Below are 47,234 nucleotides of genomic sequence, written 5' to 3'. Positions count from 1 at the left end.
CTTATGCCTCACTTATTTATGACTCATCGTTTCCCACTGTTAACCGTGAAGAACCAAAATAGGCTTCGAAGTTATCGGTCAAACTTGGGTCGTAGGTTCGACCGACGTCGCAGGATGCGACCGAGGGACACGACGGCCCGAGCCCCATCCTACCCTTACTAAGCTCTCTCTTTCGGAAACCACGGCACAAATGCAGAGGTCTTCGCTTGATACTGCCGATATGCATCCCCGCGCTTTTTTAAAGCCTGAGCTTCAGATGGAGGAATTCCCGTTACCCTAGTAAGAACCAATAAAATAGTTAAAGGGGCATAGATTGTGTAAAATGCCCCGGCGGTTCCTAATGCTGTCACAAAAAATCCCCACCATACCAAACTCTCGAAGAAATAGTTTGGATGACGAGAGTATTTCCACAACCCGACATCACACACCTTTGAATAGTTTTCTGGTTTCGCTTTGAACTTTTGGGCTTGAGTATCGGAAATGCTTTCACCTAACAAAGACAGCAGACTCAGCGAAAGACCGATTCCTTCAATTAGCGAGAGACTGTCCTTCGTGTTTCGCATAGGCTCTAAAAACACAAGACTCAAAAGAACAACACTGAGGCCCTGATACTGAAAGAAAAGAAAAAAACGCCACACCACCTGTGACCCATATTCATCGCGCAAAGCCTTATAGCGCGAATCCTCCGCAGGATGGTGAGAATAAATGCGACGACTCAGGAAATAGGAAAGACGAAGACTCCAAAGCATCACGACTGACAAAACTAAAGCTTTTCGAACCCACCATCCCGGACTCGTGAAAAAGTAAAAGCAACTGACCAATGAAAATGATAACGACCAGAGGCTATCAATGACGCTATAGTTGTTCCATCGTCGCCCCAAAAGCCAGGTGCCTGTCATCAACAACACCATCATTAAAAGAGCACCCAATATCTGCATCCAAAAATTTTCCATAACCCTACCCTAGCGTGACCCACCTGGTGCCATTTCAACTCGCTTTACTTTTGCAGGAGGTAGTGACCGACATTAATACGCTCTGCTCGAAACGCCCCTTCGCAATAACTTAAATACAAATTCCAAAGGCGCATAAATTTATCATCAAACCCCATCTCGCGAACCTCACCTTCGACCGCTTGAAAATTCCCTTTCCACTTCTGCAATGTATCTGCGTAGGAGACTCCAAACTCAAATGGCTTTTCTGATTTAAGCCCTAACTTGGTCGCGTAATCGGCGAAAACCTTGGGTGCCAGTAACATTCCTCCTGGAAATACATAGCGCTGAATGAAATCCGCATTACGTCGATAATGATCAAAATATTGATCTTGAATCGTGATTGATTGGATTAAGGCAGACCCCTTGTCTTTTAAGGAGTCACTTACTTTTCCAAAAAAATCTGGCCAATACTTTTCCCCCACGGCTTCGACCATCTCAATGGACACGATCTTGTCATAACGGCCCTCTATTTCGCGATAGTCTAGCTGTCGCAAATCCACGTAGTCCCCAAAGCCGGATCTTGCGATAAGTTCACGATTGTATTGCGCCTGTGAAGGAGAATTCATCACAGCGGCAACTCGACACCCGGTCCGCTGAACAGCCCGAGAGAAAAAGCCACCCCAGCCACAGCCAATTTCAAGAATGTGATCTTCCGGGCGAATATCCAGGGCGTCGATAATTCGATCGTACTTTTTCATTTGCGCTTCATGAAGATCTTCCTCTTTATGAACAAAAATTCCTGACGAATACGTCATACTCGGATCAAGCCAAAGTCCGTAAAAGCTGTTCCCTAGGTCATAGTGGGCCATAATATTCTTTTTTGCCCCCTGCTTGGTGTTCGGATTCATCAGGTGTCGAAGTCTCGCAAGTAACGTCCCATACCAGGTTCCGTGGAGCAGGCGATTGACCGCGTCCTCATTGGAGCACGCCCACTGAACAAGGGCTGAAATGTCATCCACCACAAGGTCTCCCCGGATAACAGCTTCGGCCAATCCAAGATCCCCCTTGGTAACCAGTTCATCAAAGACTTTCCAATCAAGGACTTGAATTGAAATCAAGGGCCCACCCGTTCCAAACGAATCAACAGACCCATCAGGAAATGTTACCCGCAAGGTTGCACCTTTAGAGTTCTCTAAAAGTTTAATCAAAAGTTTTGTCTTCAATGTCATCTTGGTCATGTGATCTCCTTGTGTGGCGGTTCCGGCTTTTTATAAAAACTCACTCGTTTCATCCAAAGCCTCAGAGCCTGCCAATGTATTCGAATCACCACAAGCGGCGTCATCCAGCCATACTTCAACAATATTTTCCATAGGGATTCACTCTTGAAATCCGAAACATGCCCCTCGATCCAAGAAGAAAACCGCAACTGCTCGTTGTCATCGTAGTAAAAAATATCCACTCGTGACTGATCGTCTTCAAATTGAAAACGGAACTTATAAAAGCCATCGACTGGAAAGAAAGGACTCACATGAAATACTTTATCTGAACGGTAAAATTGCGACGCCTTTATTCCTTCCGAAGGTCGAATCCAGTAGAAGTGACGCTCACCAAAAGTGTTATTCACTTCGCACAAAACAGCCTCAAGATTTCCTTGGCGACGGCAAAACCAGAAGCTCACAGGGTTAAAAACATACCCAAACATTCGAGGAAGAGTCTGCAACACAATCTCATCAGCATCGTACTGACACTCTTCTTTTAGAAATTTGATGCTGGAGCCCCTCAAAGAGCCTCTTTGACCTCGCAAGTAGTCCTGAGAATTTAACGACAAAAGACCCGCCGTTTTTTTTCTAAGAATTTGTAAATACTCATCTTCAGAACGAAGAGAAAAAAGAAGCGCAAATATTGGATAACGGAAGCTATGACGAACCTGATGAGCCCGGCTATGGAAAACATGCCCTTTCAAAATGTGCAGCGAATTCACGAGACCTCCCAGGGAGGCTTAATTCCCAGGAGCTCACCGACTCGGACGGCACTCAGCAGCCCATCCTCATGGAAACCATAACGAGTCCAAGCGCCGGCAAAATACACCCCACCCTGTCCTTGGATTAATGGCAAAGACTTCTGCGCCTCAATCGCCTCGCGATCAAATTGAGGGTGATCATAGCTAAACTCTCTTAGGACTCGCTGAACAGGAGAACGCGGATTGAGCGTCACAAAGAAGTCTTGCTTCGCCCCCAGAGGTTGAAGCTTGTTAATAAAATATGTCAAAGAAACGTTCTCGTGATTCTGGCTATCAGAAGATCCCAAAACATTCCACGACGACCAGCACTTTCTTCTTGTCGGCATAAACGAAGAGTCCGTATGCAGGTAAGTCTTATTTGCACTAGTACTGATCGAGCCTAATACACGACGTTCGAGGTCCGTGGCATTTCCCAGCATACGAAGCGTAATTGGCGCGTGAGTTGCAAAGACAACTCGATCAAATTCCAAACACTCGCCATTTGTGCGTACCAAAACCTTGTCCTGGCGTCTTTCCACATTTTGAACAGGTGCATTTAAATGCACAAAAGGAATACGTGCTGCCACCTTCTTTACATATTCAATAGAGCCGCCCTTCACTGTTCTCCAGATAGGGCGATTGCTTATCTGTAAAAGACGATGATTAATAAAAAAAGTTAAAAAGGTTTCAGCAGGAAACTCTTCCATACCTCTTTCTGGAGTTGACCAAATGGCAGCGCCGATCGGCAAAAGATAGTCACGTTTAAACTCTTCACTATAGGATCGACTCTGCACGAGTTGTCTCAAACTCCACCCATGCTTTTGCGCAAGCTCTTTATTCTGTTCGGCCTCACGGTTAAAACGTGTAATATCGTACAGCATCCTTAGAAAGGCTGGACGAACAATATTGGATCTTTGAGCAAAAACAGTATCCAGATTCGTACCTGCCCACTCCAAGTCCTTATAGGGAGCCTTGATCGCCAAAGACATATCCGACGCCACCGTCTCGATATGAAGTTCTTTAAAAAAACTTTTTAAATGAGGATATGTAAGTTCATTGTAAACCAGAAACCCCGTATCAACGGGAACCCCCGAGGAACCGTCGCTCACATCTACAGTATGTGCGTGCCCCCCAAGACGACCTTCTGACTCAAAAAGATGAACCTCATCTTGCTGACTCAAAATCCATGCTGCCCCTAAACCACTAATCCCGGCACCGATGACTGCTGTCTTCATTTGACACCTCGCTTACCATATGTCTTACTTCTTCATAATTGTATAGATTTTTCTATACATTTTAAAGAGGCCGTGACTAAAATAAGACCATGGCTAAAAGTGAATCATTTTCAATTCGACAGATTATCGAACTCACAGGCATTTCCGAATTTACCTTGCGCGGCTGGGAAACACGCTATAAGGCATTCAAACCCAAACGGACCTCCACAGGGCGACGAATCTACTCCCTTCAAGATCTTCAGAAAGCTCGTCTTCTGCAGGCCCTCTTAGACAAGGGCTACAAGATCGGAAATATTGCCAAGCTGAATCTCGCGGACCTAGAGAAGATTCTTCCTCAACAAGAGGTTTTAAGCTCTATGCCGACGCCGCCGAACAAACATCTAAAGTATATTTCCGAGATCATGGATCTTGCCCACCTTTTTAAGTGGGATGAGATATCTGAACAGCTCCAGAAAAAACGCCGCAATACAAAATCTGAAAGCCTGATTGCCGATATTCTCACACCCCTGGCTGGTCAAATGGGCCAACTTGTGGCGGAAGGACAACTCTCTGTGGGGCAAGAGCACATCCTCTCAGCACTCATCAAAGAACAACTCGTTCTTGCTCGAGGCGAAAGCAGAACATCCAACTCAAAATCTCGCCTTGTCATGACAACTCCCGAGGGTGACCTCCATGACATGGGGATTTCATTTGCCGCAAGCCTCAGCAAACTTGAGGGCCTCAAAACCTTGTTCCTTGGGCCAAGCACACCAAAAAAAGATCTCTGCGAAACCTGCATTCGCTACAATGCAAGCCACTTACTCATCTCAAACACGATTTCAGAAAAAGAAGGCGCGAAAGAAAGTCTTTTTAGCTACATCAACTTCCTGGATCGAAACTTGCCAACCCATATCGTCTTTCTTCTGGCTGGACGAAACTCGATGCAAATAGATTTAAACCTCAAGCGCGAAATAAATACCTTTAGCACGATCGAGGAGTTTCACACCTATCTAAAAGATCTCCCCTAGGCCCCTCCTCTGCCTCTTGGCGGTGTCTCATTGAGGGGCCGTAAATATCTCACAGTCTAATACTGGCCATATATAAGGTCGTCGGTTTTAAACCCACGCTGCTTAAGTCTATCGACAATCTGAGCCAAGACTTGTGGATCCATCGGAGCCTGACGGGACAAAATGAACAAAGATTTTTTCTCGGGCCCGCTAACAACAGACCATTGATAGTCAGGGTCAAGATCCACGATCCAGTAGTCACCGCGCGCAAAAAAGTTGAAACGCACCTTCAGCTTTGTTGGAACTTCTGGGTTCACAACCTTTGCCTCACCGTCGATGTCACTGATAGAGCCATCCTCCTTGTAGCAAGTATTTTTAACCGAAACAGAAAGAGGACTTAATACAGCGTATTCAGCCGTTGAACGAACACAACCTCGTTGGAAGAAGTTGGGAGCATGAGCAATATCGTACCAGTACCCAGCATATCGATTTAAATCCACAGACGAAACAACCTCAGGATCAGACAAATCCGCAGCTTGCACCCAGCTGAAATTAAGAAGATTTAGCAATACGAATATCGAGGCTACTTTTTTCATAAAAGATTTCCTTTCTTTATCTCACGAAAGCGGGTTTGACCTCCTTTTCGTGGAGCTCAATGTCTTGTATAGAATATTCTATACATTTTCAAGACAAAAACCAAGCCCCTCGTTTTATTACATACTCTAGGCATAGGCTGAAATCGAAAGAATCTCATCTCCCCACGCTCCCGAGGGCCATCTCGGGTGATTTCAGGCACTTACACTAGACACTTACTTTCTCAACATTGAACAGAAGAAGCGACACGAATTGCTAGACGCCAATAACGACTTAGAAAATCAATTCAACTTGCGTCAAACCTCGCCACTTAACACAATGTATAGAGAATAATTAGCGATATCAGGTATTTACAGATGGCCTCCCAACAATAATCCCCTCTTCCACTCCCCCCTCGTAATTTCTTTTCAAAAAAACTAACTCCAGTGATACACATATCTACCAGAGGACTCGATGAACCAAGAACGCGCACTGAAAAAAGAAATATTACGAATGGTGGCAGGATTTCGCCGCTTTCGAGAACGTTTTTTCACTGAGGAAACCTCCGTCTACGAACGACTTGCCAGCAGCGGCCAAAGACCCAAAACCTTGATGATCGCCTGCAGTGACTCCCGCGTCGATCCGGCAATTTTATTTTCTTCTTCTCCTGGTGATATTTTCGTTGTTCGCAATGTGGCCAACTTAGTGCCCCCCTTTGAGTCCTCAATCGGCTTTCACGGGGTGAGTGCGGCTATCGAGTTTGCTGTCGTGAACTTGGCCGTAGAAAATATCGTTGTTCTTGGACACCGCCAATGTGGAGGCATTCGTTCGCTCTTTCAACCTGAGAACCTGAAAAAAGGCGGCTTCGTCGCTCAATGGATGACCATTGCAGAAGAAGCCAAAGGAAAAGTGCTAATTAAAAATCCTCATGGCGACGTTGAAACTCTTTGCCGAGACTGTGAAAAGGAATCCATAGTGACTTCCTTGGACAACTTACGAACTTTCCATTTCATCGATGAAGCTATCAAAAGTCGAGGTCTTCAACTCTTTGGAGTTTACTTCGATTTGGAAAGCGGTCAACTGTGGCATTATGATGATGTCATTGGATCTTTTGAAGAACTCACCTTATCTTAGAAAACGAAACTTCTGCTTTTCTAAACGAGGGACTGCTCATGAGACGCCTTGCTGCTGTGCTTTTGTTCTTTCTGACAACAAACAATGCTCTGGCGGAGACTCCTGTCAAAGAACTTCAAAAGACGGCAAAAGCACTCTTTGGGATTATACCTGCAAAAGAAAAACTGCCTGACAAAACGACCTTGGAACAAATTGAATTGGGACGAAAGCTCTTTTTTGACTATCGCCTCTCCAAAGATGGCACGACCGCTTGCGTGCGCTGCCATCAGCCGCAATTTTACAGCACGGATCGCCTGCCTCAATCAATGGGATTTAACAACAACAAAGGGGCTCGCAATGCCCAGTCTATATTAAATCTGAAGTACCAAACCATTGTCCATTGGCGCTTCGACCGCGCAAGCTTGGAGGAACAAGCTCTCAAGGCCTTCACAACTCCCCTCAGCTTAGGAAACTCAAGCGTTGAAGAAAGCCTGATGCGCCTCAAGGCCGCTGGATACACGCCACTTTTTGCGCGCGCATTCCCCAAATCCTCCACGCCCCTCAGTCTTGAAAATGCCGCCGCAGCACTTGGACAATATCAACGTTCCCTGACTACACGAGCCCCCTTGGATCGATTTCTTGAAGGAGACAACAAAGCTATTTCCTTAGAGGCCCAGAAGGGTTTACGCACTTTTATCGAGATCGGTTGTGTTTCTTGCCACAATGGCCCCGCCCTGGGCGGTCGAAGTCTGCAAAAGTTTGGAGTGTTTCAAAGCTATTGGAATTTAACTCAAGCACCAAATCCTGATAAAGGTCGATTCGATGTCACTCAAAAGGAAGAAGATCTCTATGTGTTCAAGGTCCCTTCTTTGCGAAATATTTCCGAAACGGCTCCGTACTTTCATGATGCTTCCACGAGTGATTTAAAAATGGCCATCCGCTGGATGGGAAAATTACAACTCAATAAAGATCTTAGCGACGAGCAAGTACAATTGATTAAAGCATTTTTAGAAAGTCTTAAAGGAGAACTCCCTCAAAGATATCGGGAAGCTCCAGAGTTAACCTCCGAAGCTCACGCGGGGCTCACAATTTAAACAGAAAAAATCAACAAGCATCAATTTGCTGCATTCCCAAGAACTTCTGACCTTGCTATATCCGCTCATCACCAAAAACATGGAGTCTACAATGGGAAAAATGATGAGTGCATTTTTGATGTTATTGTCTTTGAATGTGTCTGCACAAACGTTGAAGTCATATTCGGGCCAGACCCTTCACGGGCAAGAACAAATCAATGAACAACCGACTGGAAATATCTGCTATGTCGTGGTTCGACAAGTGACTTCGTCCGAGACAAAAGGACATCACTGCTTCGACATTGAGGCTCAATTTGCCTTTAACAATGAGCAAGTCAGTAAAGACCCAGTGTCTCTCATGTCTCGCGTCACCAACTACCATCGCTCTGAATATCCTGCAGTAAAAAGTTGCGCTGCGGATCTTGATGGCAAAACATCGGGGCAAGAGATCTACGGACTCAACACCGATATCCTTTACACGCCCTTCTTTGCGGCAACTCAGAAAGTCGGAGGCACTCAGTATGATTACTTCCTCACTATTGATCCAGAGACTAAAATGCCTTCGCGCGCACGCGTTCACGTCTTGAAATGGTTCTCTGAAAGAGACTATGACTGTGTGAATTTGAAAAATCTAAACTAATCTTTCAACCCTCATTCCCTGGAAACTTCGGCTTCCTTTCGTTTGGGAGTGAGGGTTCTCTTTAAAAACTTCGACAGCAACAAGATTTGAGTCGCACATATATTCGTGCCTCAGCTATTCCCACCAGCAGACTTTCACATAACCAGAGCCGCCGGCACCAGCTGAAGGATTAAAACCACTTCCAGTGCTATATGCGCCACCGCCGCCGCCGCCCCCAGTATTCGCCTTCCCATTAATGGCGGAGCTATTCCCTCCCGCATTGGCGCCACGACCACCACCAGCAACTCCCTTACCCACAGCGGTATTGTTGTAGGAGCTTCCACCGCCGCCGCCGCCTCCATATCCATCTATACCAGCACCTCCATTGCCAGAGGCCATTCCTCCGGGGGAACCTAATATAGCGGAAGACCCACCGGAACCACCATCTACGCCGGTTGGACCAAGCCCTTCACAACGAACTCCATTCATTCCACTGCACCCAAGCAAAGATCCGTGACCACCGCTTCCGCCACCACCGCCACAGAAAGTATAATTGCTCCCGTTCCAAGCCCCAGCACCGCCGCCCGTCGCGGTGCTCGTATCAAGACTAAAACCCTGATGAGAACCAACCCCGAAGCCACCACCTAAAGCCGTAACAGAACCGAAACTACTCAAACCTCCATCGCCACCGTTGGTGCCGTAGTTGCTTCCGTCTTTTCCTCCGGCTACCCCACCTGCTCCGATGGTAACGGAGATATTGCCTGCAACTGTGAGCTCGCCTTTTTTAACGGCGCCACCACCACCACCACCACCACACGCATAGCTAGAACCACTTGGCCCAGCACCACCACCACCGCCGCCCCCACCAACGACAAGGTAGTCCACTGTTTCAACACCGCTAGGACGGGTCCACGTGGTTGCTCCAATCGCAGTGAACTCTTGGCACTTCTTCTTTTTTCCTTGAAATTGAGAAAGGTTGCTAGCATGTGAAACAGCAACAAAAGAAAAGGTCAGTATAAAAAATAGTTTTTTCAGCTGCATTACTTAATTCTCCATCCATTGGCGGCATTGTAGTAGATCAACGTAAAAGATGCGTTGTTACTTGAAACTGTCATATCCTCGACAAGTCCCATGATCTTGAGTGAATTCCGCCCCACCGTCAGATTGTTCGTAGCAAAGTTACTGGCCGCATCAACAAACGCAATTTCGTCTCCAAGACTGGGCGAGACTGGAAGCGTGATCGTAATCGCCCCTGAGGACGTATCTACTAAATACTTTCCTCCAGCCACAGCTGTGATATTCGAAGTCACTGCTGACCAACTTCCTCCTGTGGCCGCTGTGGTTTGAACGGTTCCATCCGGAAATTTAATTCCATCAACGCCAGCTGTCCCGCCAATATGAAGTCTCGCTGTCGGATTGGTGTTCCCGATACCAACATTGCCGTTCAATATTGTGTATCCAGTGCCGCTTGGATCGAGAGTGATATTTTGATTCGTTCCCCCCGCGGCAAGGGTCAATGCTCCTGTTCCTGTGATGGATCCAGTCGTGGTGCCCGTACCGCCACTAGCAACAGGTACCGTGCCTAATGAAATATTTCCGGCAACCACAGAAAGCGGCGAACTTGTTCCTAACGTTGTATAGGCTCCCGCCGCTGTTCTTTGCACAATGCCTGTCGACACCATTCCCGTCACAAGGCCAGACAGCTCAGAGCTTCCGGCCTGTTTTCCATTAAAAGTCGACCAATCTGAAGATTTTAGATAGCCATTCGCCACTGAAGTCGCCACTGGAATATCAATCGTTGTCACACTGGTGCCCGATACGGTGATTGGATTTCCCGCTGTCAACGCCGCACTCACACTTGTGACGGCTCCCGAGCTTGAAAGTGTTGAGCAGATCCAGCCAGTTCCCGTTGAATATTTTAAAATCTCGCCGTTACCACAGGCCACATTATTGGGCTTGTAATCAAAATACTTCGCTGCCGCATTGACGATACTGTCGATTGCCATCGTGATGTTGGTCAGCGCACTTCCGTCCACGGCAGGCAACTTCCCAGATCCATCCAACTGCACAATTTTATTAGCTGTCGTACCTACATCTACGGCAATCGTACCATTGCTATTGATCGTTCCCCCCGTGAGCCCTGTTCCCGCTGTGATTCCCGTGACAGTTCCACTTCCAGCAACAGTTCCCCAAGTTCCATCTCCTTTAAGAACCTTCGTCGCATCAACGGGACTCGGTAAACTCAATGTAGAAATTGTGCCAAGTCCTAGATTGGTTCTTGCCGCACTGGCATTGGATCCTCCCGTGCCACCATTAGCCACAGCAACAGTCCCAGTCACATTACTTGCGGTTGTTGCCGTCGCGGCATTACCAGTGATATTGATCCCTGCGCTAGTTCCACTTGTGTTGAAGTTATTCAAGAGAGAATCCAGCTTAGTGAATCTATTAAAGACACTTTCAACATTCGACTGAGTCAAATTTTGACTGTTATTGATATTCACGAAATCAGTATCCAACTTGCCATTCACTGTTTCTGAGTTCGTCGCAAATGGTACGGATCTGAGATTGAATTCAGCAACGATAGGATCCGCCCCTATCGTCGTCGAAATACGGAGCTTTCTAGCATGGTTCGAAGTCGGCGTGTAACTTGTTAGCGTTCCATTCACTGAACCATCTGTATTAATACAGATCAGACCCGTGATCGCCGTCGGAGTATTGTCAAAAACTTTGAGAATACTCAAGCCCTGATCCGCACCGCCAACTGTTCCTTTCGTGATAATCACGTTCAGATAGCCGTTGACGATATCGATATTGGTAAAACTTTCCTCACGAAGAATGCAACCATTCGGAGCAAGGATCTTCGCATTGATGGTAAGACCTGTAGCATTGACAGCAATACCTGTCGGACTCTTGATAAAAGCTTGAAAAGAAATCCCCTTACCCGCCTGTGCAAAAACCTGAGACGTCAGAAGCAGGAGGTACACCAAAGTGCCCTTAACCATCATTTTCCACGGCATGTTGCTTATTTTCATAAATATCTTATCGGATCGATAAGATATAGAAACAGGTGGACACCGCAGACATGCGATGTTCAAACTTCTGATTTTGATTATTTTTTTGTTATTGAACCCGGGTGGTTACCGAGGATTTTCTCGATTCTCTCGAGTCGAGCTTTTACATCAGCATTTTCTTGTTTGAGTTTGGCATTTTCGACTTCAAACTGGGCCGCCTTGGCCTTCAATGTCGCAATGTCTCGATTGTGCTGTTTGGAAGCCTCTATTAAGACGGCAGTCAGTTTCGGGTAGTCAACCGTCTTAATTCCATCCCGCCCGGTCTTTACAAGTTCCGGTAACACAGCTTCCACCTCTTGAGCGATCACACCCACTTGACGCGAATGATCTTCGCCCGTCCTCCAGTGATAGTAATAACCACTGAGTTTGTCGACCATGGCACAGGCATTCGGAATTCTTTCGATGTCGCGTTTTAAACGAATATCTGAGAATGTATTCCAGGCGTTGGCAATGGCCACAGAACCATCGCCGCTGGAACCGACTTGCAATCTCTGGGTCGGGTTGGTTGTTCCAATCCCAACATAGTTGTTAATAAAGTTCTCAGTAATAAGCTGATTATTTTGTCCCGTCACAGTGCCCGCGACCAGAGATGTCGAAACATCTCCAGCTCCATATCCTTGAAAGTAAATTTCCAAATTTGGAATTGGATTTGTGTTGGAAATTGAAAGTGCGTACGGCCACGAGCCCTCAAAGGCGATGCTTGGATTTATAAAGTATCCACAGTTACCACCACCTATTTGTCGATTTCTAATGATCAAAGAGTTTCCCCAACTTTGATTGTAAGCTCCAGACTGAACAGTCCACTCTTCAAAATAAGTTGCCCCACAAGCCGCCGTCGATTTAAAAGCAAGCTTAAAGGTTGAATTTCCTGAAGATAAAAAACTCGAAGCGATCTGCAATTTTTTGGTCGTATCCCAAGTTCCGCTGAACAGTCTTTTCGTAGAAAAGCCACCCGCGCTGAACGAGCCCGTTGCAAGATCCAGAGTGGTTGATGGGGTTGTTGTCCCAATACCGACGTTGCCCGATGGATCAATTCGCATGCGTTCATATCCATTTGAAGCCGTTCCGATAGGCGACGTATTAAAAGTCATGTATGAACCATTGCCTGCGCCGGTCCAGTTTTCTGCGGCCATCATTGCGATATAAGCTCCATTTAGAAAACCGGCGGCGCCAGCAAAATTGCTGGAACTGGAATTGTAACCTCTTCCAGTGAGGTAACTCAAGACATCGTTAGTGCCTACGGCCAAAGGAGCTTCAGGAGTTCCTCTGGAGGATCTTCCCACAAAGTTAGGTGATGGCGCTCCAGAGCTAGAGCCTGAATAGCTATCAAGATAAACTTGTTGCTCGCCCCCCGCACCCTGCTTTTGCAAATGAAGCACAGTCAATGGCGACGTTGTTCCAATCCCGACGTTGCCGGAGCCTGTCCCATCAGCAAGAAAAGTCATGACCTCTGTTTCAGAAAAACCATTGCCTTTTGAGGTAATGGCTCCACGATAATTCCCAGAACCATCAGACTTTAATTTAAGGCCAATTAAACTTGCGTTCATTGCTCTTCCAACAGTTATTCCATCATCAGTATTAGGAGCATTTGCGACTTGTACATTAAGCTTTGTTAAAGGGCCAGTTGTCCCTATACCGACGTTCCCACCCGCGCTCGCCAGAAGCACATGGCCCTTCGTTGCATTCGAAGTTCCATCGATTTTAACATTACCACTCGCCGCCGATGAACCGTAAATTTGCGGAGTCGTCAGTGACGAACCCGCCGTCATTGCAGTTGTTGCATTGATGGAAGCTCCCGAAAAGATATCTCCAGACAAGCCCATACCACCTGTCACCACGACGGCACCGCTCGAGGTTCCCGTCGAGGCAGCGCCAGAGTTCACAAGCACCGCCCCCGACAAAGTCGCTGGGGCTAAGGTGATATCTCCCGACGCGTTCGTGAGCGATGAAACTCCTGAGAACGCGCCACTACCTGTGGCTGTTGATGCGATAGTTCGTCGCGTGGCTGTTTCATCCGTATAATAAAGTGATGTCCCATCATACTCAATAGCACCAGCTTCAGGGGTCATGAGGTTTATTCCAGCAGTCAACTTCAAGGGTGCGGTTCCCGCCATCGAAGTTCCAGATCTCAAGTGAAGAGCTGCCGACGGATTCGTCAATCCCATTCCCAAGTTGCCGGCAAAGTAATTGTTGGAGCTGTCAGCTTGATAAATTCCAAAGTTGTTACTGCTGGCGACGCCATTAACAGACTTGGTCAAATAAAGACCATAAGCCGATGTCATGGTTGCACTGGCACCATTGGTAATATTGGAGTAAAGGCCATAGGCAGTTCCCACAGTCCCTGTGGAGAGATTACCCACGTTTCCATAGATACCATAGGCCGCTGTGACTGTTCCCGTTGAATTCAAAACCGAGTTGAGCGCCCCGTAGGCGTTCGTAATAGACCCGGTGGAAGAGTTCAATGCGGAGCTCTGAGATCCGTAAACAGTGCTCATCGTCACCGCAGACAGATTGGAAGCGGTTGATGTACTCCCAGTGATAGCTCCGGGCGTGCCCGTGCCACTATAATTAGCTAAAAACTGACCACCAGTGGCGTTGCCTGCATTTCCAGATCCCGCATTATTAACTTGAGCACGAATTCCTATTTTCTGAGCATAGTTTACGGTTTGAGATGACGGTACAAAGTTGTCGACCTGAAATGCCGTATCCACAGATGTGCTATTAGCTGAAGCTCCCGCTTGCGCAAAGATACTCATTGTTGAATGTTGCCCGGAAGCCGTATTCGTATAAAGATCGTTAATTTGAACTTGACGAGGAACATAAGCTGTCGAGTAATCCGATGTCGCCTGAATCGAGTTCCCAACACTCAGTGCCTGAACAGGTGACGACGTCCTAATGCCGATATTGCCATTTAAAATTGTCGAACCTGTTCCGCTCGGAGTCAGAGTCACATTTTGATTCGTCCCGCCGGCGGCGAACGTCAACGCCCCTGTTCCAGAAATCGAACCATCTGTTGAACCCGTACCACCAGTGCCCACAGGTACTGTTCCCAAAGTGATATCACCGGCGACCACAGAAAGTGGAGAACTTGTTCCAAGAGTTGTATAAGTTCCGGCGGCAGTTCTCTGCACGATACCTGTTGATACCATTCCCGTTACAAGACCAGACAATTCAGTGCTTCCAGCTTGTTTGCTGTTGAACGTTGCCCAATCCGCCGACTTCAAATATCCATTTGCACTCGACGTCGCTGCCGAAATATCAATCGTCGGAGCCGACGCCGTTCCGCCAACACTGAGAGGGTTTCCAGCCGTACCGGCCGCTGTCACACTGCTCACTCCACTCGAAGCTCCCGTAGCCCATCCTAGTGTTGCCACATTTCCTGAAATAGAATTAATTTGCAAAACTTGATTGGCAGACCCAACACTCGCTGGCCATTTGATAGTGTAAGAGGTTCCACCCGTGGGATAATTTTGAGTCAGATAATTTGCTGAGCCATCGTATACCTTAAGATTTGTAAAAGCACCGGCCCCCGCATTCACGTTCGTTGCATTTACATTGTTTACTGCCGTAATGTCCTGAGAGGACATATTTAAAGCCCCCGTAATCGTACCACCAGAAAGCGGAAGCTTCGTCGTATCTGTAGCGGAAATCGCGGTCCAAGCTCCATCATCCCTCAAGAACTTTGAGCCGTCCGGAGTTCCTGACGTGCTCATCGTCGCTAAAGGTCCAAGCCCACTCACATCAGAATTTGTAAGAGTCACAGCGCCGGTTTTACCGGCTACGCTGCTCACTCCGCCAGTGATCGTTCCCCATGTGCCATCGCCTTTAAGAACTTTTGTCGCATCCAAAGGAGTTGGAAGATCAAGAGCGGCCACTGTTCCGATACCCAAAGCCGTCTTTGCTCCAGCCAAGGTCGTTGCTCCCGTACCCCCGTTAGCGATAGCAACCGTCCCAGTGACGTTAGCGGCATTTCCCGTGACGTTGATTCCCGCCGCAGTTCCCCCGGCATTAAAGCTGTTTAAGATGGCATCCAGCTTTGTAAAACGATTGAAGATACTTTCCACATTCGCTTGGGATAATTTCTGGCTATTGTTAATATTCACGAAGTCCGTATCAACTTTTCCATTCACGGTTTCCGCATTGCTTGCAAAGGGCACCGATCTTAAATTGAAGTCTGCGATAATCGTATCACTCCCCAAAAGGGTCGAAATGCGAAGCTTTCGAATATCAGACGAAGACGGTGTATAGCTGGTAACAGCACCGTTCACAGAGCCATCAGCATTAACACAAGTCAGACCCGTGATAACTAAAGGAGTATTATCAAAAATCTTTTGAACACTGAAGCCTCGATCCGCTCCTCCCACTGTTCCCTTTGTGACAATGATGTTCATATAGCCATTAACAACATCAACATTTGAAAAATTCTCTTCACGCAAAATGCAGCCATTGGGAGCCAGCACCTTTGCATTCACAGTCAGACCTGTGGCATTGACGGTGGTTCCATTGGGACTTTTAATGAACGTCTGAAATGAAATACCTTTATTCACCGCCCATGACGGTGACGTCAACAATAGAAGAGCCATCTTAATAAGGACCAAGAATATCTTATTCGGCATCATAGAAAACACCTTGAATTTCATAGTGATTATCCAGCACCTGATTTTCAGATATCTCGCCGATCGCCCCACTGATCTGATAGTGATTGGAGGTCGTGACTGTTTCACCATTAATGAAATCGGGTTGAGTCCGTCGCTCCACAGATTCAACTTGAGGCAAAGACGAACTTAAAATCTGCGCATCCATCGAACAACCGCTGATGGCCACGACAAGAGCCGACGAAATCAGTCCGCCCAGCAAGATCTTCGACTTTAAATTCCACAACATCCCCGACAATTTCATAAACAACCTATCGGGATATCAAAAAAACATAACAGATGGACACCGTGGACATGTTATTTAAAGATTCACATATGGACCGATATTAATGAGTTTGAATTTCTCAGGATGAGATCTTAATGAAAGAACCGGACTATTGTCGTTCCCATTGTCGATAGCCCCCCAGATAATTCACGACCTTTTGATATCCCAGCGATCTCATGGCATAGGCGACAGCTCCGCTTCGGACCCCGCGCTCACTGATAACAAATACGATCGAGTTCTTATGAACTCCCAGTTCCGCTAAACGAGTATTTACCGAAGCCGACGGCAAACCGCGATCATCAAAAAACTCACTCCAGGACAGATGCAGAAGAGGCGCCTTGACTGCCTTCTCCATTTTTAAATTGTATCCTTCAAATTCGTTTTGCGACCTAACGTCTAAGACAAGCACCTTGTGCTGCAGTTCGGGAAATTTCATACCGAAAAAAGATTTTGGCGGCGGATACAAGGCGCCCAAGGGCACTCCCCCCAAGGCCCGACTGCGCGCTTTGCTCGTCCATCCTCTTTGTGGCAATGTTTGAGTTACGTAGGCTCTAAAATCAACAGCCTCAATGAATAGATTCGGATCAGCCTCCGGATGTCCTGCGGGCTTTCTGACGGCAGATGGTATGGCACTAAATCCACTATTTAAATAGAATTCCGAGGACAACGTATAAACGTTCTGCATTCCAAAGATATCGAAGATCCACGCGATATAGCCATCTTCTCCCGCTCCCTGCTTGCCGCGCCCTACGACAAGAATAGTTTTCTCAGAACTCACGTCCAACTTTTCCGCCAGCTTCGCCATGGCCAAAGGGCTTATTCCTAAAAAATCGTCCCATCGCATCGCTGCAGCACCCGGCAAAAGCGGTCTTTGAGACTCTTCCGCAGATCGCACGTCAAACACCATCGTGGATTCTTGGCGTAAGTTTTGGATATTGAGCGGAGCCAGAGGAACGTCATGATAAACTGGAGTCTTTTGCTGACATCCCAGAACTAAAAAGATCAACACATGCAGAAGAGACCGTCTGCTCAATCTCATAAACACCTCACTCAAGATGCAATCATTCCCCAGTGAGGTGTTCAATCAAACATCATTCCATCTGTTAACCGGCATGTCCCATAATCAGATGGGACAATTCCAGTACAGACTCATCAAGATGTTTCGCCTGTTGAGTCATCTCTTCGGAAGAGGCGGCCACCTCTTCTGAGGCCGAAGCATTTTGTTGCACCGACGTATCCAACTCGTTCATGGCCTTGGAAATCTGGGAGATACCATCGGCCTGTTCTTTACTTGCAGCGGCGATTTCTTCTGTCAAACTTGTCATCTTTCTAATTGAAAGAAGGATCTTCTGCAGATGTTCACCACTTTCTTTCGCGGCCTTTTCGCCATCACCAATTTTATCCACGCTCATTCGGATGAGATCCGAGATATCTTTCGCCGCTACCGCACTTCGTTGCGAAAGGCTGCGGACAGCTTCCGCGACCACAGCGAATCCTCTTCCGTGCTCGCCAGCTCTGGCCGCTTCAACCGAAGCATTCAAGGCCAAAAGATTTGTCTGAAAAGCGATATCATCAATCACCGAAATGATCTCTTCGATTTTTTTCGAACTCGCGGAGATCTCGTACATAACTTCAATCATATGTCTGATCTCTTTTTCTCCATGCTCCCCTGATTTCAGACTGTCCTTGGAGAGGCTTGATGCCGTAGAGGCGCTTTCCGCATTGTTTTTCACCATACTGGAAAGCTCTTCAACGGAGGCCACAGTTTCTTCCAAAGAACTGGCTGCCTGCACGGCGCCGGAAGAAACCTGATGACTGGCCGCCGCCAACTGCTGACTGACTGTCAGGACTTGCTCCTCTGTCTGCTCAATGCCCTGTAAAACTCGGGTCAACGACAAGGCCAACGCCTGCCCCATCCAAATACCGATCAAAATAATTCCTAGAATTCCAGTCAAACTTAGAGCAATTACGATGCGTTCTCCTAAATTGGCCACACTTTCAGCCTCTTTCACTTCTTCGGCCATGTGTGCCTCGATGATGTCACTAGAGTCCATTGCCGCTTGAATCATGGTCTGCACATGAGGAACCAAAATCTCCAGCATTATCTTTCGCGCTTTCAAGTTCCCGTCTTCACTATTGGATTCCAACAGCGCCAAGGTTTCATTCAGTGGCTTTTCAAGAGTCTCGAGTTCTTTTTTTACTATCGGGAATTTTTCCTTCATATCGTCGCTCAGATACTTTGCCTCAAAATCTGCGGAGAGCTTATTTAGAACCGCAAATCGCTTTCGTACGTCCTCAATCTTTTCTTTGCGAATTGTCGTATTGTCCGTTGAGGCCTCCGCCGTCCAAAGAAATCTCATCATGGCATTTCCATGAACTCGGATATTCATGATGATCTGGTTTTTGGGAAACAACTCTTGGGCCATGCTTTGGCTATTCGCAAACTGTGATCGCAAAGCCCAGATCGCCGTCAGACTCAGAAGAACAAAGAGAGTGCTGGGAATTAGAATCAGAACCAAAAGTTTAAATCGAACACCCCGCAACCACACACGTACAGCTTCCATATATACCTCACAATGACATTACTGATTTGTCATCCGGATCGGAGGATATATGGTCGCCCATGAGCTGTAAGATGTGAATTTGAGGAGTATTTAAACAAAATACACCGCCAGAGTGGAGGTGCTGCAGGGGGGACTAGAAGGACATTAGATTACCTTGTAGGGATGTATAGACTGTCCACCCATTTTTCTTTTGACGAATTCCTTGGGTCCAGTCTCCGGCAGAAGAGCTCACTTTCCAGCTTCCACCGTGGACACTCGGAACTTCTCGGATTGCAATTGCCCCTGCGGAAGTACCACGAAGGGCCGGTGAATCTGACGTTGGTCCCTCATGTCCCTTCGGGTCTTGAGGACCATTGACAGTCAACCCCTCCCGTGAGGCGAGAATATTCGCATCAAGCGAACATCCAGCTAAAAAAAGAATCAGAGAAGCTTTAAAAAGAAAATCCACCATTGTGAACATATCGGAACAGACCGCTCTGGACCTAATATACATTCACATTTTGAATCACGTGTCCCTCGTGTCTAATTCTGAGGGGACTTGAATAATACTTTTCCTGTAATCTGACGAATATCGATCATCCCAAATTTAGACGAATCGAGCGTGCCGCTAATGTTATCCCCCATCACGAGATAGGTGTCTTTGGGAAGAGTTGGATAGGATTTCGCATACAGCTCGAGCATTTTTGAATCCAAAGCGTAGGCCTGCCCCTGACTGTTCTTCAAAATCTTTTTGTTAATATAGATATTCCGATTGCGATATTCAAAGAAGTCACCAGGTCCGCCCACGACCTTTTTGACGATCTCATTTCTATCATCTGTAATCTTTATGATTACAATATCTCCGACCACAGGCTGATGGCACTTGTAGTAATCAAGACTCACCCGAATCTCTTGCGCCGACTTCAACAAAGGACTCATCGAGTCCCCGCGAACAGTGAAGGACTTCACTTGCAAGCCACAACTTGCGGCAAAGAGATATGTAAGAAATAGGTTCATCTTTCTACCTTGAATACTCGAAGTACGAGGCTTTAAATCCATAAGCCCCAGGAGTCAAAACTGTCTTATAGACAATCTTCATATAATTGCCGAAGACGTAGCGACTGGTCTCATTGTATCGAACCCCCGGAATTTGGGAAGTGGAAACTACCATGGTCCCCGTTTTGTCATATATCTCGACGGTACAATAACGGCACGAGTCCTCGATCTGATCAAAAATGATTCGCATCGCTTTAGCATCTACAGGACCGTAAACTTCAAAGGCCTTCTCATAGGCAAAAGGAACGGGGTGAAGCGTTTCGATCACCTCCGGCAGACTTTGGCGCACCCAATTCGTCGGCTCTGGCGGTGCCGTCCGATAAATCCCACGCAATGAATTGTAGGCATTGAGTCTGCCCTGAGTTTTCACTTTCGTTGCCAAGCTTGGCACATAATCTCGTCCCCTTAAAATCGCTTCTTTGATCTGCGTGGCCTGCCAAGTTGGATTCTCAGCTTTCAACAAGGCAGCCACCCCAGAGACCATCGGCGCTGCCATAGAGGTTCCATCCTGTACTTTATAGTCATTTCCCAACAATGCACTCAAGATCGCACTTCCCGGAGCCGCAATGTCGGCAAAGGTCGCACTATAATTCGAGAAACCAGAGATAACATCATGAGAGTCCGTCGAAGCGACTGTTATCTGATGAGAAAGGGCGTAATTGGCAGGGTACGCAGGTGTCGTATCCAAACTCAAACCGTCATTCCCCGCTGAGCTTACAAACAGAATTCCACTGGACTGCAGCTCGTTGATGGCATCTCGCAAAACAGTGTACTCACCAGGCTCAATCACGCCTTTGGTTGAATATGCAAAAGAAGCATTAATAATATGCGCTCCATTGGCCTGAGCATATCTCAACGCTTGAACAATATGCTCTTCGTAAGCTCCGCCTGTCGCTCCAAAAACCTTCAGTGGCATAAGAGAGACTTGCCAGTTGATTCCAGCGATTCCTCGTCCATCATTACCGACAGCGCCAATGATTCCAGCCACATGAGAGCCATGACTTCTCTCATCCTGCACATTACCGTCATTATTCAAGAAATTCCAACCGTAGATATCGTCATTATATCCATTACCATCATTATCAACACCGTCCACGGATTCCCGAGAATTGCGCCACACATTGCCGGTGAGATCAGGGTTGCCCAGATCCATTCCCGAATCAATGATAGCCACCACTACATTTTTAGATCCCGTTTGAATCTTCCAGGCCCGAGCAATGTCGATATCTGCCCCCAGCTTTCCGCCGACTCCCATATTTCTCAGTGCCCACTGTTGAGAAAACAAGGGATCTGTTGCCAACGCCTCAGAAGTACAACAGTTCTTTCCACTCGCCTGCGTTAGCTGATACTGTTTGTTCAATCCGGCACTCAAAACATCTTTTCTTGCACGCAATTCTTTCAATAACGCCTTCGCCTCATGCTCATTGGCGATGGTTAACTTCACATAGCGCCCGTCCTTGGGAACAAATTGCCTTACCGCTTGCAACTGAAGTTGACTGACCGCCAAGGAAGACGCAAAACCATTTAACTTCTTACTGCGAACCAAAGAGGCTGCGGTTCCTGCCTGCTTAAACTTAACTAGAATTTCCGTCGAAGCAAGGGCCCCGCCAGAGATCAAAAACGTACCACAAACCAGCACACACAATTTCTTCATCGTTATTACCTCACGTAATACATCTCAGTGCCGGCGAATAAAATATCCTGCTGATTGACCAGACGATATCCGACATAAATATAAAAATGCCCCTGCATATCCGCGATAACATCAGAGGGGGGCTTTTCAAATAAAACCGCTTCTTCTCTGCTTACCAATTTTTTCCGCCCGATGGGTTTAAGACTTTCTGCATGCCCGTCCCATATCTCCCACCCGTCACCTACGCGCATAAAGCTCGTCGCCCCCTGCAGAACGACGACGATGAAAACATCTGCCTCACGTCCGACATCAGAAGCCTGGGGCTCGATAGCGCCACTAATAAGCAAATGATCCGAAGACGATACTCTTCCAATTTGGTCGTAGCACTGCCCTCCATTACCGGAAACTCCCAGAAAAAACTTTGTTTGGGTCGGCGTCGTTGAGCTGGGGCTTACATTGGGTAACGTCGCCAAGGACGCCCATCGGTTTCCCGATGGTTCTCGACGAGACACTTCCTCTTTTTTACAAAAAGGATTTTGAAGGAACCCCAACGAAGACAATTTTTTTAAATGATCTTCGTGACTTTTGGAAGGAGATGTCTGACAGCCAAGAATGACAAACAAAAACAAAAGTGAAATTTTATTCATATTCCCATGGTGAATGAAGTTTTCACTTAGTCATAGGCGTGTTGAAGTACAGAGTGTAATTATCGCCAATGTCCTTGATGTCCATGGCACCAAGGTCTGCGACTGTGGCCCTTTTTCATCCTACTTCACACAGGCTAAGCGGTAAGGATCATTACACGTACCCATCCCGATCTGACCACTTGTGGAATAGATCGTCCCTCGATTGGTACTGGCTGTATTCGTCCAAGAGTAGCAACTGGAGCCGCTCCATGAGCCTCCGTTATTATGCTCTGAACCGTCTTTTCCCACGTAGGTAACTCCGCCGCTTACAAAGGTCGACGCGATAGCATCGCGGACCCACACCGTATAAGTAGCCGGATAAGCTGCACCGATCTGTTGTATTTCTTCCCAACTCGCCCAGTGGCTGCCGGAGTAAGCGGCATTACAAAGAGCATGTCCGCCTGTGGCAACCCCCGCGGCACCAATTAAGTTTCCATTGTACGCCGATGAGGTGAAACCCATAAAGGTGATCCCGCCACTTGAGGCTGCATCAACATAAGCCTTCGTCGCCGCATCTGAAGACGCCGTGGGTGTCGCGACGTTGGCAATTCTTTTACTTGAAACGCTGACAACACCCGTGCCCTGCGGAACCAAAGTCACATTGGTGTTTGCTCCCCCCGCAGATATTGTGAGAGCTCCAGAGTTTGACACATTCCCCACAACATCAGCCGTGATTGTTCCCGCACTGAAGTTCCCACTCACATCACGTTTTACTACCGTGCTTGCCGTGTTACTGCTTGTCGCATCTGAAATCTCAGCACTGGTCACAGCGGCACAGCCAAAACCATTGGCGCCAGTCCACTTCAAGACATGGCCCACGGTGCTGCAGTAGAAATCCTTGATTGTTGTACCTGTGACCGAGTCCGTCGCTAGCATCCGATTCGTACCTGCAGATCCAGGAGTGGCCACAACTTTCGACAAGGCACTCACAGCACCATCAGCAATCGTGGTCGTCACACTTCCAGAGCTAAACCCCGAAGAGGTGATATCACCGGTCAACGTTGTAATGTAGCTACCACTTCCACCACTGGGCCCAGAAAAATTAATGCTCCGAACCTCGGTTCCTGTGTAGTACTTCACCTCATTGGTGCTCGAGTTGTACCAGATTTGCCCCGCCTGGAAAGTTGCGGAGCCTTCTTGCGCCGTTGTATACGCCCCCAAACCAATGGGGTTTTGAGAAACACTGGTTCCATTTAAAAAATCCACCAGCTTTTGGAATGAGGAGATCGACAGATTTCGCGAGGTCGACACATTGGCGGCCGTCGCCCCATCCACAGTGAGCACATCTGTGGAAACAGTATTTCCAATCTTGGCGGCAGCTCCGGCGAACTGTGAATTGTACGATTCCAAAGAGTAAGGAACGGATTTCACTTTTTGAGATCCCAGATCAACCGTTTCCCCCGCCACTGTGAAACTGACACTCAAAAGACGATCATCACTGGCACCCGTGGTATATCCACAAGAAGGAAAATTGATTCCCGACATAAAGGCCTGACTAAAAGAGGCACTTCCACCATCAAGTCGCGTTCCCTCACCAATGTTCAAGGAAAAAAAGCCATCACCAACAGCGGTCGTATGAGCTTCTTCGTAAACCAGGCAAGATCCATCCGGGCTCTTAATTTTGATATTAAAAATCACGGACGCGTCTGAAAGCGCTTGCCCATCAGGCTTCACAATCCGCCCCTGATAAATAAAATTATGGCGATTATTTAGAGCATAAATATTCGTAGAAAATAAAAAGCAAAGAAATAGAATTATCTTAGACTTCACCTTGAGCTCCAAAGTTGCGGACTTCCAAAAAACGAACCTGTTAACTTTTCGGAATAACTTGGAGATATCTATAACAAGTGGAACATCCTTTCGGCATGTCCATCGTGTCCACGATCTATTCGTAGAGTTTTAAAATAAGACAAAACAAGCGGCCTTCTATATTTGAGAAGGCCGCAGGCAATTATTTACGACACTCGAACTCGTAAAGAGGAGCAAAGGTTACGGAGCCTCCTGCTGGAGCCAGGCCCAAAACTGTAACAAACTGAATATCGTTAAGTCCGTGAATTCTTGATACCTCAAGAGCCATCAGATCCTCAGTCATATAGGTTTCAGTTTCACCGTAGTTAAAGATTTGCTCTGTGCTTGCGCCCCCCTGCAAAGCTTTGACCTTTTTAAACTGACCTTTTCCATTTACGATCAAGGCCACCTTTTTTACAACTCCGCTATTAGAGACTTGAAGGGTCAACTTCACGTCTTTTTCAGCAGAAGTACAGCGAACCAATTGATCGTTGGCTGCAAACACAGCCGATGATAAAAAAGTCACAAATAGAACAAGTGACATTTTTGCACTTTTAAACATTTTATTCTCCATTGTTTATAGTTTCTGATTTTATTGGGACCTCATACAAGACAAAACCAAAGGCTCACTCGATCCACTGTACAAAGACTCCATTTTAAGGTTTGAGCTTTGCGCATCGAAAACAAAGGTTGTTTCATTGCGCCCCTCACGGGACTTCATCACTAACGCCTTCAACGAAGAGTCGTGATTTTTCTGGATTTCAACAGAGTCGAGCGAAACAATGTCCGTCTCCATTCCCTGCACAGATCTGGTCAGCAAAACCACTGGAGACGAAGCTCCGAAGGTAGCTCCGAGCCGAATCGTAAGAGATTCCAGATCGAGTTCCTCGTGAGCCTGACGACTTTGCTCCGTAGCCCTACAAACAACTGAAATGTTTGGAGTGTTTGTTCCGGCGACAGCAAAAGAAGCCAAAAGATTCATCAAGGCAAAGATAGACACTTTCAAAGATTTAGACATAGAAATCTCCTTTTTTCCTTTGCTTGAATGCATTTGCGATGCCACCAGAACGGTGCTGTATATGACACGACCACTCAAGATCTTCTAGTTCCAGGAGGCCTATTTGCTAAATTTATATGAATGTCGCCGACGTCCACCCATGAATGGGGGACCGAGTTCGGCCATGGACATAACAGGCACGATAACCTTTAGATATAAATCAAATCCGTGACTTTCGTTCTCTTCTTCTTTTGTCGAGTGTTTGAGATCTTCTCGTCGTCCCCTCCAGGATGCGACGTCTTATGCTCAGTTCTTTCTCCCTCTTCCTTGGGAAAAGGGCTGACTCTTGAAGAATCATCTTTATCCTCTTCATTGCCCTTCTGAATAAGCTGCAACGTCATCAAAAACCTCCTGTTATTGATGTCCAACAGACATATTCTCAATAACAAGGGAGGCCTCGGGTAGACGCTCAGGCCCTTATACTGTTTAATTTAGAAATTTTGACACAGTTTAGAGGGGGCAGAACTGAAAGCTGCTCATTCCCCAACGTTTTAAGGCCATCACCAGAGTCTTCGCATCGGGATTTCGGCTCTGTTCTAGCTCTTTGCCCGCACACGCCAAGTTTAAATTCGCCCGATGAATATTGGGATCCACATTTTCTAATAATTCCAAACCTAAAAAGAGCAGATCTCGACTCCACTCCCCCGCAGGCAGTGTCACCAGCTTCTTAGAGAGAGTTGCAAAGGGCTTGGTGGCATTTTTGATGTCCATACTGAAGGGGCCACGAACATAATCGAACGCGATCTTCGCCCCCTTTTGACTTTGAATTGCGTATGTTTCAACCAGCTTCGAAATGCTCATAACTTGAAAGGCGTTAATATCCTTCTGCAGTTCAATAGAATAAACAAATCCATCATCAATGAGACCCAGCACCGGAAGAAGCTCATGCAAAACCAGGAGTTCATACTTCGCATACTCTTTAACTGAGTACTGCCACAATGATCTGGAAATAACAATTTGGGGAGGATTCATTTTGGGGAAGTTGATTGCGGTATATTCCTTCCCCTCATAGAACACCTGCTCTTCAACTGTCACCACGACCTCGCGTAGCTTCTGAGAATAAACTGCCTTAAAGCCCTCCATCGGGAAAACGGAATCCGGCGTATTTTGAATCTTCGCACCTAGAGCTTGCGCAATATCAAAAAATTCAGCGATGCGAGGGTCCCCACAATGAGTCTCCTGCCCTTCGTTGATTGGACTAGCGTGTGCGCCGACGGGACCGAGAAGAGGCAGAAGAAACCCCATGAGAGTCAGCGATTTCTTGATCAATCTTCGTAAGTGGATAAAGAGAGATGGTGATGTTGTAAACGCTATCATGATGCTCCAAATCTTTCTGAGAAAGGCCATTAATCTTTCTCCGGAACTTGGCTATTTCCGACTTTATCTTCTCTAGGTTTTTATGGTTCACTGAAAAAGTCAATGTGGATTGATTTCGGTAGTTGATATCTACCTGATAAAAGCTCTCCCCCGCCTTCTTTAGAAACTGCGTCTGCAGGGTTTTCAACGCTTCGGTGGTGTACTGGGGGTCATTCACGATCGTTGAGTTCTGCCTTTTCGCCAGCCGCAAAGAGCCTTTACGGGTTTCAATAAAACCCATCCTGACAAGACGATTCAAAGCCTCTTCCGCCTGAACAACTTCAATTCCCAATCGTTCAGCGATCCACGCGGGAGAAGCCTTAAAGCTCTTGAGGTTAAAAAGCTCCAGTATCGCGACATGATACCAGGCTGAGATAAATCTAAAATGATCCAGATTAAAGGGGACGAACTCATCATATCTTGCCCTTTTTTCTTTCTTCTCGATCTCGCGTTCATCCCTCATACTTTTTATATAAGAACGAACCTCCAGCGCCGAAAGCCCAATCGCCGGAGCCATTCGAGCGATCATCTTTGATGTGACTCGATGATTTGAACGAAGAATCTTTGAAAGCAAACTGGGCTCAACTTTGAGGTCACGAGCAAAGGCGCGCAAAGAGTATCTTTGGTTGCGCGCCTGCTTCTCGGCAAAGGAAGCCTTCAAGACATTGACAATTTCCAGAGAGGTCTTGTTCATCCTCTATAGGATGCAGTAACGACTCCTCTAATTACAAGAGAGTTCGTTAATCTGCCTCGTGTCATAGCTTCTACTTTAAAGTAAGATTAAAGGCGTTCTCTTTGGCGGGACCAGAAAAGGCCTGCAATGTCAGGGCACCACCAGAATATCCATAGTGGTAAGAGCCCTCCATCGTTTTGCATGAATTTTGCTCGGCCCAAGCCACTTGAATGGAGCCGTTAAACTCATTTCCACCAATCTGTACCAGCGCCGAACACACTAGGTTTCCATTATCATAAAAAAGAACTTTACCGCCAGCATTGCCGGTCACAAATTCAATGGTCTGAGTCTCATTCCCCATAACCTTCCACTTTTTATTAAACATCTGAGCAATCTGCTCGCGCGTGCTCACTAAATAGAACGATGTCGAATCAGAATTCGTAGAATCATCCCCCAAGGCCAAATGAGACCCGGAAAGACTGAACTTAAGGGCGACATTCATTGACGCGCACTCGGCATCATCAAACTGCGATCCGTCCGACATCACCTTTTGTCCGCCAGCAAAGGTGATCGTTCCTCCGGCCTGGGCAAAACCACCTGAAAAAGCATAGCTATAGTCGACCCGAGTATTATGAACGCAAAGCTTATTGCTGTTCAGAATATAGATGTACACCTTCCCACTCGATTTATCCGCACCCTCGTTCAATAGACTCAAATTCAAAACATAACCGCTCCATTTGCCTGAATTCGATGACCAGGAACGATTCATGGTACTAAACACTTGATTGGAAATGCTTTGTCCATTGTTAACTTCATTCGTTCCCGAAGGAGTCGCCGCAACTTGGGCCGTTGTGCCAGATGAAGAGGAGTTTGAAACATTCGATCCCGTTGTCGTGGTGCTGCCGCTTGAAGTCGTGCTGCCACCTGAAGTGGTACTTCCACCGGACCCACCCCAAAAACCAGCCCCACTTCCCGAAGCACTACCACCTCTGGGTGTCGTAGAGTTGAGGTCGGAGGCTGCCGAGCTCACATCTCCAGTGTCGAAGCCACTCTTTGCACAGTTTTGAAAAGTCACGATCAACAAAATACCTGCAGCGATAAAAGAAAGATTTTTCTTATTGAGCTTATTCATCATTCCCCCCGGAGATGTTCTCATCTAAGATGATATTTCATATTTATCGGCATCTAAATTTATTTTATTACTCTGACACTATTTGAGACTCGCCCTTGACGGCGAGCAAAAGAGATCAACAGGTCCACCATGTCCCCTCCTTTGAAGAAGAACACCTCAGAACCTGTAGTTGAATATTATCTTCCCACTAAAATGAAATACACTCTACAAGATCATCGAACTCGGTCCCTGACTCAAGCTGCGCTATCTTTTTTATGATCTGCAACTGGCGTTCTTGCTTGTACTTCACGAATGTTTCCTCTGCAGAACTTTCGAAAGACTTTCTAAAAGGGATGAGCCCATTGGATGCCTTCGACAACAAAAGATAATCCAGCTTCACCATTGCATTCACCAAAGACAGTCTTCGACTTAAGCGCAGTCTCTTAATTGTATTCAGTCGAGCCGCCTCAAAGTTTTTCGTTTTTAAATGCCAAATAAACTCAACTCGAAGATTGCGATAATCTTCATGGTTGGCCTGAACGTACTTTTCAATTTTCTTGGCTTCATGGAAATACTTCTTCGAATCTTCAAAGTCCTTTTCTAAAAAGCTGGCCATTGCCGCCTGATGAAGACCGCTGATTTGCCCTCTCAAATATCCCTTTTTCTCAGCAATTCTGACAGCACGAAGAGAGTGTTTTAAAGCGTTCTCATAAGACCTCATGCTCAGATAGATCGAAGAAAGCTGCATGTAGCGATTTACCTGGCTGATGTAATTAACATTTTGCCCATGATATTCCAAAACAATGGATTTCTTTACGTAGCTTTTCGCTTCAGAATAGCGATTCATACTAAACAGAATTTGCCCCGTCTTATAGAAAATTTCAGGGTATCGCTCGGTGAAGTCATGTGTCTTTGCAATCGACTCAGCTTCTGAATTGAATTTCAAAGCTGTTTCAAATTGGCCAGATAGATTGTAGGCGACAGACATCCAACTCAAGCAAGTCACCAACCCTTGATAATCTTCGGTCACCTTGCAGATTTTAATTGCTTCCTTTAAGTAGATCACTCCCGCTCGAATCTGCCAGAGAGACAAGGAGAGCGTTCCAAGCTGAATAAGAACCTCGGATTGTTGAGAAGAGGGAAGTGAATGCAAAGGAAACGAGCGAAGAATTCTTAAATAGGGTCCAAGATTGTCTGTGATGTAGAAGGCGGTGAAAAACTCTTCGTTTAAGGCTTCATCAACAGCCTTGTTTCGGCAGGACCGACTAATAACGGACTCTTCTTTGACTAGATTTCCTTTTTCCACGGATAAAACTGTGGAAAGCTTATCCATGGTCTCGACACGGACTCGGGTGATTTGTCCATTAACCCAGCGTTGAATTGTTTTTTTTGAAATAGACATCAGTTGCGCAAGTTGAGCGTGAGACATCTCCTTGCCACCAATAACTTCCTTCAGCTTCCCTGCATCGATATGTACAAAATGTTGAGTCATATAAAAAGGGTATCCTTGTCCAACTCAGTTCGAAAACGTCCCAAAAAAACAAACCCGAAAATAATTCGCATGTCCTCAATGTCTACGGCGTTGGTCCTAATAAAATCCGTACCTTAGGTAAGTATCTTTCAACTCAAATCCCATGGTTCTTTTAAACTCATACTCCATATCCTCCCGGGGTTTAAGATGACAGTAAACATCCCGCTGACCAATTTTTTTATGCGCTGGAAGTGCCAAAGTACCCTCCGGAACAGAGACCACGATAAGCTCAAACAACTTACCGCTGGCCTGCGACTTCAGATAGAACTGCGCCCATCTCATTTTTGAGAACAACTTCCCTGAAAAGAGGCTGTCCGAGACAAATGCTCGAGACAATCCAGAAAAGCCCAGACCGTAATTAAGTTCTCCCAACGAACACACAGGCACACGCTCACCCGTGTTTGGATCTAGATATCCTAGCTGACTTCCCATTCCAGTTCCGAAAGTGTAGTAGACCTCCGGTTCTTCAGTGAACTCTCCAAGAACCGTGATGTCATAGGTTCCTTGAAGAGACTCCTGATTGTACTTAGGAAAACGGCCGCGCCCTTGCGCTGGTATAAGTTCTCTCTCATTTGTTCCGGTGATTCGCCAGACTTGCCCCGTCCCCTGCGAGAGAAGATAATACTCACCATCGACGATGGCCACGCCACGTCCCGCTCCAACATCTCCCAAACTCAAGCATTGACTACCCACCACTTTTTGCAACGAGCCCCACTGATCTGACTTACAGGGAAATGAAGTGTCTTTCCTGGCGCTCTTTAGAAGCCCATCCGCCGAGTCGGTCTGAACAAGTTGATTATTGCCCGACTGTATCCAGACGTTTTTTTTCACCACCCGATTACTTCCGTTAATGACGATGGAAAAGTTTAGTCTCTCAGAATCCGGAATAGCCCCCAAAAAATAGTAATTTATTTCTAAGCGGGAAATCTGCGTCGTCATGAAAGGCTGCTCGGGGTTCCAAGTCGAACCATCGAATTTTATTCGCAAGGACTGTTTATAATTCAGTTCACTCCCTAAAGAATTCGCGTTTTCCCAATCTTCTCGCCTAAAAATACTGAGATCTGAAACCTCAGAGCATTGATGCCCTTTAATGATACTCTCTTCAAAACCTACTGCCTTTGTGCAGTTCATGGTCTTGAGAAAGTACTGCAGTTTGGCCATTCTCACGGCTTGCACCAAAGTTTCGGATGCCGCGTCGACTAAGTTCTTTTCCTCTGCTCCATGAATCGCCCTCTGGGCTTGGTTCTTAGTAGAAAGCAGAGCCGTTGAGACATTGAATAATACAAATCCCACCACGGCCAAAAGAACCAACTGAAGTGTCATATTGCCAGACTCATCACATTTGTAGATCAAGCGAATCCCATACCTTTTGAGTTTTCCCGCCAATAGTATCTTCAAATTCGAATACAACTTTTATCGCTTTCGCGAAATCAATATGTGACAGATGAAACTTGCCAGTGTCCCACAAACCATTCTCATCGAAGTGGCAGCTGGGACTAACGCAATAATTATTCTCTAGTAAAAGAGTTTCACAACTGGATATTGGCAGTTCCGAAACGCACCCATTCAAGCCAAATGTCTTTATAGAAGTCTTGGACTTGTTGGAATAGAAATCAAGATAAAGCTTCATATGCACAACGCTATTCATCTTTAAAATCTCTTTTTGAGGATCACAAAACAAATTTCCATTTGAAAACCGGCACTCCAACAAAGAGGCTGTTTTTAAATTTCGACTATCCATCCCAAGACTCAAGATCTTGAAGTTGCTTGCGACTCCCGGGAATTGATCAAAGTACTCACTTGGGTTTACTCCAAGGTTGCCGGATGTAACTCCACTCAAAACAACGGGTCGCACCGCCACTGACACCAAACTTCGACTCTTATACCTCTTCAACCCCTCATAACATGACTTCACTGAATTCAACTCCGCTGGCGACAAGGTCTCCGTCGCCTCATCATAACTGACATTATAGACCTGGGGAGGAGTTTGAACCTGCAGCGCAATCGAATTCTGCGCACCTTGAATCAGCAACAAAGAGTTTACGTTTAAATCTATTTGTCCCGATGGAAATCCGTTCTCGTTTGCATTTGTCACTTCTAAAACAGAGCCGTTCTTCTTAATGACTCCATAATCCGCGCCTTCAACATCAAGCAAGAGGTTGTTGGTCCCTATCATACATACTGTTTTGACCAGAGCGGTCTGATGGATATCCCGGGACGCCATAATCAGGGCCTGCGAGTCCTTACAGCCAGCGCCCGCCGACAGGTCCGAACACTTATCCGCCAAAGGCAAAACGAAAGGACCTAAGGGATACTCATCTGAACGTCCCACAAAGAAGCTCGCTGCAGGTTTTTCACGTCGAATATGCCTATCAATAAAATCACCCAAATTCAGAATATCTTGCTTACGCCCTGTGAATTTTACGACCTGAGTTTCTTTTTGAGAGGTTTGAATAAATAAGGCCGCCATAGAAGCCAAGGATATTCCCAAAACCATCACGGCAAAGATCAGCTCTATGATTGTAAGGCCTCGTCGATCACTAATTTGGAAGACGTCGGAAGGTGACTTCATAGGATTCCCTAGATCTTGTCAAAGCTGAACGCCAGGTTGTTCTCAACTTGATTTCCATCAAAGATGAATCAAATAGAAATCGGCAACTAACAAATTCACTACAGTAGGATTCAGCCCCATCCTCACTGGAGGGAAGTCGCAACGGTGAACTGTTCACCAAAAGGTACGAAGCCTCCGACTTTGAATGCCCTCCCAAGGGCTGCTCACATGCAAAAGTAGATTTCGTCTGATTCAGAACATTCTGCTCAAGACAGATATCAACGATACTTTGATAGTCCAGACCTGCGACATGAGAGACCGTTGCCAAGGCGATAGCCTTGGCCTTCTCGTTCTTAACGATGTTTCCTTTTTGATGAGAAACCAATATCGAGAGCTTCGAAACGGCGACGGCTCCCATCAGCACAATAGCAAGGCCGATCAGAGCCTCCACCATCGACAGACCCTTGTCATTTCTAAGTCTCTGGGAAATCGCCGACTGACTCGTCAAAATGGAATTCCCCCATTAAATAAGAACATCGGCATTGAAGATCGTTGATTGATGATTCCATGTCCACCATAGACCTCAGCCGCAGAGCTCATACTGGCCGATATCGCCCCCTGGTCCTCATCTACTTGAATGAGAAACTGCGGCTCTGAAAGCATGGAAATTGTTAAAGGTAGAAAGGAATTAAAAGCACTCAATGAATAGTTATTGGAAAGAAGCGTCAATGCATTTTGTCCAGTGCTTTTACTGCCAACATCGCTCCACTCTGCGAATATCGAACAATCCGCTTGCGTATTGCTCTTCACTCCGCACATAAACACAAAACCTAAATCCGCCGTTTCAAATGGCTTCAGCTGGCGACGCGTCTGCCCCTCACTGACCTTCGAGTTGATTTTCAATAGAGTATCCGCATCTGCTGCAATTGCCTGCCCCGAGGAGGTGATCACATACCAATCCATTCTCGCAACTGGATCTTTAAGAATGACTTTCACTGTCTGAGTTTTATTTGAAACATTTGATATGGAAAGACGATACCAATGTATCATCCCCACCAATGGGATCGTAGAGATAGGAGTTGCATAGTTCGCTCCGGTCCCAGGCACTATCTCCAAACATTTGGAGGGATCTTTCTCTCCGAAGGGTTTCTTACAAGCAACAGCGCCGCTGGTGTTATAGATAGAGACTTTGGGAGTGATGAGACATCGTCCCGCTTTTACTCCACAAGGATTCACTTGTGCCCACGCTCCCTGTCCAAGCAAAATAAATGCGAAGATTGCAGTGGCTACTTTCAACATAAATCCCCCTTCTAGTTACTCCAATTAGTATTGATTTCTCGTCCATCACTGTCTTTCAACGTCGGTGGTGGCGGTGGACATTCAGCGCAACCACGATTGACTTGCACCCATTGAAACTTGTAATTGGAACAGCACTTTTCCAGCTTCGGGCTGAAATACCCACAAGAAAGAAGAACTGGCACTTGATGTGACGGAGTCAATGACTTGACCACGCATTTATCCACTTGCGCCTGATTGTCTCGCAGCCAAACTGGTCCCAAATCACACTCGCTCTTCACTTCGGGAATAGAGACTGTGGTCCGTCCACTTCCCTGGATCAGCTCTATAGACTCAGGTTGATTCTTTTTTTCAGCAACAATAAGACGTGAGTGCCCAATAGCTGGTGGATTCAAAATAGAAAGGAACTCCTGACCACCAAGATTCTGCGCGCAGGAACCCATTCCCCGCGCTCCGCAAAACCCGGAATAATCACTGGCGGTCATAGGTTCATAGTTATCAATGCAAAAGGCCTTCTCCTCTTCGCATCCACCGACAAGCTCCCACCCTATACTGCCAATACAACAAGCAATATCCGCAGGACGCGGGCCCGCCTGCGACTTCTCCTGATTTTCATCCTTACAAACAGACTTATCTTGAGCAAATTGAATAGGTAAAAGGGACTCGTTCTTCAACCTCTCGCAACTTTGAATAGGCTTTCTTCCGACGGCATTGTAGTCGACCTTCACACAATCGGCGAAACTCACACTGGATAAAAACACCAGCGGAAAAACCAATCCTCTAGAAAGATCCTTCCCCATACATACCTCGAGACTAAAGTTGAAGCACTTATATACTTTCGTGAGATTCTCTTCTTTCCTGAAGACTCAGAACGAGACTTTGAGGCGTTCTCGGCCACTTTGATCTCATGTCCACAATGTCTATGGACCTTCTCCGAGCCCTTAGACATCTATTGGATGATAAGGAACCTCAACAATCGAGCGGAAGCCATGGTTCGAGGTAATCGCTAAAATAAACTTACGAAGTCCATTTATATTCTGACCACCCTTACCCAGAACTCTTCCAATATTTTTTTGGCTACAGTCGATCTTAAAGATTGTCGTCCGCTCACCATGAACCGCAGTCACGCTTATATCGCTAGGAGATGGACAGATAAGTTTCAACAAGCACTCTATATGCTCACGGACCATGGAGGTCACTTCTTCTCGACTGAGCGCAGGAACACTTTCCTCTGATAATTTCGCTTCAGTGTTAACACTTCTTCTGATTACTAACGGTTGCTTTGGGGCCAATGACATAACAGCGCACCTCCGAAATCTAAGTCTAACTTTACAATCGGAACTGTGAGTATTCACAAAATATCATTGCTCAAAATAGGCTCGACGTCCCCACTGTCCCCTGACCAAGATATGGACCATCTGCAACGCCCACCATCTTCCATCCTCCCACTGCAAGATTACTTCAGGGTAATTTCAATTAGGGACTGACGCCCAGGAGAAGCTATTTATCTCAACAAACTTCGGTTCTTTAGGCGCGGTAAAAATTGACCCAGCAAATACAAGATCAATACTAAAGACGTCAGAAAAGAAAAGGAGACTGCCATGAAAACAATTATCTTAGTCGCATTACTTAGCGTCGCCCCCTTTGCACATGCGAATCAAGACTCTGCAACAACCAGTGCCCTTGAGTTCTCTCGCGAAGAGGCTGAACGCGCCCCCAGAGGAGTTCTTCCCTTTATCGGAGTTGGTGGAGGTTACACCGGTTACGACACTGTTGGATCCGTCGAGGGGACACCCGCTTCTATCAAACTTTTGGGTTCCTACTACTTCGAAAATCCATTCGTCATGGATCTGGGCTATGGAGTGAGCAATCAACAGTTCTCCCAAGCCGGAATCAATCAGGAAACATCCGTGACCGGTGGAGCTTTCGAATTAGCCGCTCGCTATCGATGGGAAAGTCGTTGGCAGGCCGGAATTGTTGCCAACCATCTCTTTGAACAAGGTAAGTTCTTAACTGCAGAACAAGGAGACGCCCAATTCGTTGGTCTTCAAGTTCTTCGCGAATTCAATTTAAGTCCCAGTTGGCTGGCGCGACTCGGAGCTCGAGCCCAAGGGTTAACGAATAATACCGGCAGTGTCGTTACGATGTATCTGGTCGATCTGCAAATCGGTTGGAATCCCGGAGCCTACAAGCCCTCCGTACGCCAAACTGCCGCCACGGAAAATCCCGTTCAGCGCGAACCTGAGAAAGTGGCTCCGGCTCGCCCTGTTGCCGCAGCAGAACCAGAGCCCATTCTTCGTGATGTCAGCTATGCAAGTCTCGCTGGAGGCTCTTCGTTCAAGTTCCCATCCTCCCGAGTCGCTCTTTCCACTAAAGATCGCCAAAAGCTTTCGCGTGTCGCCAAAGCTCTAAACGAAAACAAAGATCTTTTTGAGAAAGTCGAAGTCCACGGATATACCGACGCCACAGGAAGTGCGTCTATCAACCAACGAATCTCTGAGCAGCGTGCAAATCAAGTTCGCTCTGCCCTGCAAAGAGGTGGCCTCAAAGACGTTAACGTAGTCGCTGTAGGAAAAGGCTCTGCAGATTCAACCGGCTCAATGACTGCAGATCGTCGGGCGGAACTGGTATTTGTCGGAGTTAAAGACGAAGCCAAACTCCGAGAAGTCCTATCGAAAATTGAATAATTCAAATCTTCCAAAGAGCGCAGATTAAAAACTGCGCTCTTCCTTAGGAGCAAAACACTGCTCTAAGATCAGACGAAGAATGTTTTTCATTGTTTCCAAATCCAGAGAAGGTGCATTCCCTTTATCAACAACCTGCTCTGGCAAATAGGGTACATGAATAAAACAGGCCTTACTCGACAGCTGATTCTTTTGAATGTGCCTTAAAGCCTGAAAGTAGACATAGTTACAGACATAGCCCCCGGCACTCAAAGACACCTCAAGAGGCAGATTCATTTTTACGATCTGTTCTTTCCACTCACTTAAAGGAAGATGCGAAAATAAGGCGGGTTCCACACCTTCCTCAATAACACCCTGCTGAGGAGTGTGTTGATCTTCGTCTGGCTTCTCTGTTTCAATCCAATTCAATGCCACTCGCTCCAACGACACCTTACTTCGCCCACCAGCCTGTCCCAGCAGAAGGATGACGTCGTAGGACTTGATGGATAGTTGTTCCAGCAAAACCAATGGACCCTGGTTAAATGACACTGGCAGAAGCAAGGTGTCTACACCATGCTTAACTGAAAAATCCTTCTTGATCCACTCAAGAAGGATTTCGCTGGGATTGATGCTTTCACCCTGAAAAGGACGAAAGCCCGTCACTAGAATTCTAGAACTTTTTATCACTCGAAGTTGCTTCTCCATGTCATATAGAAGTCATGGCTATTTGTACCATTCAACGGGTGACCTTTAATACGAAATTCAACTTTTGTGTTGAATTCTCGAGTTAAAGCCTGGGCCTCCGCCTCAGTTCGTGGAACCCGCGCGCCCATTGACTTCAAAGATGAGATCGGCAACCAATACTCGCGTGAAGTCGTACATGAAGCATCTGCCGCCCAGGGCCCCTGACCTCCACATTCGTTTCCACCATTCCAATTGAAGATACGGAATGTCACTTTAACCTGATCCGATTGTGAGTAGAAGTTCCAATTCTGCCCTACATGCTCATACTCTGAGCTCAACTTTTTGAAACCAAATGTCCATGGCAATTCCTGTTTCTTACTATAGCTCTCGATAAATTCAGGACTGTTATTCAGAACGAAAGTCCTCAAAACCGCGGCCGAAGCATGAGCTCCATAAGCGGAGGAAAATCCACAGTGATTGCCATACTTCAAGTTCAAGACTCCCACCAGTGGTGATTTCTCATAAAAGTCGTCATGTTCTACCACCTCCGCATTGATGGCATTATTTACCACCATATCATCCTTCGATGCCCACACCAAAAGAGGTGTTTTTACTTCTTCCTTCCAATTCCAGAAGTTATTACTCTTAAAGAATGTCTGTGGAGTACTTGCAATTCCGCGTCTCTGCAACGAGGTCGAAGAAAGATTCCCAATATAGTCAGCCATACCTAAACGACTTGAAGGAATTTTCTCATCAGAAATTAGATCTGGAACATCCTCAACATAGTTGCGCGCTTCTTTGAAATGATCCTTTGTCATCTTTGAAAAAATTCGTCCCACGATCTGACCTCCATAAAGGCGATCTAGGGTCGGACGCAGACTGACCACAGGACAAATTGCAGTCACGGAATTAAAGATCTTCTTTCCGTCTGGCATAAGATACTTGTCATTAAATGCAGCTCCCATCACCGCCGCATTCCCACCTAAACTGATACCCATAAAGTGAATACTGGAAATGCGATCTTTATATTCCCACTTCTCGCGCATCCATTTACCAATCTCCAATGACTCATAACCTTCGGACCAGCCCCCCATTGTCACCTTTTTATTATAGTAGATGTAGTCCATGCCGGTTTGATTTGCGAGCATAAGCACATTGAAAGGGCTTTGATCAAAGAGATGCATCAGATAACTTTTCATTGAGGCCGTTTGAGCGGCGGAGCAAAACACCCCACATCTCACGATCACCAACGGGCGCGGGCGCGGGTCCTGCTTCAACGCTAAAATTCCTGGTATACGAGTTCCATCAGGAAGTTTGATTAAGAACTCTTTAACCTGAGGATGCGATAAGAAAGGATATTGGAAGTTGGAGAACTTAAGAAGTCCCAAAACACCCAATGTGGATTTGCGTGTTAACTCGCCTGAGCATTTCGCAAAATATTTTTTTACCGTCTCATAGTACTGCGCCGTCGACAACTTCTTGCCAATAACACTGTCTTCAAAACGACGAGGGTCACAATCCGGCTTGATATCTTTGGTACTCAGTCCATCTGGAACTTCCTCAAAAAGCCCCTTCGCCGTAGGCACATCCACACCGGATTCGCGAGCCAACTCTTGATAGAACTGGGACTCTAAATCAAGCTGAGGAGTCCCCGAAAAAGACTGTGCTTGTGCTGTGGAAGAGACAACCAAAAACGATCCAACAAATATGCTGAAAATCTGCGATGACATTTTCTACCTCACGTACTTCACAGAATTTATCGACCGAAGGTTAGGCTAGGTTTAGAAAAAACTCACTTTGTCTAAAGTGTTTACAGAATTTCAGAAAATTGAATTTTCCCCTATGAAAATGCGCCTCATTCAGAGAAAACAACATGACAAATTCACGAAATCCGCCAAAGAGTCCTCACATTTTAAATTCTTCAGAATGCCGGGGGTCGGAACTTCATTTTCAGGAGATTTTAATTCGAAGCGAGAGCACCAAAGGCGAAAAAGAAAACGGCGCACCTGTGGTACGCCGTTGATGATTTAATTGAATAGGATTCCCAGCTCTAAGCGATCTTTTTGATCTGCGAAAGCTTATCCTTAAGAACAGAATTTTCATGCTTAAGCGCATTGACCTCTGAAGCCAACTGGTTCATTTTTCTTCGTAAGAAGTCGACTTCCTGTTGGGTGCTTGGATCGGCTTCAGACGGCGATGCTGAAGACGCGGGCGCTGACTCTTTGTCAGACGTTGTTTCGAAATTTAAAGGAGTGGTATACCCACCCATACTTAACATCTCTTCAACATTTTCAGGGATAAGCAGATCAGGATCCACTTTTTCAAGACGGATAATTCCTTGCGAGATGTACCCACGAACTTCCGAAAGAAGCTTTGCAATGCAAGTCGCTTTCTCCGCTGGATTCGGATTAGACTCGGCCATCAAATCACCGATTTTTCTACGCGAAATCGGCGGCAGACAACTAAGAAGCTGCTCGACCTGCTCAGAGGGGTTGCCATGCATTGCATTGGCCAACGTCAAAGGCGGCACACGAGAGAACACCTCGACCAGATACTGACTATCCCAACTATAAACTCTGTTGATGGTAAGGATTCTTTTGCGAAGAGCATCCTCCCACGCAGGACTCTCGGCGGCGATGAGCCCTAGGAACTGCTCACGTTTTGCCGTCGGTGAAGTCTCTAAAAGTTGAAGAAGTTGAAAGAAGCCACCTTTTTTTTTGTATCTGTCTAACATGCCCATGATTGATTTATCGGAAATGACTTTCAGGACTAAAGCACTAAGCGATAAAAATGTGGCTATCAAAAAAGATTGATCGCGCCAAGGCTTCTGAGTCCCGTGGTCGTCTAAGAGTTCAACAATTTCCAGCAACTTTCCAAAGAGGATGTCTCATTTTGATTTCTTGATTTAGGACGTATTTTCCGTAGGCAAAACGGTTTTTGCGGCGGAAAAAACAAAAAGAGCAAGGGCCTTGCCTTGCTCTTCCAATACGATGTCTTTTCATAAGTGTTGAGTTTAGTTTAGTTTAACGACTCACACTTATATGAAAGACTGACACTCGTGCCTGGCTCCAGATACTGATTGAACTTTAAAGTCTTCCCATCCAACCAGTGTGCAACAGGACTTCCTGACACAGTGACAACCAAATCCGTCGGATTCGAACAATTCAACAAAACATCTTTAATACGATCCGTGATCTTCGAACGGATCTGACCCAGCTGGCTCGTGTAATCGCTCGAACAGATGTCTGCGGCATTACCCCAACCAACATCGGTGAACTCCATATACTTTTTGCCAATGCTTCCTCTTACTAGTCCTGTTGTCGGGCTGTAGCTATCTAAAGTCTGACTGTTTTGTTGATTCAAACAAGCCTGATCTTTCACTACAATCGCGTGAACACTCAGAGAGTTGTACTTATCTACACCCAAAGTACTTTTCACGTTCGTGATTAAGTTGCCTGGATGATCAAAGTCTTCCAGCGTATAACCTTGGCTTCCATAAAGGCCACTTCGTTCATCTTCATCAGATAAGAAAATAATCGCCAAATGAGCATCCGCTCGAATAAAGCTCGAGGGGTTGTTCTTAATCACGAGATTCGCAGCATAAACGCCTCGTTCGTCTCCCGAAGGGCAGTTTGCCAAATAGGCCGCCGAATAGGCATTTGAATTGATGGAACTTGTGTTGCCACCGTTGTCACGAATCCAGTTAGCAATAAACTTTTCGCAAGACAAAGTCTCAGGCCTTTGAATCGTCTGATTAAATAAAGTGAATCGATCTGTATGGTTCGGAGTCAGGAAGGCTGTTCCCTCTTTATAATAGATGAGATTTCCGCCCTGCAAAGAACCTGAACCACTGACATCCGTTGTTGTCATCGCAATACGGTAATCAATATGCCTACTATCTAAGTCCGAAATAAAGTTTGCAAAACGAGGTGCCAATCGAGCCTGCTCAAAGGACATCGAAGCAGAGTTATCGTTCACGATTAGAATATCGACCTTCCCGTAACCGGCCGTTGTTGCGTAGTTGAAGGAATACTTCCCATTTTCAACAACACAACCACTCTCCTTACATTTGCTATCGTCCAAAGAGAACTTCACGGGGGAACATCCCACATAAAGTCCTACCATAAAGGACAATGCTGCTATTCTAGTGAGCGCATTCATAGACACCTCTCTCAATCATTTACTTCCAATCTCAGTGCCACGTTTACCTCATCGCTGTAAATATCTGTATTTACTGTATTTTCCTCATTTACCCCCTCCCCCTCCCTGTCTCAGCCTGTGTCGATTTCTTTGACAAGGGCCCCTCAAAGACACTTTTTAATGTGGAATTTCAGAGGTTTAGGATTATTTGGGGACCTAGCCTGAAGAAGCGATTTTGGTCCCTCCGGGGAAAGGCTTTGAGGCTCATCAAAAACTTTCCAATAATAGCAAGGAGCAAGGGGGAGACATGATTTATAAGGTCTTGGGAGCACTCATTATCGTAGCCGCCGGAGTTTTAGCCTTTCTAACTCTGAAAGAGGAAACAAAACCTGTAAAAGGCGATAAAAAAGAAAGTGCCTGTGTTCAACTAACTCCCGCTCAGCAGCTTACCGAGATGATCAACAAGGACTTCGAATCTTTGGCTCAAACTCAACAACTTCCCCCTGAGTGGCAGTCAATCGCGACCGTTGAGATTCGCATGAACTCAGAGTTGGCAAAAGCCATCTTGGGAAAAACTCGTCCGAATATTCAACGCGTGAAAGAAGGCACAGCCTATCTTGAACTTGAAGTCATGGACCTTCCTGATGAAGAAAACCCCGGTATCATCATTCAAGCCAGTCTGTTTGACATTCGTTCGAAAAATAAAATTTTCGAAGTCGGTCGCACTTACACAATGAATGAGCTCAACAAAGTGGCCCCTCCTCAGGAGCCCTCACCCACCACGAACAAGGCCTCTTCGGCGGCAGATGCAACCGTTCAACAACAAAAAGCACCTGCACCGGTACCGACAACTCCCCCTAATCCAGGAGCGACAAGCCCACAGCAATAGGAGACTATTATGAAGTTCATCCCTCTGCTATCTGTATGTTTTCTTTTTCTTGGTTGCGCCTCGAAAACAACGACGGCGCTCGCCCCCTCTTCTCCCGCTCAAAAAGAATCAAAAGGTCTCGATGCAGAGCTCAGCACCTATACATATCCATTTCCCGTGAAGTTCTTCTCTCTGCGCTCGCAGGAACAAGATCTTAAAATGGCCTATATGGATATTCCTGCCGGTCGCCCGAGCGATAAGGTGATTGTTCTGCTACATGGAAAAAATTTTCCTGGAGCTTACTTTGAAAGTGTTATTCTGGGGCTGAACCAAGAAGGCTATCGAGTCATTGTCCCCGACCAAATCGGTTTTGGAAAGTCTTCTAAGCCACAAAACTACCAATACAGTTTTCAAACTCTAGCAGAGAATACTTATAAACTTTTAAAGAGTTTGAATATCGACAAGTTCTATCTGCTAGGGCACTCCATGGGAGGAATGCTCGCAAGCCGTTTTACCCTAATGTATCCCGAGCAGGTCACCAAGCTATTCCTGGTAAATCCTATCGGTCTTGAAGACTGGAAAACGATGACCCCTTATCGAAATATCGATGAGTCCTATAAAGCAGAGCTTACAAGCTCTCCTGAAAAAATAAAAAAGTATCAGCTTGATAGTTACTACGACGGCAAATGGAAAACGGAGTACGATAAATGGCTTGAGATTCCTACAGGATGGCTCGAAGGCCCCGACTATGCTCGCATAGCTTGGAATGCCGCTTTAACTTCAGACATGATTTTTACACAACCTGTGTATTACGAATTTAAAAACCTTAAAGTCCCCACCGTTCTTATCATCGGCGATAGAGACCGCACCGCCATCGGCAAAGCATGGGCCGCCGAGGATATGAAAAAGAAAATGGGCAACTATCCAGTAATCAGCAAAGAGGTCTCAAAAATGATCCCTCACTCCAAACTGATTATGCTAAAAGGCCTTGGTCACATGCCTTTTATCGAAGACTTCGAAGCTTTCTGGAAAGTCTTCAGCAAAAATCTTTAATCTCCCCTTCGATCTTCGTCTAGCTTTCGTCCCTAATGAGAGACTGGTCGAAGATCACTTTAACCTCTTTCCCATTTCTCGTATGGGAGTTTTACGTCCCCCCAAAGGGATTTAAGTATAATTCTCATTTTCCCATTGGGAAAATGAAGTCATGAATAAGCTAAAAATAACGCCAGTGACTTTCGCGGCATTGATCGCCCTCTCTGCTTGTAGCGGAAACAGCGGCTTTCAAAGTTCAGAGAGTAAACCGATTGTTAAAAATATCGACGTGGAATTTCAAGCCAACCCCGAGACATCGGTTAAAACCCGCGGTGGCTATAAAGTCTATGTGGGCACCTCCTTGGGGTTTGCTCTAGATGCCTCTCTTCGAACCGTCGATATTGCGGGAAATACCGAGCAAGATGGCAAAGTCAGGGTCACCCTTTCCGAGATACCTGCCGGAAAATATTATCTCAAGGTTTTAGCCTATAGTGACCTAAATGATCCTAACACGGGGACTTCTGCGAAATCCCTTCCTTCTGAAGAGGTTTCATTCAATGTTCAGTAAATCTAATTTCATTCTATCTCTCTTCATCACGATCACTCTTCTGGGCTGCACATCCGCGCAAGAAAAGAACCACACTCTTGGTGAATCTCATTTTGTCGAAGGCGAAGTTATCGTCGGAGTCAAAACACATAAAAGATCCGCCTTTGCCATTAAGAGCTTTACCAAGGCAATTGCCATAAGATCATTTAAAGCCGTGGATGCCATGAACCTAGATAGAGAGGGACGATTCCTTCACCTCAAGCTAGAAAAAAACGAACCTGTGGCGGCCGCTATAAAACGCCTTCAATCCCATGAAGATGTGGAGTTCGTTCAACCCAACTATATCTATCACCCCACCGCGATTCCCGATGATCCTCACTTTGGAAAGCTATGGGGGTTGCAAAATAACGGGCAAAAGATTGAGCCAATCAATCAGGCCCAAGACCTTATCAAAGATGAGAATAATCCAGGCACCGCCGGTCGCGACATTTCCGCAACGGCGGCTTGGGATATCATCACAGACTGCTCTTCTGTCATTGTGGCTGTGCTTGATTCCGGAGCCAAACTGGATCACGAAGACTTGGTAAACAATCTCTGGACAAACCCAGTCGATGGTTCCCACGGTTACAATCCGGTGGATGGAACAAATGATCCTACCGACATCATTTCCGGTCACGGCACCCACGTCGCCTCCACCATCGCCGCTGAAGGCAACAACAGCAAAGGCTCCACCGGCGTCTGCTGGAAAGCCAAAATAATGCCAGTGAAAGTTTTAAACGATCTGGGCGCAGGAACCACAGCCAACATCATTGCCGGCATTTCTTACGCCGTCTCCTTCGGAGCAAAGATAATCAACATGAGCCTCGGCGGCCCAACAGGGAAGCTCGATGATCTCGCCTACCTCACCGCCATTGGCAACGCCGAAAATATCCTATTCATAGTATCTTCCGGAAATGGAGGCGCCGATGGAGTGGGTGATAACAATGATCTACCCAATATGAAACAAGTTCCATGTAACTTCAGCACTGGTTTAAACAACGTAATCTGCGTCGGAGCTGTCGATCAAGCCTTCGCTCTCGCTGATTACTCCAACTACGGAAAAACCTCTGTTCAAATCTCAGCCCCAGGAACCAACATATTAGGTTTATCTCCCACGACAGAAATTTTATACGAAGAGGACTTTCAAAACGGATGGTATCAAAGCGCCGATGCCAATTGGTTGAGGGACTCAACTGAGAAAAATCTTAAAAACCCAATAAATTATGATCGAAATTCGAATAATTATAATCATAACCTTCGTTCTTCTGCATATAAAACATATAACTTTCCTGATGCTGACAAGGTTCTTTTAGAACTCTCTATTAGTATTGATCTTGAAAAGAACGTCGACTACCTAAGATTGGCCGTTGATAGAAACGTTATCGGCACAGATATTTTCACAAATCCATCTGTCCACTTCAATGAACCATTACAGCTACCTGGTAATCTCACGGGAAATTGGGGTATCGCTTTAAGAAAAGGATCTTCTTGGGGCCCAGTAAAAGATCATCCTACCTGGGTGCTAGGTCCTGCTCTTGATATCAGTAAAACCTGCGCAAAGACAGTCTGCACCTTAGGCTTTCAACTGAATACCAACTCTCAGAACAATGACTTTGGAGTTAAAATTTTTGGTATCAAGACCCATGCTCTGACCTCTGCAACCAACTCTTACAAAATCATCGCTGGCACCTCCATGGCCACCCCCCATGTAACAGGCGCTGCCGCCTTAGTTTGGGCCTACAATCCCAACTACAGTCTTTCTGATGTCAAAGAAGCCATTTTAAACGGCGGAACTGCCATGAATGGTCTTAAAGAAAAGACCTCCACCGGCAAAGTTCTAAACGTCATGGGCTCACTCGCTTTCATAAAGAAACCGGCAACTCCCGTCATTACGATAAAATAGCTTCCCTAAGAACCGCCATGATTCCTGACAATTGATGATTTAGTGTTCTAAATTTGTACTGGCATTAACTCACTGATTGCATTGTGTTCGTATGCCTCAACGTCGATGGCTCCTGAATCCGCAAGCAGATCTGCGAAAAAATTCAATGCCCTCTAGTCTGCCATAGGAGCAACTCCATATAGCTTAATCAGTACTGATCAAAACAAGTACGAGATACCTGCCGCCACTCCAGAGAAATCAAATTCAACTTTTGCATCACCTGACGTTTCTGACTTATGCACCAACGTATAGTTCAATTTGAATAGATAGTGCTTTAAAAAGACAGAACCGACTCCCCCAAATACCCCGAGTTCGGATCCTGAAATATCGTGAACTCCCGGCAAGGAAAACGTCAAATTCAATTTCGAAATACCCGTGAACAGGAAAAGAGACTGCTCCCAAACTCTCAATCCGTATGTTGCGCCAAGATCAATATGACTAGTCCGAACAGACGCGCTATTAAGCTGACCTTTATGGGAATAACCCGGAGTCACATCCAAGGATGAAAGAGATCTCTCCGCCTCGAGCCCAAGCGAAAAAAAGAATCCCAAAGAGTGTGTATAAGCAGATACGTATCCGATATCAAAGTAAGTGGCTGGTGAATACTCAAGAGCCAAATCAATGTTTTCTCCCGTACTTGCTGTGAAGCCCTTCCCTTCAATTCGAGGTCGAGCCATGTTGTACCCGGCCCCTAGAAACCAACCCTTGGTATTCGACGAGGTGGTGTCTGTCTCATAGCCATCCGACCCTCCTAAACCTCGATCTCTTATGACATAAGCATCAATAGTCGGAGTTCCCCCTACTACCAAGCCAATGGCTCGATCGTTTTTAACCTGTTTGATAGAAACTCGCGCAATTTCAGAACCCAAAGAATCAATGACAACAAGCTCTTCCCCAGCCATGGCATCCAATTTCTGCAGGTAAATAAGCACTTTTCCATCTTTGATTTTCTTTATCTGTGCGCCAAGACTTTCAAAGGAAATGGACGCCAAGAAAAAGAAAACAAATAGACCAAGCCTCTTCACGCTAGCTTCTTTCTTCGATTTTATGAATAGTCACTCGAATATCACCGCTAAAAAGTTCCTTGAGAATGACTGCTGGAGCGGAAAGAAAAGGATCAGGCTCCCCAAAAAGAAGATCGTGTAAAGGCATTTTCAAAACTGTCGCGACTTTCTTTAGTTGAGAAATATCATGTACACGCCGTCCCGCTGTCCAACCGTGAATTGTCTGCTTTGAAACGCCTGAGGCCTTCGATAAGGCGGCCAGCGACAGACCACGTTCCTTCATGATGCGAGATAAATGCTTTCCGAGACTCATGGCTCTATGGTCTCGGCTATAAACAAGATAATATAGTCAATTCTCGTCCCAGAGACGACTATCTCTCTTACGAGACACATCCTACCCGGAGTAACTCTGGTACCTGTTGGGGAAATAACAATTCTTTTTGTTGGCATTCATCAGTTGGAAGTGGAAGGCAAAAAAAAACCCGGATTACTTTCGTAACCCGGGTTTAGAGT

At 46.2% G+C, this 47,234-nt stretch carries 44 protein-coding genes; 9 read left to right on the top strand and 35 right to left on the bottom strand.

The annotated features are described in order from the left end of the window. Positions 1-158: 158 nt before the first annotated feature. From ACM64D_RS01500 to ACM64D_RS01485, 4 genes are read right to left on the bottom strand one after another with little or no spacing between them, the layout of a single operon-like run. Positions 159-953: a DUF1295 domain-containing protein gene (locus ACM64D_RS01500; protein ID WP_415061413.1), complete on the bottom strand. Its 795-nt coding sequence runs from the start codon at positions 951-953 to the stop codon at positions 159-161. 44 nt (positions 954-997) lie between these two features. Beyond that, on the bottom strand, positions 998-2,170 hold the full coding sequence (locus tag ACM64D_RS01495; protein ID WP_415061412.1) for a class I SAM-dependent methyltransferase: 1,173 nt from the start codon (positions 2,168-2,170) through the stop codon (positions 998-1,000). Continuing rightward, the gene (locus ACM64D_RS01490; protein WP_415061411.1) at positions 2,167-2,913 is read right to left on the bottom strand and encodes a DUF1365 domain-containing protein; all 747 of its coding nucleotides are present in this window, start codon (positions 2,911-2,913) and stop codon (positions 2,167-2,169) included. The genes ACM64D_RS01495 and ACM64D_RS01490 overlap by 4 nt, the downstream gene beginning before the upstream one ends. Next, complete coding sequence (locus ACM64D_RS01485; RefSeq protein WP_415061410.1) at positions 2,910-4,166, bottom strand: NAD(P)/FAD-dependent oxidoreductase; 1,257 nt, start codon at positions 4,164-4,166, stop codon at positions 2,910-2,912. Before ACM64D_RS01485 ends, ACM64D_RS01490 begins: the two co-directional genes overlap by 4 nt. Positions 4,167-4,255: 89 nt before the next feature. Here ACM64D_RS01485 and ACM64D_RS01480 point away from each other — a divergent pair, with 89 nt between their 5' ends. Further along, positions 4,256-5,173 (top strand): MerR family transcriptional regulator, encoded by a 918-nt coding sequence (locus tag ACM64D_RS01480; RefSeq protein WP_415061409.1) that lies wholly within the window; start codon positions 4,256-4,258, stop codon positions 5,171-5,173. Positions 5,174-5,229: 56 nt separating this feature from the next. On the opposite strand, the gene ACM64D_RS01475 is transcribed toward ACM64D_RS01480, so the two are convergent. Beyond that, the gene (locus tag ACM64D_RS01475) at positions 5,230-5,748 is read right to left on the bottom strand and encodes a lipocalin family protein (protein WP_415061408.1); all 519 of its coding nucleotides are present in this window, start codon (positions 5,746-5,748) and stop codon (positions 5,230-5,232) included. Between the two features lie 451 nt (positions 5,749-6,199). Here ACM64D_RS01475 and ACM64D_RS01470 point away from each other — a divergent pair, with 451 nt between their 5' ends. The 3 genes from ACM64D_RS01470 to ACM64D_RS01460 all read left to right on the top strand — a co-directional run bounded on the left by ACM64D_RS01470 (position 6,200) and on the right by ACM64D_RS01460 (position 8,551). Continuing rightward, positions 6,200-6,859, top strand: coding sequence for a carbonic anhydrase (locus ACM64D_RS01470; protein ID WP_415061407.1), 660 nt, complete (start codon positions 6,200-6,202; stop codon positions 6,857-6,859). Positions 6,860-6,897: 38 nt separating this feature from the next. Then, positions 6,898-7,932, top strand: a complete 1,035-nt coding sequence (locus ACM64D_RS01465; protein WP_415061406.1) for a cytochrome-c peroxidase — start codon at positions 6,898-6,900, stop codon at positions 7,930-7,932. 91 nt (positions 7,933-8,023) lie between these two features. Next, positions 8,024-8,551, top strand: a complete 528-nt coding sequence (locus tag ACM64D_RS01460; RefSeq protein ID WP_415061405.1) for a hypothetical protein — start codon at positions 8,024-8,026, stop codon at positions 8,549-8,551. 114 nt (positions 8,552-8,665) lie between these two features. Here ACM64D_RS01460 and ACM64D_RS01455 read toward each other — a convergent pair whose 3' ends face one another. From ACM64D_RS01455 to ACM64D_RS01340, 24 genes are all read right to left on the bottom strand, one after another. Further along, the gene (locus ACM64D_RS01455; RefSeq protein ID WP_415061404.1) at positions 8,666-9,571 is read right to left on the bottom strand and encodes a glycine-rich domain-containing protein; all 906 of its coding nucleotides are present in this window, start codon (positions 9,569-9,571) and stop codon (positions 8,666-8,668) included. Next, positions 9,571-11,562: a hypothetical protein gene (locus ACM64D_RS01450; protein ID WP_415061403.1), complete on the bottom strand. Its 1,992-nt coding sequence runs from the start codon at positions 11,560-11,562 to the stop codon at positions 9,571-9,573. The genes ACM64D_RS01455 and ACM64D_RS01450 overlap by 1 nt, the downstream gene beginning before the upstream one ends. A 77-nt stretch (positions 11,563-11,639) precedes the next feature. Next, on the bottom strand, positions 11,640-16,241 hold the full coding sequence (locus ACM64D_RS01445) for a tail fiber domain-containing protein (protein WP_415061402.1): 4,602 nt from the start codon (positions 16,239-16,241) through the stop codon (positions 11,640-11,642). Then, the gene (locus ACM64D_RS01440; RefSeq protein WP_415061401.1) at positions 16,207-16,500 is read right to left on the bottom strand and encodes a hypothetical protein; all 294 of its coding nucleotides are present in this window, start codon (positions 16,498-16,500) and stop codon (positions 16,207-16,209) included. Before ACM64D_RS01440 ends, ACM64D_RS01445 begins: the two co-directional genes overlap by 35 nt. A gap of 130 nt (positions 16,501-16,630) precedes the next feature. After that, complete coding sequence (locus ACM64D_RS01435) at positions 16,631-17,560, bottom strand: rhodanese-like domain-containing protein (protein ID WP_415061400.1); 930 nt, start codon at positions 17,558-17,560, stop codon at positions 16,631-16,633. 64 nt (positions 17,561-17,624) lie between these two features. Next, positions 17,625-19,085, bottom strand: coding sequence for a methyl-accepting chemotaxis protein (locus tag ACM64D_RS01430; RefSeq protein ID WP_415061399.1), 1,461 nt, complete (start codon positions 19,083-19,085; stop codon positions 17,625-17,627). 133 nt (positions 19,086-19,218) lie between these two features. After that, positions 19,219-19,536: a hypothetical protein gene (locus ACM64D_RS01425; protein ID WP_415061398.1), complete on the bottom strand. Its 318-nt coding sequence runs from the start codon at positions 19,534-19,536 to the stop codon at positions 19,219-19,221. Between the two features lie 71 nt (positions 19,537-19,607). Beyond that, the gene (gene lepB / locus ACM64D_RS01420) at positions 19,608-20,081 is read right to left on the bottom strand and encodes a signal peptidase I (protein ID WP_415061397.1); all 474 of its coding nucleotides are present in this window, start codon (positions 20,079-20,081) and stop codon (positions 19,608-19,610) included. Positions 20,082-20,085: 4 nt separating this feature from the next. After that, positions 20,086-21,774, bottom strand: coding sequence for a S8 family serine peptidase (locus ACM64D_RS01415; RefSeq protein WP_415061396.1), 1,689 nt, complete (start codon positions 21,772-21,774; stop codon positions 20,086-20,088). Positions 21,775-21,779: 5 nt separating this feature from the next. Continuing rightward, positions 21,780-22,400, bottom strand: coding sequence for a hypothetical protein (locus ACM64D_RS01410; protein ID WP_415061395.1), 621 nt, complete (start codon positions 22,398-22,400; stop codon positions 21,780-21,782). Between the two features lie 120 nt (positions 22,401-22,520). After that, positions 22,521-24,209, bottom strand: coding sequence for a hypothetical protein (locus ACM64D_RS01405; protein WP_415061394.1), 1,689 nt, complete (start codon positions 24,207-24,209; stop codon positions 22,521-22,523). 181 nt (positions 24,210-24,390) lie between these two features. Then, complete coding sequence (locus ACM64D_RS01400; RefSeq protein WP_415061393.1) at positions 24,391-24,789, bottom strand: hypothetical protein; 399 nt, start codon at positions 24,787-24,789, stop codon at positions 24,391-24,393. 30 nt (positions 24,790-24,819) lie between these two features. Next, positions 24,820-25,245, bottom strand: coding sequence for a hypothetical protein (locus ACM64D_RS01395; RefSeq protein ID WP_415061392.1), 426 nt, complete (start codon positions 25,243-25,245; stop codon positions 24,820-24,822). A gap of 188 nt (positions 25,246-25,433) precedes the next feature. Then, a complete protein-coding gene (locus ACM64D_RS01390) occupies positions 25,434-25,625 on the bottom strand; it encodes a hypothetical protein (RefSeq protein ID WP_415061391.1) in 192 nt (63 codons plus the stop codon). Positions 25,626-25,734: 109 nt separating this feature from the next. Beyond that, the gene (locus ACM64D_RS01385) at positions 25,735-26,529 is read right to left on the bottom strand and encodes a hypothetical protein (protein WP_415061390.1); all 795 of its coding nucleotides are present in this window, start codon (positions 26,527-26,529) and stop codon (positions 25,735-25,737) included. Beyond that, a complete protein-coding gene (locus tag ACM64D_RS01380; RefSeq protein ID WP_415061389.1) occupies positions 26,483-27,334 on the bottom strand; it encodes a TIGR02147 family protein in 852 nt (283 codons plus the stop codon). Before ACM64D_RS01380 ends, ACM64D_RS01385 begins: the two co-directional genes overlap by 47 nt. 70 nt (positions 27,335-27,404) lie before the next feature. Next, the gene (locus ACM64D_RS01375) at positions 27,405-28,469 is read right to left on the bottom strand and encodes a hypothetical protein (protein WP_415061388.1); all 1,065 of its coding nucleotides are present in this window, start codon (positions 28,467-28,469) and stop codon (positions 27,405-27,407) included. Positions 28,470-28,632: 163 nt separating this feature from the next. Next, positions 28,633-29,916 carry a helix-turn-helix domain-containing protein gene (locus ACM64D_RS01370; RefSeq protein ID WP_415061387.1) on the bottom strand — a complete coding sequence of 428 codons (1,284 nt, stop codon included), beginning with the start codon at positions 29,914-29,916 and terminating at the stop codon, positions 28,633-28,635. 96 nt (positions 29,917-30,012) lie between these two features. Continuing rightward, positions 30,013-31,278, bottom strand: coding sequence for a hypothetical protein (locus ACM64D_RS01365; RefSeq protein ID WP_415061386.1), 1,266 nt, complete (start codon positions 31,276-31,278; stop codon positions 30,013-30,015). A gap of 13 nt (positions 31,279-31,291) precedes the next feature. Next, on the bottom strand, positions 31,292-32,527 hold the full coding sequence (locus ACM64D_RS01360; protein ID WP_415061385.1) for a type II secretion system protein: 1,236 nt from the start codon (positions 32,525-32,527) through the stop codon (positions 31,292-31,294). Next, complete coding sequence (locus ACM64D_RS01355; RefSeq protein ID WP_415061384.1) at positions 32,496-33,014, bottom strand: hypothetical protein; 519 nt, start codon at positions 33,012-33,014, stop codon at positions 32,496-32,498. The genes ACM64D_RS01360 and ACM64D_RS01355 overlap by 32 nt, the downstream gene beginning before the upstream one ends. After that, positions 33,011-33,805, bottom strand: a complete 795-nt coding sequence (locus tag ACM64D_RS01350) for a hypothetical protein (protein ID WP_415061383.1) — start codon at positions 33,803-33,805, stop codon at positions 33,011-33,013. The genes ACM64D_RS01355 and ACM64D_RS01350 overlap by 4 nt, the downstream gene beginning before the upstream one ends. A gap of 11 nt (positions 33,806-33,816) precedes the next feature. Then, positions 33,817-34,602: a hypothetical protein gene (locus ACM64D_RS01345; RefSeq protein ID WP_415061382.1), complete on the bottom strand. Its 786-nt coding sequence runs from the start codon at positions 34,600-34,602 to the stop codon at positions 33,817-33,819. Between the two features lie 141 nt (positions 34,603-34,743). Next, the gene (locus ACM64D_RS01340) at positions 34,744-34,992 is read right to left on the bottom strand and encodes a KH domain-containing protein (RefSeq protein WP_415061414.1); all 249 of its coding nucleotides are present in this window, start codon (positions 34,990-34,992) and stop codon (positions 34,744-34,746) included. A gap of 411 nt (positions 34,993-35,403) precedes the next feature. On the opposite strand from ACM64D_RS01340, the gene ACM64D_RS01335 reads away from it, so the two are divergent. After that, positions 35,404-36,489, top strand: a complete 1,086-nt coding sequence (locus ACM64D_RS01335; RefSeq protein WP_415061381.1) for an OmpA family protein — start codon at positions 35,404-35,406, stop codon at positions 36,487-36,489. 24 nt (positions 36,490-36,513) lie between these two features. Here the strand turns inward: ACM64D_RS01335 and ACM64D_RS01330 are convergent, their stop codons facing one another. From ACM64D_RS01330 to ACM64D_RS01315, 4 genes are all read right to left on the bottom strand, one after another. Beyond that, positions 36,514-37,152, bottom strand: coding sequence for a pyroglutamyl-peptidase I (locus ACM64D_RS01330; protein ID WP_415061380.1), 639 nt, complete (start codon positions 37,150-37,152; stop codon positions 36,514-36,516). Then, positions 37,149-38,879, bottom strand: coding sequence for a hypothetical protein (locus tag ACM64D_RS01325; RefSeq protein ID WP_415061379.1), 1,731 nt, complete (start codon positions 38,877-38,879; stop codon positions 37,149-37,151). The genes ACM64D_RS01330 and ACM64D_RS01325 overlap by 4 nt, the downstream gene beginning before the upstream one ends. A 320-nt stretch (positions 38,880-39,199) precedes the next feature. Beyond that, positions 39,200-39,883 carry a FliG C-terminal domain-containing protein gene (locus tag ACM64D_RS01320; protein WP_415061378.1) on the bottom strand — a complete coding sequence of 228 codons (684 nt, stop codon included), beginning with the start codon at positions 39,881-39,883 and terminating at the stop codon, positions 39,200-39,202. A gap of 284 nt (positions 39,884-40,167) precedes the next feature. Next, positions 40,168-41,310 (bottom strand): hypothetical protein, encoded by a 1,143-nt coding sequence (locus tag ACM64D_RS01315; protein WP_415061377.1) that lies wholly within the window; start codon positions 41,308-41,310, stop codon positions 40,168-40,170. Between the two features lie 286 nt (positions 41,311-41,596). Between ACM64D_RS01315 and ACM64D_RS01310 the strand changes: the two genes are divergently transcribed. The 4 genes from ACM64D_RS01310 (at position 41,597) to ACM64D_RS01295 (ending at position 45,678) form a co-directional block, all read left to right on the top strand. Continuing rightward, the gene (locus ACM64D_RS01310) at positions 41,597-42,178 is read left to right on the top strand and encodes a hypothetical protein (RefSeq protein ID WP_415061376.1); all 582 of its coding nucleotides are present in this window, start codon (positions 41,597-41,599) and stop codon (positions 42,176-42,178) included. Between the two features lie 9 nt (positions 42,179-42,187). Beyond that, positions 42,188-43,210 carry an alpha/beta fold hydrolase gene (locus ACM64D_RS01305; RefSeq protein ID WP_415061375.1) on the top strand — a complete coding sequence of 341 codons (1,023 nt, stop codon included), beginning with the start codon at positions 42,188-42,190 and terminating at the stop codon, positions 43,208-43,210. Between the two features lie 151 nt (positions 43,211-43,361). Continuing rightward, on the top strand, positions 43,362-43,757 hold the full coding sequence (locus ACM64D_RS01300; protein WP_415061374.1) for a hypothetical protein: 396 nt from the start codon (positions 43,362-43,364) through the stop codon (positions 43,755-43,757). Then, on the top strand, positions 43,747-45,678 hold the full coding sequence (locus tag ACM64D_RS01295; RefSeq protein ID WP_415061373.1) for a S8 family serine peptidase: 1,932 nt from the start codon (positions 43,747-43,749) through the stop codon (positions 45,676-45,678). The genes ACM64D_RS01300 and ACM64D_RS01295 overlap by 11 nt, the downstream gene beginning before the upstream one ends. A 197-nt stretch (positions 45,679-45,875) precedes the next feature. Here the strand turns inward: ACM64D_RS01295 and ACM64D_RS01290 are convergent, their stop codons facing one another. Further along, on the bottom strand, positions 45,876-46,742 hold the full coding sequence (locus ACM64D_RS01290; protein WP_415061372.1) for a hypothetical protein: 867 nt from the start codon (positions 46,740-46,742) through the stop codon (positions 45,876-45,878). Position 46,743: 1 nt separating this feature from the next. Beyond that, a complete protein-coding gene (locus ACM64D_RS01285; RefSeq protein WP_415061371.1) occupies positions 46,744-47,034 on the bottom strand; it encodes a helix-turn-helix domain-containing protein in 291 nt (96 codons plus the stop codon). Positions 47,035-47,234 lie beyond the last annotated feature (200 nt).

Source organism: Bdellovibrio sp., from assembly GCF_047637665.1.
Taxonomy (GTDB): domain Bacteria; phylum Bdellovibrionota; class Bdellovibrionia; order Bdellovibrionales; family Bdellovibrionaceae; genus Bdellovibrio.
The sequence above is the reverse complement of the archived record's forward strand: the minus strand, read 5'-3'. Positions and strand labels throughout refer to the sequence as shown.

Excerpts from the sequence above, each read along its gene's own strand:
- lepB (WP_415061397.1), bottom strand. The coding sequence starts at position 20,081 with ATGAACCTATTTCTTACATATCTCTTTGCCGCAAGTTGTGGCTTGCAA.
- ACM64D_RS01335 (WP_415061381.1), top strand. The coding sequence starts at position 35,404 with ATGAAAACAATTATCTTAGTCGCATTACTTAGCGTCGCCCCCTTTGCA.
- ACM64D_RS01385 (WP_415061390.1), bottom strand. The coding sequence starts at position 26,529 with ATGGGGTTTCTTCTGCCTCTTCTCGGTCCCGTCGGCGCACACGCTAGT.
- ACM64D_RS01360 (WP_415061385.1), bottom strand. The coding sequence starts at position 32,527 with ATGAAGTCACCTTCCGACGTCTTCCAAATTAGTGATCGACGAGGCCTT.
- ACM64D_RS01410 (WP_415061395.1), bottom strand. The coding sequence starts at position 22,400 with ATGAATAAAATTTCACTTTTGTTTTTGTTTGTCATTCTTGGCTGTCAG.
- ACM64D_RS01370 (WP_415061387.1), bottom strand. The coding sequence starts at position 29,916 with ATGACTCAACATTTTGTACATATCGATGCAGGGAAGCTGAAGGAAGTT.
- ACM64D_RS01435 (WP_415061400.1), bottom strand. The coding sequence starts at position 17,560 with ATGAGATTGAGCAGACGGTCTCTTCTGCATGTGTTGATCTTTTTAGTT.
- ACM64D_RS01285 (WP_415061371.1), bottom strand. The coding sequence starts at position 47,034 with ATGAGTCTCGGAAAGCATTTATCTCGCATCATGAAGGAACGTGGTCTG.
- ACM64D_RS01475 (WP_415061408.1), bottom strand. The coding sequence starts at position 5,748 with ATGAAAAAAGTAGCCTCGATATTCGTATTGCTAAATCTTCTTAATTTC.
- ACM64D_RS01325 (WP_415061379.1), bottom strand. The coding sequence starts at position 38,879 with ATGTCATCGCAGATTTTCAGCATATTTGTTGGATCGTTTTTGGTTGTC.
- ACM64D_RS01310 (WP_415061376.1), top strand. The coding sequence starts at position 41,597 with ATGATTTATAAGGTCTTGGGAGCACTCATTATCGTAGCCGCCGGAGTT.
- ACM64D_RS01500 (WP_415061413.1), bottom strand. The coding sequence starts at position 953 with ATGGAAAATTTTTGGATGCAGATATTGGGTGCTCTTTTAATGATGGTG.
- ACM64D_RS01340 (WP_415061414.1), bottom strand. The coding sequence starts at position 34,992 with ATGGTCCGTGAGCATATAGAGTGCTTGTTGAAACTTATCTGTCCATCT.
- ACM64D_RS01425 (WP_415061398.1), bottom strand. The coding sequence starts at position 19,536 with ATGGTGGATTTTCTTTTTAAAGCTTCTCTGATTCTTTTTTTAGCTGGA.
- ACM64D_RS01470 (WP_415061407.1), top strand. The coding sequence starts at position 6,200 with ATGAACCAAGAACGCGCACTGAAAAAAGAAATATTACGAATGGTGGCA.
- ACM64D_RS01395 (WP_415061392.1), bottom strand. The coding sequence starts at position 25,245 with ATGTCTAAATCTTTGAAAGTGTCTATCTTTGCCTTGATGAATCTTTTG.
- ACM64D_RS01480 (WP_415061409.1), top strand. The coding sequence starts at position 4,256 with ATGGCTAAAAGTGAATCATTTTCAATTCGACAGATTATCGAACTCACA.
- ACM64D_RS01415 (WP_415061396.1), bottom strand. The coding sequence starts at position 21,774 with ATGAAGAAATTGTGTGTGCTGGTTTGTGGTACGTTTTTGATCTCTGGC.
- ACM64D_RS01460 (WP_415061405.1), top strand. The coding sequence starts at position 8,024 with ATGGGAAAAATGATGAGTGCATTTTTGATGTTATTGTCTTTGAATGTG.
- ACM64D_RS01390 (WP_415061391.1), bottom strand. The coding sequence starts at position 25,625 with ATGACGTTGCAGCTTATTCAGAAGGGCAATGAAGAGGATAAAGATGAT.
- ACM64D_RS01465 (WP_415061406.1), top strand. The coding sequence starts at position 6,898 with ATGAGACGCCTTGCTGCTGTGCTTTTGTTCTTTCTGACAACAAACAAT.
- ACM64D_RS01400 (WP_415061393.1), bottom strand. The coding sequence starts at position 24,789 with ATGTTTAAAAGTGCAAAAATGTCACTTGTTCTATTTGTGACTTTTTTA.
- ACM64D_RS01380 (WP_415061389.1), bottom strand. The coding sequence starts at position 27,334 with ATGAACAAGACCTCTCTGGAAATTGTCAATGTCTTGAAGGCTTCCTTT.
- ACM64D_RS01430 (WP_415061399.1), bottom strand. The coding sequence starts at position 19,085 with ATGGAAGCTGTACGTGTGTGGTTGCGGGGTGTTCGATTTAAACTTTTG.
- ACM64D_RS01295 (WP_415061373.1), top strand. The coding sequence starts at position 43,747 with ATGTTCAGTAAATCTAATTTCATTCTATCTCTCTTCATCACGATCACT.
- ACM64D_RS01445 (WP_415061402.1), bottom strand. The coding sequence starts at position 16,241 with ATGAAATTCAAGGTGTTTTCTATGATGCCGAATAAGATATTCTTGGTC.
- ACM64D_RS01485 (WP_415061410.1), bottom strand. The coding sequence starts at position 4,166 with ATGAAGACAGCAGTCATCGGTGCCGGGATTAGTGGTTTAGGGGCAGCA.
- ACM64D_RS01450 (WP_415061403.1), bottom strand. The coding sequence starts at position 11,562 with ATGAAAATAAGCAACATGCCGTGGAAAATGATGGTTAAGGGCACTTTG.
- ACM64D_RS01305 (WP_415061375.1), top strand. The coding sequence starts at position 42,188 with ATGAAGTTCATCCCTCTGCTATCTGTATGTTTTCTTTTTCTTGGTTGC.
- ACM64D_RS01440 (WP_415061401.1), bottom strand. The coding sequence starts at position 16,500 with ATGAAATTGTCGGGGATGTTGTGGAATTTAAAGTCGAAGATCTTGCTG.
- ACM64D_RS01375 (WP_415061388.1), bottom strand. The coding sequence starts at position 28,469 with ATGAGAACATCTCCGGGGGGAATGATGAATAAGCTCAATAAGAAAAAT.
- ACM64D_RS01345 (WP_415061382.1), bottom strand. The coding sequence starts at position 34,602 with ATGGGGAAGGATCTTTCTAGAGGATTGGTTTTTCCGCTGGTGTTTTTA.
- ACM64D_RS01320 (WP_415061378.1), bottom strand. The coding sequence starts at position 39,883 with ATGTTAGACAGATACAAAAAAAAAGGTGGCTTCTTTCAACTTCTTCAA.
- ACM64D_RS01300 (WP_415061374.1), top strand. The coding sequence starts at position 43,362 with ATGAATAAGCTAAAAATAACGCCAGTGACTTTCGCGGCATTGATCGCC.
- ACM64D_RS01365 (WP_415061386.1), bottom strand. The coding sequence starts at position 31,278 with ATGACACTTCAGTTGGTTCTTTTGGCCGTGGTGGGATTTGTATTATTC.
- ACM64D_RS01455 (WP_415061404.1), bottom strand. The coding sequence starts at position 9,571 with ATGCAGCTGAAAAAACTATTTTTTATACTGACCTTTTCTTTTGTTGCT.
- ACM64D_RS01350 (WP_415061383.1), bottom strand. The coding sequence starts at position 33,805 with ATGTTGAAAGTAGCCACTGCAATCTTCGCATTTATTTTGCTTGGACAG.
- ACM64D_RS01315 (WP_415061377.1), bottom strand. The coding sequence starts at position 41,310 with ATGAATGCGCTCACTAGAATAGCAGCATTGTCCTTTATGGTAGGACTT.
- ACM64D_RS01495 (WP_415061412.1), bottom strand. The coding sequence starts at position 2,170 with ATGACCAAGATGACATTGAAGACAAAACTTTTGATTAAACTTTTAGAG.